Raw genomic sequence first — 57,671 nt, forward strand, 5'->3', positions numbered from 1 at the left:
GTTTGGGATCGACGTAGACACTTCTGTCCTTGGCGAGTGCCGCGAGCACCTCGAGGGACCGGACCCCGGGTTCGCCCGCGAACCCGATCTCCCGCTTGCCCTCGGCGATGACCTCGCCGCCCAGATCCCAGATCATGGGCCACATCCGCCACACCGTGTCCTCGTCGCCCGCGGCGGGCCAGCCGGTGCCGAACGTGCCCCTGCCGCGGTCGGTCAGCTTCCTGGCCGTCTCGATGAAGTCCTGCCAGGTCCAGCCGGGGCCGGGCAGCTCAAGACCCGCCCGGCGGAAGAGGGCCTTGTTGCACACCACGGCGAGCGAGTCCAGCACCGCGGGCACCGCGCGGACCACACCGTCGACCGTGACGCCCTCCCGGGCGGCGGGCCAGTACTGCTTCCACGGCACCTGCCCGGATTCCACGACCGACGTCAGATCCGCCAGTTGGGGGCTTCTGGCGACGCTGGCCAGGTCGGAGCCGAAGATGTAGGCGACATCGGGCGGCGATCCGGCGACGAGACCGGCCATCACCTTCTGCAGCATGTCGTCCGCCAGCACGCCGCCGCTCAGGTCGATCCGTATCTTCGGGTGGCTGCGGTGGAAGTCGGCCACGAGCCGCTTGACCGCCCGCAGGGCGGTGCTGGTCTGCCCGTGCCACACCTCGATGTGCACGGTTCCGTGGGAATCCACCCCGAGGCCCGTCCCGCATCCCGCCACGGCGGTGCCCATGGCGCCGGTGAGCGCCATCGCCCCGCCGCCGCGCAGCACCCCACGCCGGGACGGACCGCCGCGCACAGGGGGAGGGATACGCGAACGGTTCAGGCTCATCGCTGAGAGCTCCATGATCCGAGGGCACGGCCCCGCCTCGGCCACGGACAGCGACCTGGCGACTCGGGCCGGACTCACGGCGGGGCCGCATACCGGCTGGGCGTACCTCTGCCGCCGAGGATTGGACATCGGCGTGCCAGGGAGTAAACCGATCAGATCGAGTCACGTCAAGAGCGTGAAACTGCTCAGTGTTGGCTTTGAACGCGCACAAGCAATCAGAGAGTGGACACTTCTCGATGGGCATTGCGCACAGAAATGGACATACCGCCGCGCGGGGACCTGTCGGTTCCCGCGCGGCGAAGGTGCTAGATCCGCCGAAGCCCCACCAGCACGCGCTCCATCAGGGCGACATCCGGTACGTCGCCCTCCGCGGAAGCCGTCCGGTGGACGGTGATCAGGCCGTGCTCGGCCATGTCGCCGAGCAGCACCTTGGCCACCCCCAGCGGCACCGAGAGCATGGCCGCCACCTCGGCCACCGACCTCGGTTCCTGGCACAGCATGATCACCGGGCGGTGGTCCGCCTGCAGGGTGTCCATCGAACGGTGGCCCAGCTCGGTGGTGGTCACCAGGGTCTCGACCTCGAAGTGATGGTCGGACCTGGTCCGGCCGCCCGTCCACGAGTAGGCGCGCACCAGCGAGGCCGGGCCCTGGCTCCCGTCGTGCTCCGCGTCCCAGACGCCCGACCGGTCCGGTTCCGACGACCCCCGTGGGGAGGATCCCCCGGGCTCATCGGGTTGGGCGTCCCCGCCCCGGCGGCGGGACCTGGCGCCCTCCGACGCCCCGTCGGACCGGGATGGCTTCCGCCCGCGTCGCCCTTTGCCGAAGCTGAAGGCGTTGAGCACATCGGCGAAGGTCTGTTCGTCCTCCGCCCCCTGTTCTCTCCCAGGTCCCTGCCCGGAAGGGCCTTCACCGGTGCTCATCATCTCCCCGTCCGGCCTATTGGGCTGCTGTCCGCTTGACGCCCCGCAGGTTCAGTTCCTGCAGCTCGGCGCGGAGTTCCGGGGTCAGCATCTCGCCGACCTGATCGACCAGTACCGTCATCTCGTAAGCCACCTGACCGATCTCGCAGTCCGGCGCCGCCAGCACCACGAGGCACGAGCCGTCCTTGATCGACATCAGGAGCATGTTCCCGAGTTCCATCTGGATCACGGACGACCGCACATCACCGGTGTCCATGCACTGGGCGGCGCCCTGGATCAGGCTGATGGCCCCGGCGGCAATGGTGGCGACCTGCTCGGCCCGATCGGCCGCCAGCCCGTCCGACGCGGTGAGCAACAGCCCGTCGGCCGAGACCACCACGGCGTGCGCCACATTGGGCACACGCTCGGTGAAGTTGGTGACCAGCCATCCGAACTGGCTCACCTCCCGCAGCTGGGGTGAGGTCATTGGTTCTTCCTGTCCATCTTCGCTGAGACCTTATGTCTCGTCGCGTCCGTCGGGCTGAGCCCGCCGGATGCCCGACTGGTAATTGCTGAGGAACGAATGGGTACGGCCGGCGTTCCGCCGCGCGGTGGCCTCGTCGGCGGCGGCGCGCGGCGCGGGCCGCTCCCCGGTGTCGCGCGGCTTGTCCCGGTCCGCCGCCTGGCCCTGGCGCGGCACCCGCCGGGGCAGCCCGGCCTGGGTGACACCGCCCGCCTCCGCGGCACCGGACCGCTCGTGGACGATCCGGCCGGGCTCGCCCGCGGGGTCCGGCCGGCTCTCGTCGGGAGGTCCGGGCGGAGCGGGGTCGGGCCGCCTGGAGGCGGCGGACGCCGAGAGGTCCGCCGGCTTCCGGCCGTCGGGCGGCCCCTCGCCACGGGAGCCCGCCGGTGCCGTCTCGGACGTCGCGAACCAGGGCGAGGGGGCGTCATCCGGGGCGGTCGGGCGCGAACGCTGTGGTGGCACCGCGGGCTGCCCCGGCGGCCGTGCGGTACGGCGGTCCGCGGGCGGTCCGCCGTCGCCGGGCATGGCGCCGTTCTTCCCCGGTGCGCCGTCGCCGGCCGGTGGACCCTCGCCGACCGGCGTGGGACGGCCCGGCTTGGCGGGGTGATCGGGGCCGGCCGGGTGGCCGGGCTTGGCGGGGCCCCGGCGCGGCAGTCCGCCGGTCTGCTGGGGGTCCGTGAACGCCCGTGAGGAGCCGGGGCGGGTCGGCAGGGAGCGGCCCGTGTGCTCGGACCCGGCCGGGGCATCACCGGCGTGCAGCGAGCGGGGGGCGTCGGGCACGCGGCGCGGCAGCGGCGCCGCCGGGGCGGCACCGAGCTCACGGTGCGGCCGCGCCGGCTCGGCGGAGGTCCTGGCGGAGGCGGCGGAGGTCTTACGGACGGGCAGCGAGCTCTCCCGGCCCGCGATGGCGGGCCTGTCACCGAGCATCAGCCTGGCCGGTATCAGCACACCCGCGCGCAGTCCGCCACCGGTGTCCCGCTCCGAGATCAGCTCCACGGTGACGCCGTGGCGACGGGCCAGCCGACCGACGACGGTCAGACCCATCTGCCGGGACGTAGGTACCTCCACGGATGCGTCCCCCGCTACGCGCCGATGAGCCTTGGCCAATTCGGCACCGCTCATCCCAAATCCCTCGTCGCGGACCTCGATCAGTGCGGAACCGTCCAGCCGTAGTGTATTGCTGACGGTCACCCGGGTCTCCGGCGGGGAGAACGCGGTGGCGTTGTCCAGCAGCTCAGCGATCATTCGCGCCAGGTCACCGGCAGCGTACCCGATCACCTCGGCGGTGGGAACGGGCTCGACCACCACCCGCCGGTAGTGCTCGATCTCGGAGACCGCGGCACGCAGCACACTGTCCAGCCGCACCCGTTGCTCGGAGGGGCGGACCGGGGTGCTGCCGCACAGGACCATCAGGTTCTCGTTGTTGCGGCGCATCCGGGTCGCCAGGTGGTCCAGCTTGAAGAGGCTGGCCAGCTGGTCCGGGTCCTCTTCGTGCGACTCGAGCTGCTCCATCAGGCGCAGCAGCCGGTCCACCAGGGTCTGGCTGCGCCGGGAGAGGTTGACCAGGGTGTCGCGCAGATCGCCGCGGAGCGCGGCCTGTTCGGCGGCCAGCCGCACGGCCTGACCGTGCACCGCGTCGAACGCCCTCGCCAGCTGTCCGAACTCCTCGGTGGTGTGGACCGGCACGGCGCTGATCGAGGTGCTGGACGCCTCGCCCTCACGGATGCTGGACACCGCCTCCGGGAGCCGGCGCTCGGCCACGTCGAGCGCGGTGGAGCGGAGCACGGTCAGCGACCGCAGCAGATGCCGGGCGATGGCGATGCCGATGGCGATGGCGAGCAGGAGCACGGCGAAGAGCAGCACGGACTCCGCACCGGCCCGGTCGCTGGTCTCGTCCTGGAGCTTGGCGGAGGTCGCGCGGAGCCGCTCGGCAAACCGCTTCTCCACCGTGTTGATGAGGCTTCCGTGCGCCTCCGAACTGCGGTTCCAGTCGCGGTCGGAGAACGGCGGGGCGTCGGCGGCGTTCTGCCCGGCGTTCAGCGAGCCCGCCTGGGACAGCACGGCGTCCAGCAGCTTGGTGCGCCGTTCGACCTCCGGGCCGGTGACCGTGCGGTCGTAGGCGCGCTGGTCCTTCGCGGTGGCCACGGCGCGGAAGTCGCTCAGCTTGTCCCGCATGCGGATGTCGGACTCCTGGAGCGCCCTGATGAGCTTGGGGTCCTCCAGCGTGCCGGGCTCGGGCGCCACCATGACGATCACATGCTGCAGGTGGACCTGCTCCTGGGCCATCTCCAGGGCGTACAGCGCGCCGGCCGGTCCGGACAGCTGAGCGTCACCGAATCCGCTGCCCAGCGCCTGGTCCAGGTCGAGCAGACTGTTGATGATCTTGCTGTACTCGGTCACCGCGGTCCATGAGCCCAGGTCCTTGGAGGTCACCCTCTCGCGCAGATCGGGCAGCCCGTCCAGGAGCTTGGACGCGTCCCGGTAGCGGCTGGCCGAAACGCCGTTCAGACCGTGGGTCCGCTTCGTGGTGCGGGCGACGGCGGCCTGAGCCCGGTCCACGCGCTGGGCCTGCCGCCGGAGCATGGCCGGATCGGCGGACCCACCGCCGCCCAGCCGCTCGGCCGAGAGGGTGCGCTCCATCTGCAGATCGCCGATCAACGGCCGCAGACCACCGCGCAGCTTGACCAGCCGCTGGACGTCCGCGTACGTGTTGGCGCGCTCGACGTCACGCTGGATCTGCACGACGCCCAAGGCCACGGCGAGCAGAGCGGGCACCACCAGAACGGCACCCAGCTTCACCGGCAGCCGCCAGTTCCGCCACTCCACGACGCCGGCCCACCAGGACGGCGAGCGGTCACGCGCGGCCGCATGCCTGCCCGGGGTCATGAGGCGCGCTCCGCGCTCGGACCGGCTTGCCCACAGGGATGTATCACGATGCCGTTTCTCCTGGGATTTCCCCGGATGGGGAAAGTCGAACGCCCGGCAGCGCGCCGGCCCATCGCTTCGGTCGATGCGCCGGCGCGCCTGCCGCTACTCGAACAACTTGCTGCTTTTCTCCGCCAGTTGATACAGGCCGTACAGAAACGGCACCGTCACCCACAGCCATGCCACGACCATCACCACGGGGGAGCCCGTCTTGGCCGCGTTCGGCGAAGGGCCGTCTGCGTCAGTCACCGGTTTACCGCCTCTCTGCCGGAATGGGATCGGGGGTTTCCTCCGGAGGTGCCGACTCCTCCCGGGCCGCCGGCTCCGGCTCATGGAACTTCGGATTCACCGGACGTACCAGCTCGTTCGCGATGAAGCCGATGACGAGCAATCCCATCATGAGCGAGAACGAGAAGGTGTAGAGGGCCGGGCCGGAGCGCCCGTCCTCATGTGCGGAATCCGCGATGGAATCCACGATGAGCGGTCCGGCGACTCCGGCGACCGACCACGCGGTCAGCAGCCGGCCGTGGATGGCGCCGACCTGGTAGGTGCCGAACAGGTCCTTGAGGTAGGCCGGAACGGTGGCGAATCCACCGCCGTAGAACGACAGGATCACCATCGTGGAGGCGACGAACAGCGCGGTGCTGCTGTCCTTCTCGAGCATGATGGTGAGGTAGAGCAGGGCTCCGGCGCCCAGGTACAGCCGGTAGATGTTCTTCCGGCCGACCACGTCGGAGACCGAGGACCACACGAAGCGACCGGCCATGTTGGCCAGGGACAGCAGCGCGACGAACCCGGTGGCGGCGCTCGCGCTCACCGGACTCGCCGTGTCGTGGAAGAAGTCCTGGATCATCGGGGCGGCCTTCTCCAGGATCCCGATACCAGCAGTAACGTTCATGCACAGCACGATCCAGAGCAGCCAGAACTGCGGCGTCCGCACCGCGTTCCTGGCCGATACGTTCGCGGTGGTGACGAGCCGCTTGCCCGCGTCGACGCTGGGTGTCCAGCCGGCCGGCCGCCAGCCCTCGGGCGGCACTCGTACGAGCACCACGCCCAGCGACATGAACACGGCGTAGGCCAAGCCGTGCACCAGGAATGTCTTGGCGATGCCACTGGTGTCACCGCCGAACGCCTTGAGCATCTCCGTCGACCAGGGAGAGGCGATCAGCGCGCCACCGCCGAAACCCATGATCGCCGTACCGGTGGCCATGCCCGGCCGGTCCGGGAACCACTTCATCAGGGTGGACACCGGCGCGATGTATCCGATGCCGAGGCCGACTCCGCCGATGCCGCCGTAGCCGAGAACGACCAGCCAATAATTTCGCGTGGCGACGCCGAGCGCGGCGACCAGGAAGCCGGTCGAGAAGGCCACGAGCGACACGAACATGGCCCAGCGCGGGCCTTTTCGCTCCACCAGCGTTCCCCCGAACGCGGCAGACAGCCCGAGCACCAGAATGCCGATCTGGAACGGGAGGGCACTAGCCGTCCCCGAGATGTCTAGGGAATCTTCCAGGGGTATCTTAAAGACACTCCAGGCGTACGCCTGGCCGATGGCGAAGTGGATCGCGAGCGCCGCCGGAGGAATCAGCCAACGATTCCAGCCCGCGCCTGCGACGATGCGAGAGCGGTCGAGGAAACCCACAGATCAACCTACCTCCGGCTTCTTGGGAACACCCCCGCAGACTGCATTCCTTGGCCTATCCAAACACCTCGGGGGAGGGAGTGGCGAGCCGGGAGCTGCCGTCATATGCCAACGGCAGACGCGCTGCCCAGGCGGCATACTCACCGCACCCATGCTCGCGCACGATGGGACGTTCTACCCGAGGTGAGGTTCTACCAGTGGCGACACTTGGGACACAACGCCGGGCCCCGAAATGTCCCCAAGGCGCAACCCTGAGCACCCACCGGCAACCTGACACCAAGTCAAAATGGACAACCCGGGAAGGTGAGACAAAGTACTGGTTCAGCGACCTCTCCCGCCATATTCGGGATGGCGCCGAACCCGGCCGCACGCCCTGACATGTGTCCACCTGCGCCGGTGCGGAGCAGGGCGCCACGTTGACTGCGTACGGCGCCTTACTACACTTGCCGCGTCAAGGGCCCGCCGGTTGCCCTCCCCTGACGCCCGAGCGCGGGCGCCCCCGAACCGACGTTTTCGTCAGAAAAACCCCGGAGAAAACCATGAATAAATCGGTGCGACCGCCCGCTTCGCTGCCATCCGAGCGGGCCACCGGAACGGGGTTCGCCGATCGCGGTGACGATATCGGGGAGCCCGACTTCGAGGCGATCCAGCAGAGCCCGGAGTTCAAACTTCTGCGCAAGCGACTGCTCTGGTTCATCTTCCCGATGAGCGCGTTCTTCTTGTGCTGGTACATGACCTTCGTTCTCTTCTCGGCCTACGACCACGACTTCATGAGCCGCAAGCTGTTCGGCGCGGTCAACACCGGCACCGTTTTCGGTCTGCTGCAGTTCGTGACGACCATGGCGATCGTCCTGATATACCGGCGCTTCGCGCATAAGAAACTTGATCCCCAGGTGGACACGATCCACGAGCTGGCGGGAGTCGGCAAGGAATGACAGTGCAGATCGCAGCCCGCACGACCGGCAGCCCGATAATCAACCTGAGCGTCTTCTTCGCTTTCGTCGTCATCACGCTGTTCGTCGTCTACAAGGCCACCAACAGAAACTCCACCACCTCCGACTACTACGCCGCGGGCAGCGCCTTCAGCGGCGTCCAGAACGGCATCGCCCTCTCCGGCGACTTCCTCTCCGCGGCCTCCTTCCTCGGCATCTCGGGGGCGATCGCCGTCCACGGCTACGACGGCTTCCTCTACTCCGTGGGATGGCTGGTGGCCTGGCTGGTCGCCCTGCTGCTGGTCGGTGAACGGCTGCGCAACACCGGGCGGTTCACGGTCGGCGATGTGATGGCCTTCCGCATGAAGCAGCGCCCGGTGCGCGCGGCGGCGGCCAACGCCACTCTGGTGATCACCTTCTTCTACATGCTCGCCCAGATGGCCGGCGCGGGTGGCCTGATCGCCCTGCTGCTCAATGTGCACAGCAAGGGCGGGCAGGCCCTCATCATCACCGGCGTCGGCCTCGTGATGGTCTTCTACGTCCTGGTGGGCGGCATGAAGGGCACCACCTGGGTGCAGATCATCAAGGCGGGGCTGCTGCTGATCTGCGTGACCTTCATGAGCGTGTTCCTGCTCGGCAAGTTCGGGTTCAGCTTCTCGGCCATCCTCGACCAGGCGTCGCAGAACAGCCCGCTGGGCGGCGAACTGCTCAACCCGGGCGGCTGGTACGGCAACAACGCGATGGACCAGCTCGACTTCGTCTCACTCTCGCTGTCACTGGTCCTCGGCATCTCCAGCCTGCCGCACGTGCTGATGCGCTTCTACACCGTGCCGGACGCCAAGGAGGCCCGGCGCTCGGTGGTGTGGTGCTCCTGGTCGATGTTCATCTTCTATCTGTCGATCCTGCTCGTCGGGTACGGCGCCACCGCGCTGGTCGGTTCGGACAAGATCGTGAACGCGCCCGGCGGCGAGAACTCCGCGGCTCCCCTGCTCGCCTTCGAGATCGGCGGTGCGATGCTCCTGGGCATCGTGGCCGCGGTGGCCTTCGCGACGATCCTGGCGGTGGTGGCCGGACTGACCCTGGCCGCCTCGGCCTCGTTCGCCCATGACGTGTACGCCAATGTCATCCGGCGCGGAAAGGCCGATCCGCGGTCCGAGATCCGGGTCGCCCGTCTGACCGCGCTCGTGATCGGCTTCCTGGCCATCCTCGGCGGCATCGTGACCAACGGCCAGAACGTCGCGTTCCTGGTGTCGCTGGCCCTGGCGCTCGCCGCGTCCGCCAATCTGCCGACGATCCTCTACACACTGTTCTGGAAGCGTTTCAACACGACCGGGACGCTGTGGAGCATCTACGGCGGGCTGGGGTCCGGCCTGGTGCTCATCATCTTCTCCCCCGCCATCTCGGGCAGTTCCACGTCGATCATCAAGGGCGTGGACTTCCACTGGTTCCCGCTCACCAACCCCGGCCTGGTCTCCATTCCGCTCTCCTTCCTCTGCGGCTTCCTCGGCACGGTCCTCAGCAAGGAGCCCGCCGACCCCAAGAAGCAGGCGGAGATGGAGGTGCGGTCGCTGACCGGCATCGGTTCGAAGGCGTAGTACGACAGGACCGCAGGCGGCCGGGGCCGCCTACGGTCGTCGCGTGGTTCCGGGGGTGATTCCGGTGTCCCTCCGGACCTCCGACGGAACGATCCGCTCCGGGGAGCTCGGCGCCGCCGACCGTCCGCGAGTGGGCACCTTCGCGCCGTCCCGGGGGCCGGACGTCTCGCTCCCGGGCCCGCGGCTGGAGCGCTGACCGGCGGACTCGGACGGCCCCGAGGGGCGGGGCGACACCGAGGGGCCGCCGGAAGCCGACGGCAGCGGGGGCGTCGTACGGCCGGGCGCGGGCGGCGGGGCGAGCGGGACCGTCGGGCGCGCGGGTGGCTCGGGCGCCGTCGCGCGGAGCGGCAGCGCGATGAGGGCGGCCACGGCGCAGGACACACCGACCCCGGCCGCGGCGCGGAGCAGCCTGCGGCGGGCCGCGGCGCGGCGGATCGCCTCGTACCGGCCGGGGGGCGGGCCGAGGTGGTCGGAGGGGGGCCGCAGGATCACCGCGAGGGGGTCGTCGGGCTCCCGCTCGGGGCCGAAGTACTCCGGGCCGATGTGCTCGGGGCCGAAGTACTCCGGGCCGTCGTACTCCGGGCCGTCCTCAAAGCGTGGGGTCAAGGCTTCTCCTCAGATGGACGCGGAGCAGTTCCCGGGCCGCGTGGAGGTCGGCCTTGACGGTTCCTTCCTTGCGCCCGGTCAGTACGGACACCTCCCGGATCGGCATGTCAGCGTAGTAGTGCAGCAGGATCGGGACGCGCAGCCGTTCCGGCAGCGACTGCACGAGCAGGCGCACCGACGGGTCGGACTCTTCGGTGTGGGGGCGGACGGCGGCTTCCGTGGTGGCACGGCGCATGGCCCTGCGCTCGCGCTCCACCTTGCGCCAGTGGTCCCGGACGAGATTGGCCGCGGTGACGTAGAGGAAGCCGCGGGGCTCCTCCACGGACGTCCAGCGGGCCCAGAGCCGGGTGAACGCCTCGGAGGCGATCTCATGGGCCGTCTCGTCGTCGTCGACGAGACGGCGGCACCAGCCGGCCAGGCGCGGGTAGAGGGCGGCGAACAGCTCGGACGCCGCCCTGTCACGGGACCGTTTCAACGCACTCCATGGTCGTGACGGCACTCGGCCGTGAGGGCACTTCAGCGAGGAGGAGCCCGAGCCGCCGGTGTGGGTTCCACCGGCGGCCCGGGATCCGGGGGTGGATCAGGGGCCCGCGGACGTCAGCGTGGCGAAGACGATCACGTTGTCGAGGTAGCCGTCGCCGGAGCGGGGGCCGCCACAGGTGATCAGCCGCAGCTCCGGGCGGTCCACGTTCCCGTAGACCTCGTCCGCCGGGAAGTCCGCCTTGGCGACGGTCCGTACGGCGCTGACGGCGAACCGGGCCGCCGTGCCGTTCTCCAGGCGCGCCTCGACCCGGTCGCCCCGGCGCAGCCGCGCCAGGTGACGGAAGACCCCGTCGCCGTGGGCGCCGACCGTGACATGGCCGAGGATGACGGACGGGCCGAGCTGCCCCGGGGTCGGCGAGTGCCGGTACCAGCCCGCGCGGTCGTGGGCCGTGACCGGCGGGACCGCCACGCTCCCGTCCGGCGCCAGCCCCAGCCGGATGACCGGGGTGTCGACGCCGATGGCCGGGATCCGCAGCCCGACCGGGACCGAACGTCCGAGGGGACGCGCCGCCTTCACGGGGGTCGGCGGTGGCCTCCTCCCGGAGTGCGGTGCGGCCGTGGTCTGCCGGGCCGGGTGGCCGCCGCAGCCCGCGAGCAGCGAGGCCATCGCCGCGGTGGCGAAGGCGCGCCTGGAGAACGACGTCATGCCCCGGTCGCCCGCCGGCGGCGGACGACGAGGACCGTCGCGCCGCCCGCGGCGAGCACCGCGGCGGCGCCCCCGCCGATCAGCGCGCCCTCGTTCCCGGACGACCCGGCGGACTCGGCCGTCACTCCGGTGTTCGGCGCGCCCTTCGGCACGACGGCGACCTGGCCGCGGTCCCGCTTCTGGGCCGGCTCATCCCTCGGGGCCGGGGCGGCGGAGCTGGGCGTGCGGGTCGGCGCCTCGCTCGGGGCCGGGCTGGCGGAGGCCGCGGGGGTGCGGCGGGGGGCGGGGGTCGCGTCGTCGGCGAACGCGGGCACGGTGGTCGCCAGTACGGCGGTGCACGCGAGTGTCATCGCGCTGAGGACAGTGCGGCGCATGGAGTCGCTCTCTTTCGTCGGTCCGCCCGGCAGTTCGGCGGGCTGGATTACGGATCGAGCGGAGAGACGAGGCAGCGGCGCGGCGCGTTGTAAAGAGATGGCAAAGCGTGTCCGCCGGCCCTGCCGGGACCGGCGGTGGGGCCGAAAAGCGTCCAGGCCGGTCCGTGCGGACCGGCCTGGACGTGGTGCTCGGAGCGGATCAGACGAGGTCGAACCGGTCCAGGTTCATGACCTTGACCCACGCCGCGACGAAGTCGTGCACGAACTTCTCCTTGGCGTCGTCGCTCGCGTAGACCTCCGCGAGGGCGCGCAGCTCGGAGTTGGAGCCGAAGACGAGGTCGGCACGGGTGCCGGTCCACTTGACCGCGCCCGAGGCGTCACGGCCCTCGAACGTGGTCTGGTCCTCGGACGTGGACTTCCAGGTCGTGCCCAGGTCGAGCAGGTTGACGAAGAAGTCGTTGGTCAGCTTGCCCGGGGTCTCGGTGAGGACGCCGTGCTTGGACCCGTTGTGGTTCGCGCCCAGTACGCGCAGACCGCCGACCAGGACGGTCGTCTCGGGGGCGCTCAGGGTGAGCAGGTTCGCCCGGTCCAGCAGCAGGTACTCGGCCGGGAGGCGGTTGCCCTTGCCGACGTAGTTGCGGAACCCGTCGTGCGTCGGCTCCAGCGCGGCGAACGACTCGGCGTCGGTGTGCTCGTCGCCCGCGTCGACACGGCCCGGGGCGAAGGCCACCTCGACCTCGACACCGGCGTCCTTGGCGGCCTTCTCGACGGCGGCGGAGCCACCGAGGACGATCAGGTCGGCCAGGGAGACCTTCTTGGCGCCGGAGTTGAACTCGCCCTGGATGGTCTCCAGGGTGCGCAGGACCTGCGCGAGCTCGTCCGGGTTGTTGACCTCCCAGCCGCGCTGCGGCTCCAGGCGGATCCGGGCGCCGTTGGCGCCACCGCGCTTGTCGCTGCCGCGGAAGGAGGCGGCGGACGCCCACGCGGCGCCGACCAGCTGCGAGACGGTCAGACCGGAGTCGAGGATCTTGGCCTTGAGCGCCGTGACGTCGGCGGCGTCGATGGCCTCACCCTCGGCCTCGGGCAGCGGGTCCTGCCACACCAGGGTCTCCGCCGGGACCTCCGGGCCGAGGTACAGCGACTTCGGGCCCATGTCGCGGTGGGTCAGCTTGTACCAGGCGCGGGCGAAGGCGTCCGCGAACTCCTGCGGGTTCTCGTAGAACCGGCGGGAGATCGGCCCGTAGATCGGGTCCAGCTTCAGCGAGAGGTCCGTGGTGAGCATCGTCGGGCGCTGCTTCTTGTTCGGGTCGAAGGCGTCCGGAACGATCTCCGGGGCGTCCTTGGCCACCCACTGGTTGGCGCCGGCCGGGCTCTTGGTGAGCTCGTACTCGTACTCGAAGAGGTTCTTGAAGAACCCGTTGCTCCACTGGGTGGGGGTGGTGGTCCAGGTGACCTCGAGGCCGCTGGTGATGGCGTCCTTGCCCGCGCCCGTGCCGTGGGTGCTCTTCCAGCCGAGGCCCAGTTGCTCCATCGGGGCGGCCTCCGGGTCCGGGCCGACGGCGTCCGCGGGGCCCGCGCCGTGGGTCTTGCCGAAGGTGTGGCCACCGGCGATGAGGGCGACGGTCTCCTCGTCGTTCATCGCCATCCGGCGGAAGGTCTCCCGGATGTCGCGGGCCGCGGCGATCGGGTCCGGGTTGCCGTTGGGGCCCTCCGGGTTGACGTAGATCAGGCCCATCTGGACCGCGCCGAGCGGGTTCTCCAGCTCGCGGTCGCCGGTGTAGCGCTCGTCGCCGAGCCAAGTGGTCTCCGGGCCCCAGTAGACGTCCTCCTCGGCCTCCCAGACGTCCGCACGGCCACCGCCGAAGCCGAAGGTCGTAAAGCCCATCGTCTCCAGCGCGACGTTGCCGGTGAGGACCATGAGGTCGGCCCAGGAGATGCTCTGGCCGTACTTCTTCTTCACCGGCCACAGCAGGCGGCGGGCCTTGTCGAGGCTCGCGTTGTCCGGCCAGCTGTTGAGCGGGGCGAAGCGCTGCTGACCGGCACCGGCGCCGCCACGGCCGTCGCTGATGCGGTAGGTGCCGGCGCTGTGCCAGGCCATACGGATCATCAGCGGGCCGTAGTTGCCGAAGTCCGCCGGCCACCAGTCCTGCGAGGTGGTCAGCACCTCGGCGATGTCCTGCTTCACCGCCGCGAGGTCGAGGGCCTGGAACGCCTCGGCGTAGTCGAACTCCTCACCCAGCGGGTTCGCCGCCGGGGGGTTCTTGGCGAGGATCTTCAGATTGAGCCGGTCCGGCCACCACTGACGGTTTCCGCCGCCCTGCGTGGGGTGGGGAGCACGCCCGTGCGCGACCGGGCAGCCCCCCGCTTCCTCTGTCTTCGGGTCTACGACGATTGCCTCATGGTTCTCGGACATGGAAATCCTTCCACGCTAGGGCGGATCATGGTGCTCAGGAACTGGTGGCGGTGGAACAGGCGGGGCACTGGCCCCAGTAGATGACCTCGGCCTCGTCGATCGAGAAGCCGTGGTCATCGGACGCGGTCAGGCAGGGTGCCTCACCGGCGGCGCAGTCGACATCGGCGACGGCACCACACGACCGGCATACGACGTGGTGGTGGTTGTCCCCGACGCGTCCTTCGAACCGGACGGGGTTGCCGGCCGGTTCGATACGGCGTACGAGGCCCGCCGCGGTCATCGCGTGCAGGGCCTCGTACACGGCCTGGAGGGAGATGTGGCCGACACGGTCGCGTACCCCGGAGGCGATCGCCTCGACCCCGAGGTGATCACCGTCCCGGACGGTCTCCAGCAGGGCGACCCGAGCCGCCGTCACCCGCAGGCCGGCACCGCGCAGCTCCTCGGCAGTGGTCGGAGTCTGGGATGCGGTCATGGCGCAGAACCTACCCGTATAAACACGAAGGCTACAAGGAAACGAGCCGTTAAGGTCTGACTCCGCCAAAAATTTTGCCCTGATTCAGCCCGATTTTCTCCTCCTGGCGCTCAGAGGCGCTTGGCGCTGCGGAAGAGCCCTGCGTAGAAGCCGTTGCCGTCGATCCGGGAGACACCGCCGTTGTCACCGATGGTGGGGCCGTTCTGCTCCTTGCGGCTGGAGACGAACACGCGGTGGCCGTCGGTGTCCAGCCCCAGGTACAGCGCGACATGGTCCATATGGTCGGCGGTGCGGTGATCCATCTTGAAGAACAGCAGGTCACCGGGTTGGAGAACATCGATGTTGGTGGGCCGGGTGTACCAGGGGCCGGGGCCCTGGATCTTGATGATGTCGACGCCGACCTTGGAGCGGGCCATGCCGTTGGCGGTGCGCGGCAGGCCGTCGCCCACGACGTTGTTCGCCATCAGGGGGTAGCGGGCCCGGTAGCCCATGACCATGCGGATGAAGCCGGAGCAGTCCAGCGCCCGGTAACGCTCCTTGCGCGCGGCCATCGTGGTGCCGTCGCGGAAGGTGTAGGAGATGCCCAGGTAGTCGTAGAAGTCGTTCTGTTCCAGCCGGTCCACGCCGTCCGGTTTGAAGGGCCCGAAGACCGCGTCGCCCGCGTACGGGATGCCCTGGGCGTCCTTCTTGACCGGCGCGCCCGTCACGTACTGGAAGGCGATCGCGAAGAGGTCCTCCTTCTTGCTGCCGTAGTTCTCCTTGAACCAGTCCTTGAACCACTGCTCCTTCTCGGCGCCCTCGGCCCACGGCTCGGGCATCAGCCGCACCCAGTCCTCGCTGATCACCTTGGACTTGGTGTTGGTGGGCTCGCTGAAGGTGCGGGAGGGGCCGCGCAGGGTGGCGGTGCGGGCGCGGTCGGTGAAGGTGGCGAGGATCTGGCCGTTGTCGCCGCGCAGGATGGTGCGGGCGGGGTTCTTCAGCCGCTCCCAGGTCTGCTTGCCCCGCTGCTGGCCGGTGCCGTTCTCCAGGTTCGGCTCGTCGATGACGGCCTGGGTGCCGGGCGTCTTGTCCTGCTCGTCCTTCCTCAGCTCCACGGTCAGATAGCCGCTGGCGCCGAGCAGCGCGAGCACGGTGACGGCGTGCAGTACGGGGCGTTTCTTCTTCAGTGGCATGGGATCGGCTCCGGTGGTGGGTCAGGCGGACGGCATGACGCCGAGGAGGATTCCGGCGGTGAGGACGACATAGGCCATCAGCGTCACCGACCCGGTGGACAGCAGGGTGGCCCCCCGGGGCTGGCGGACCAGCTGGTAGGCGATCAGGCCGGGGACGATGAAGCCGAGGGTCTGGTTCGCGTACATCAGCGGGAACTCGAGCGACAGGATGATCATCACGGTCGCCTGGAGGGTCACGCCGAGCAGGACGACCGCCGCGAAGAGCCGCTTGCCGTAGAGGATCACGTACTTCTGCATCAGCAGCGTGCCCACGTAGGTCAGCACGGTGACACCGACGACCATCGCGGCCCGCTGGAGATCCTCGACGAGGGTCAGCGCCAGCCAGCCCGGGGTGATCATGCCGCCGGGCGAGAGGTTGGTGGTCAGGTAGCAGACCAGCGAGAAGAGCAGCCCGATCGCGATGCCGATGGCGGCGATCTCAGGGGTGAGGACGGAGGGGATCAACGGTGCTGCTCTCCTGGGTTCTGCCACTGCTGGGAGTCGTCGGCGGGCGGGGCGGGCGGGACGCGCGGCTCGAACAGGCCGCGGGACTGCGGGGCGTCGGAGGCCGGTACGACGGCGGGCCACGGATCCCGGGAGCCCTGGTCGGGTCCCGGCTGCGGGTACGGCCGCTCGGGGGTGCGCTGAGCGGGTACGCGCGCCTGGGCCGCCGCGTACCGGGTCTCGTACGCCTCCGGGTAGCCCTGGTAGGGGTCGAGGCGGGGCGCGTACAGCTGGACCGTGTCCACGTGCTCGACATGGCGCTCGCCGCCCGCCGGTGCGGCCGGTGCCGCCGGTGCCGCCGGGGTGTCATCGGCGCTCTCGTCGGGCGGCAGCTCGGCGAGGTGCTCCAGGAGGATCTCGCCCTGGCCGTGGATGTTGCCGATGGCGACCAGGGAGGAGTCGGGGCCGAGGCGGCCGAGCAGCTCGGCCATGAACTCCTCGGGATCCCGGCGGTCGCCGCCGAGGTCGACCGCGCGGTCCCGGTACTGGGCCGGGATGGCGTCGATGGCGGACTTGGCCGGGTGGCCGATGACGAAGACCTGCTCGGGGTCGAGATCGGGGATGATCTCGCCCATCTGGCCATTGCGCTCGACCCGGTCGGGGCGGCAGTTGATGACCACGTTGAGCGGGCGGTGGATGGCGCCGAGGTCGAGTAGCTGGTTGATGTTCATCAGCGTCGACTCGGGGTCGTTGGCCGCGAAGACGTTGGCGAAGCGCAGCTTCTTGCCGTCGTCGGTGGCGTACCGCTCGACGGAGAGGACGCCGGGGTCCGGCGGAGCGTCGTACATGCCCTGGAGGGCGGTCGCGCGGTCCACGCCCACCAGCTCGGCGACGGTGAGCGCGATGGCCACGTTCTCCTTGAAGGTGAACCAGCTGAAGCCGCGCAGCTCCTCGTCGCTGACCGTCGTGGGGTCGGCGTAGATCAACTGGCAGTTCCGGGCGTCCGCCTCCTCCTGGAGGATGTGGAAGCGGTCCTGCTCGGCGGTGACGCAGATGCCGTTCTCCGGCATGGACCGGCACAGCGAGCGCGCCACGTCGTCCAGCGTGGGGCCCATCTCGGCGAGGTGGTCCTCGCGGACGTTGCACAGCACGCCGATGGTGGAGCGGATCAGCTTGGACTGGTTGATCTCCTGGAGCGCCGGCATGACCGCCATGCACTCGATGACGAGCGCGTCCGGGTTGTAGGCGGCGGCGCGGCGCACGATGCCGATCTGCTCCACCACGTTGGCGATGCCGAACTTGCGGTAGACGGGCTCCTCGGTGGCGTCCGGGTGGATGAAGCGGGCCGCCGTACCGGTGGTCTTGGCCACGGTGGTCAGCCCGCCGCCGCGCAGGGCGCCCGCGCACAGCCGGGTGATGGAGGACTTGCCGCGGATGCCGTTGACCAGGACCCGGGTGGGGATCACGTCGAGGTTGGTCTGGTGCCGCCGCTGTTCGACGATGCCGGCGATCAGCAGGACGGCCTCGCACACCACGAGAACGGTGTAGAGGAAGAGCACGGTGGGTCCTCAGTTCCTTCCGACGCCGGCGGGGGTCCGGCTGCCGCCGTCCCGTTTGCGGGGCTGTCCCTGGAGCTGCTGCCGGATCAGCTCCAGGCTGCGGACCACGGCGCCGACCTCGTCGTGGTGGCGTGGGAACAGCACGGTCTTGCGGTCGCCCGCGGCGAGCGCCTCGGCCTGTCCGGCCAGGGCGCGCAGGGGCCGTACGACGACGATGTGCAGCCAGCCCAGACAGGCGGCCGCGGCGGTCAGCCCCAGCAGTCCGGCCAGCACGGTCCGGTTCTGCAGGCTGTACTCGGGGATCGCCAGGCCCGAGGCGGGCTGCCAGCTGGCCAGGCTCCACTGGAGCGACTTGGCCGCGCCGCCGCCGCTGAACGGCGCGGCGGCCGCGACCCGTACCGTGCCGCCGCGCTGGACGGTGGCGCCTGCCTGCTTGGTGGCGAGCAGCGAGTTCATGTACGACGGCGCCTTCTCGAAGGCGATGTAGCCGGAGTCGCCGCCGATGACCCGGCCCTTGGCGTCCACGACGCGGACCTCGCCCATGCCCTGGCGGCCCAGCAGCGCGTTGACGAACTCGATGCGGAACTCGCCGACGACGGCGGCGCCGTCCCGGCCGGGTGCCTGGGCGGTGGCGGTGACCACGGGCTTCTTGCCGCCCTCGCCGGTCACCTCGATGGCCTGCTTCGAGGGGCCCTTCCCGTCCTCGTGGTGGGGGCCGTCACCGGCCCGCGCCAGGATCTCGCCGTCGGCGCCGAGGACGTACATCGACTGGTAGCGGTCGTGGTCCTGCATGGTGCGCTCCAGGACCTTCTTCATGTCCTCGGGCGTGGTGCGGTCCCCGATCAGGGCGGCGACCGCGGACAGGTCCGCGTGGCCCTCGTTGAGCGCGCGGCGGACCCGGTCGCTGAGGGTCACGGTGCGGGACTTCTGGTCGTGGACGATCTGGGCCGGGACCTTGACGGAGGAGTCGGCGCGGTTGAGCACCAGCATCAGCGGGACCGACCAGACGAGCAGCAGGACGGCGCAGACGGCGAGCAGGGCGCGGGCGCCCAGGCCCTTGCGCACGGCCGGGCGCTCGACATCGGCGGGTTCGCCCTGGAGCTGCCGGCGCAGCCGCTCGAGTGCGGCGCCCACCCGGGCGGCCTCGCCGGCCCTGGGCACGCTCACCGGGCGGGCGAGGTCGCCGCGGGTGAGGCGGCGGCTCTCCAGGAACAGCCGGATCAGCGGGCGCTGCACGGTGCCCAGCAGCACCATCACCGCGAGCCCGCCGATGAGCAGCAGGGCACCGGCGGCGGCCACGCCGAAGGCGGGGCGGGTGATCTGGGAGACCTTCGCGGCGACGTCGACCTCGGTGACGACGGTGAGGCCGAGGCTGCTGGCGGTGGTGGGCTCACCGGGCTGGGGCGGGGTGAGCGTGGCGTAGCCGCCGATGGTGCGGACGTCTTCGGCGGCGCCCCCGGTGAGGTGGCCGCTGACGCCGGTGTAGCCGCCCGCGCCGGGCTCCTTGGCCTTGATGGGGTGCTGCCGGCCCTTGCGCGCGGCGGTCTTGGCGAAGGAGGCGAGCTGCTTCTTGGCCCGCTCGCCGTCCAGGGCACCGTGGCTGGTGAGCAGCCGGCCCGTGGAGTCGACGACGCCGATGGCGCGGCCCGGCCCCAGGTCGACGCCGGGGAAGCTGAGGGTGCTGGAGGCGACGAGCAGTTGCTGCGGCTGCCCCTTCCAGGACAGCAGGGCGGGGATGATCAGCCGGGTCTGGCCGTTCTCCAGGCGCACCATGCGCGGGGCCAGCCCGTCATCGCGGGAGAGCTTGCTGAGATCGATCGCGGTGAGCGGGACGTTCTCGCCGCGGGCGGCGAGCATCTTGCCCGACTTGATCTCGATGACGGCGGTGCCACGCCACTTCTGGTAGACCTCACCGACCTTGTCCAGGACGGTGTCGGCGGAGACCGGCTTGCCCTCGTTGAAGAGGGTCGCGGTGCCGGTGAGGTCGGTGACCGACTCGTCGAGCGACGCCCGCAGCGCGATGGCGCCGTCCTCGGCGACGTACTGCTGCGAGGTCAGGACCGCCTTGGGAACCAGGGCGTTGTCCGGTTTGCCCAGGGTGAGGGCGGTGATCCCCGCGAGGGAGAGAAGCAGGACCGACAGCACCGCTATGGGCGGACGAATACCACCAATAAGCGACATGTCGGCCCTTCGGCGGACCTTGTGCCGCCGCTTCGAACGCGAAGCGGCCACGGATGGGCTCCTCTCATGCAACTCACACCACACAGAGCGCACTCGAGTGCGATCCGGACCGTCAGACAGCCAGACGGATCAAAGGGTTGCACATCTTAAAGAAAAAACGAGAAAATCTGTTTGCTCATCATCAAGGCTGGGCAAACGACGGTCTTGCATTCTTTGCCAGTAGTTCACCTGGAGGTCATTCTTCGCCCGTCTCGTCCCGATATGCCCTTGTAAAGCGGGTGGTTACGATGAGGCGGTCATGGCGGAGATACGAGCGAGGGCGATCATCGTGGCAACCGTCACGGTCGCATTCGGCCTGCTTGTGGCCGCATTGAGCGCATATACGGTCGCCCGGTCGTCCGGAGACGACAACGGCCGCGCATCGGACGGTATCCGGGCCTCCCAGGTCCCGCTGGAGCGCAGGATCACCGATTTCACGGCCGGGCTCGACCCCGACGGCGGCTACCTGGAGCCGCGCCGCGCCGAACGCCGGGACGTCGCCGACGCGGTGGGCCTGATCCTCGACGGACACCCGGACCGCGCCCATCCGCTCCTCGCCGACGTCGGCTTCCGGCTCCGTACCCTCACCGACACCGGCACCGGCCGCCGCTACGCCGAGCTGTCCGACCGCACCCAGGACGGGCCCGACCCGCGCGGCTGGGCCCGGGTCTATGTGGACCTCTCCGCGCCCGTCCGCTGGTCGGTCCAGGTACCGCATCCGGTCTCCGACGCGGACACCGAACGGCTGGGCGCCCGCGTGCTCCTGGACTCCCCCGGCGGCGTCCTGGTGCTCGCGGGCGCCCACCGCAGGGCCGGGGACGGCGATGCCGCCGACGCCGCCCACCGCACGGACTCGGTCTTCGACGCGGTCTGCGACGAGCTCGCCCGGCGCGGGCTGCCCGGCGTCCAGCTTCACGGCTTCGCGGATGACTCCGCGCCGGGCCGGGACGTCGTCGCCTCCACCGGCAGCGGCCGGGCGGGCCGCCCGGACGCCCGCCGCCTCGCGTCCGCCCTGACCGCGAGGCACTTCTCCGTCTGCCGCGCCTGGGTCCGCAGTTGCCCCCTGGAGGGGCGCGACAACGTCCAGGGCCGCAGGGCCGCCACCGAACATGTGCCGTTCCTGCACATAGAGTTCGCTCGGTCGGTGCGCGAGAGCGACGCACGGATCGGGCGCGCGGTGGCGGCCATCGGCACGGTGACCGGGCGGTGGGCGAGGGACGACGCGGGCTAGGGCCGCCCGGTGGGGCTTTCCCCTCCCCGCCCCTTCCCACTACCAGGGGCTCCGCCCCCGGCCCCCGGGACTCGCCACGGAACCCACCACGCGGCGGAGCCGCATATCGCTGCTGCGGGGAGGGGGCGGATCCCCGGGCCGGGGCAGCGAATCCCCGACCCGGGGGCTGGGGCGGAGGCCCAGTTTCGGGAAGGGGCGGGGTGGGGAACGGCCCGCCGCAGGCGTCCTAGCCCCGGGCCGGCGCCACCGTGAACGCGCTCTCCACCGTCTGCGTCACGCTGTTGCCGCCCGCGTCGGTCCCGGTGACGCGCAGCCAGGCGTCCCGCCCCGCCGCCGCGTCCGGAGTGGTCCAGTCCGCGCGGAACCGCCCCTTGCCAACCGCCGTGACGGCCGCCGCCGTCCACCGCTCGCCGCCGTCGAAGGACACCTCGACCCTCGCCCTGGTGACCGCGGGCGCGGGCGCGGCCGCCGCACCCGGTACGTGCCCGAAGCCGACGACGAGATGGTCGTCACCGACCGGGCTGGTGCCGTCCAGCGCGGCGTCGAGCCGGTAGTGCGGCACGACGACCGGCAGCGCCGAACACTCGGCCGGCCCGTCGTACTCGCCCGCCTCGGACACACAGGTCCAGTTGTCCGGCACGGTCTGGGCACCCGAGTGCCCCGAGGCGAAGGTCCACTCGGTGTGCGTGGTCAGCGACTGGTGGAACTCGCCGTTCGTCCTGGTCTGGTCGTACACCGCCCTGTACGGGGCCGTCCGCGGCGGCACGGTCAGGACGCCGCCGGAGACGCCGTCGCCCTCGTACAGGGTCGTGTCGCCGGAGACCACCGCGAAGTGCGAGGAGGTGATGTCGGACGGGAACGCGAGCGCGTGGTGGCCGCCGGAGTCCATGACCGTGGCCGGGGAGAAGGTGAGGGCGTCGCCCTTGCGGCACGCCGCGCAGTACCACGTCTCGTCCGCGCCGGCGCCCCGCGCGGGCCCGGTGAAGCCCGGGGCCAGCGGGCCGCGCAGCCAGTCGACCGTGGTGGTCCGGCCGGGCCGGAGGGTCTGCTTCTCGGACACGAAGCGCCGCTCCCCGGCCTTGAGCCAGTCGTTGTAGGTGGCGCCGGCCGAGCCGCCCACGTACTCGATCCGCTGCGCCGGCGTCTTGAACGGCTCGGACAGCGCCTCACCGCTCGATTCGTACGGCAGATACATCAGGCGGGCGACCTCTTGGGCACGGCCCGGCGTATCGCTGTGGTAGTTGGTCCGCACGGTGGCCAGTTGGCGTCCGGTGACCCGGTAGTGCTGGTTCTTCGCGATCACACCGGCGGGGTTGGCCAGCTTGAGGTCGTAGGAGTAGGGCGTGGCCGCCTCCGCGGGCGCCTTCCGATGGGTGTAGACGTTGAAGCGCAAGTCACCGGTGGCGACCGGGCGGTTGGAGGGCTGTACGTAGACGGGCGCGCCGCTGGAGACGCCGACGCCGCCGTTGACCGCCACCTCACCCTTGGTGTCGGCGCGCAGGTAGTGGAGGATCAGCTGGTGCTCCTCGGCCGGTCGCGGCGTCGAGAAGGTGACCCGCTCGGTGGCCTTGCGCAGGTCGAGCACGACATCGGTCCCGGTGGCGCCGTCGGGGACGGTGAACTCGGCGGTGGCCAAGCGGACGCCGGTCGACTCGCCCGCGCCGTCGAAGGTCGGGGCGTAGACCATGGCGCTGTAGCGGCCCGCGGGCACCTCGGCCTTCGCCTCGCCGTCGACGGCCTGGAGGGACGGCTCCCGGTAGCGCGTGGCGTCGTCCACGTTGGCCAGCGCGAACGGCGTGGTGCCCGGGAGGGGCTTACCGTCCGTACCGAGCACGGTGACCTTGACCGGGTGGTCCGCCACCGAGTGGCCCCGCCGCGCGTGGTCCGCTCGCGCGTGGTCCGCCACCGAGTGGCCCCGCCGCGTGTCGTCCGCTCGCGTGTGCTCCCCTCGCGCGTGGTCCGCCACCACGCGGTCCCGCCGCGTGTCGTCCGCTCGCGCCGACGGGCGCGGGGCGTCCCGTCCACCCGCCGCGGCGACCGCCGGTACGACGGAGGTGACGCCGCCGAACAGCGGGCCGTCGCCGACGGAGCCCTTCGCCGCCTCGGCGCCGACCTGCTTCGCCAGCGCCGCGCCGAAGGCCGGGCCCGAACGCGGCGCCGTGGCGCCTCCGGTGGCCTCGATCCGTACCGGAGTGGTGGTCACCCCGGCCTCGGCGAGGGCGGAGACGTTGAACAGCGCGGGGTCCAGGGAGCGGCCCAGATACGGCAGCGCGGTCAGCGGAATGACGAAGACATCGTTGTCCAAGCGGCGGGTGACATAGTCCGCCTCCGCTCCCGGCCGCGGCGCCACGACGACGCTCCCGTCCGCGCCGAGCGTGACGCGCTCGCCGGTGACCAGCATGACGGTGTGCGAAGTGGCGTCAGGAACCGGGGAGAACGCGGCAGTTGGGGTGCGTTCCGAGGGCGGCGCGGCCAGGGCGCCGGGAGCCGGGCCCGCCGCCAGCCCGAGGGCGGCGAGGACGCATCCGGTCGCGAGGGCGCGGGCGCCGCGCGCTCCGGCTCCGCGCGCCGCGGTCCGTCTGATCCGTCGGTACCTCATGTGGCAGATCCTTCCGTGACGGGGGATCAAGGACGCTGACGTCCCACAGGTTCGTCCCCGGAGGAGATCACTTACAGGTACGGACCAAAGCTGGCCGAGAAGTGCCGCTCCGAGGCGTTAACCGAGCGTCCGTCACCGCCCGGCCTCTCCGGCCATCTCCCGCCATCTCCCGCCGTCTCCGCCCGCCTCCCCCGTCTCCCCCACTTCCCGCCACCTCCTGCCGCCTCCGCCCACCTCCGCCCGCCTCCCCCACCTCCCTGGAGCGGCCACGGTGAATTAGGCCCTCATCCCTATGGAATTCACGCATCCGCCAAGGCCAACAGAAAGGATCTGTCCCCTTTCCCAGGCAGGAGGAGCCGGTGACCGCCGAAAGATCCAACGCGGAGGAGCCACGCTTAAGCATCCGTGGCCCCTCGCGACGCCTCCCCCTGCGGGGCCGTACCCTTCGTTCGCTGGTGACCGCGCTCACCTTTCCCGTGGCCGGGCTGCTGGCGCTCACCGCGGGAGGGCATCTGCTGCTCCCCTTCGACGGGGTCACCACCCTCGAGGGCAAGATCGCCTCCAAATCGGAGTTCTTCGAGGACGAGAAGGTCCAGCGCATCCTGATGAAGCACGGCATCAGGGTGCACATCACCCGTATGGGATCCCGGGACATCGCCACCACCGGCTTCGACGGCTACGACTTCGCCTTTCCGTCCGGCCAGCCCGCGGCGGACATGATCAAGAATGACCGCAAGAGCAAGAACGCGTACGCCAAGGGGCACTCGGCCTTCGTCAGCCCCATCGTCCTCGCCACCTACCGCGAATACGCCGAAACGCTGCGGGACAACGGCCTCGCCAGGCCACGGCAGGGCATCGGCGCGAACGAGAACAGCCCGCTCTACTACACCCTCAATATGAAGAGGTTCATCGAACTGAGCGCGGGCGGGAAGAAGTGGAGCGATATCGGCATCGAGAAGCACCGGACCACGAACGGCAACCGGATCCTGGCCCAGACCTCGAACATCTGCGAGGCGAACCACGCCGGGACGTATCTGGGGCTGGTCGCCTTCGTCGAGAACGGAAACTCCGTCCCGACGGACAACGCGGCGGCGGACCGTGTGGCCCGGATGATCAAGCCGACCCTGGTGTCCCAGGGGCTCCCCTCGGAGCAGATGTTCAAGACGTACGAGGTGCCCGAGGGAAAGGGGCTCGCCCCGATCGTGGTGGTGTACGAGCACCAGTACTTCGCCTATCAGATACGGCAGCGGCAGCAGACCGGAAGGCCCGACTCGCAGCGGGTGCTGCTCTATCCCTCGACCCAGTTCCTGACCGAGCCCGAGTACATCGCGCTCACTCCCAAGGGCGACCGGCTCGGGGAACTGCTCGCCAGTGATGAGCAACTCCAGCGCCGGGCGATGGAGTTGGGCTTCCGCGTCCTGGACTCCAGCGGCAAGGCGACCAGCACCGAGCTGTACCGCTTCCTGGAGGACCAGGGCATTCCGGCGCCCGCCTCGGCGGCCGACGACACCAAGGCCACGCTGCCGAGCCTGTCGCTGCTGGAACGGATGATCACGTCCGTCGGCGACTGCCCGCCACCGAACCAGACCCCGGAGAACTCCTCATGAGGCGGCGTCCGCACCCCCGGGCTCCTCACCCCCGGCCTCCGCACCCCCGGCCTCCTCGCCGCCGGGTGGTCCTCGCGCTCTGCCTGGCCCTGCTCGGCACGACCGCCACCGCCTGTGGCTCCGGTGACGAGGAATCCACCACCCTGCATGTGCTGGCGAGTTCGGAGCTGCGGGACATGGAGCCGCTGCTGGACGACCTCCGCCGGGACACGGGCGTGAACCTCGACATGGAGTACAAGGCCACCGTGGACGCCGGGGACGGGCTGACGCCGGGCGCGTACCACCACGACCTGGCCTGGCTCTCCTCCGACCGGTACTTCCAGCTCAGGCTCAAGGAGTCCAGGAGCACCGCGAAACCGCTGTCCACCACGACCATGCTCTCCCCCGTGGTCGTCGGCGTGAAGCCGGAGACGGCGCGGGCCCTGCGGGCGAGAGCCAAGGGCGGGCAGGTGTCCTGGGCGGACATCGCCGACGCCGCCGCCGCGGGCTCGGTGCGCTTCGGCATGGCCGACCCCAAACGCACCAACAGCGGCCTCTCCGCACTCGTCGGCGTCGCCACCGCCGCGGCCGGGACCGGCAGCGCGCTGCGCGCCGAGGACATCTCCTGCGACCGGCTGCGCGGGTTCCGCACCGGCCAGAAGCTCACCGCGGACAGCAGCGCCGATCTGCGTGAGCAGTACGTCGCCCACCAGGACCGGCTGGACGCCCTGATCACCTACGAGTCGGAGCTGCTCTCGCTCAACGCCAGCGGCAAGCTCCACGAGAAGCTGGAGATCGTCTATCCGAAGGACGGCATGGTGCTGTCCGACTACCCGCTGCTCCTCCTCGACCCGGCCAAGCGCAAGGCGTACGACAAGGTGGTGAACTGGCTCAAGAGCGCCTCGACGCAGAAGAAGATCATGGAGCGCACACTGCGCCGGCCGCTCGGCGCGGATGTGCGCAGGGACCCGAGGCTGCGGGCGGACATCGGCAACGCGCTGTACTTCCCGGACCAGCGGGCGATCGTGGACCAACTGGTCGAGGACTACGGCGATCCCCGGCTGCCCACCGCCCATCACGTGATCTTCCTCCTCGACTTCTCGACCTCGATGCGGGGTTCGCGGGTGGCCTCGCTGCGCGCGGCCTTCGCCGGACTCAGCGGTGCCGACACCTCCGCCACGGGCAAGTTCGTGCGGTTCTACCAGGGCGAGCGGGTCACCGTGATGCGCTTCGGGGGCCGTGTGCTCGCCGAGCGCGATGTCACCGTCGGCGGGCGGCGGGACCTGGACTCCGTGAAGTCCTTCGTCGCGGCGGACGACTTCGACAACTCCACCGCCATCTGGTCCGCGCTCGACCACGCCTACGGAAAGGCGTCCGGCATCGCCCGCGACCACCCCGGACAGCCCATCTCCATCGTCCTCATGACGGACGGGGAGAACACCTCCGGCATCACCCGCCAGGAGTTCGAGCGCCGGTACGCGGCACGGACGGACACGGTCCGCGGCGTCCCCACCTTCCCGCTGCGGTTCGGCGAGGCGGACACCGCGGAGCTGACCCGGGCGGCGCGTACGACCGGCGGGCGCATGGTGGACGCGGGTGCCCGCTCCCTTCCCGACGCCTTCAAGGAGATCCGTGGCTGTTGACAGCGGAATGTGGTGGAGCGTCTGGTGGCCCTGGATGCTCGTGTGGCTGGTGACCGCGGTGAGCCTGATCGTCGCCGTGGCCTGGCTGGCGGTCCGGGTGCACCGGTACCGCAAACGGCTCAGATCGAGCCCGGAGAAGCCCACCGAGGGCATCTGCCTCTACCTCCACGACCGGGCCATCATGAACCTGTACGAGATGGGCCGTTACGAGAAGGCGCTGGAGCGGGAGGTCCAGCACCGGATCACCCGCACCGCGGACGGCTCGCTGCGGGCCCGGCTCTTCGGCGTGGGCGTCAGCGGCGGCCGGAACGTCAGCCGCGAGGAAATCAGCATGTACATCGAGAGCGCCAAGCCCATCACGGCGATCGGCCTCATCGTGGACACCCTCGAACGGACCGACGCCATCGTCCACGGCGATCTCAGGACCGGCACCATCACCCGGAACCACGCCCTGGAACGGGCCCTGGACACGATCGACCGCCCGGGCCCTGGGGCCGCGGAGAGCGTCCGGCTGCGCGACATCGAGGACTTCGTCTCCATCAGGGGCCGGTTCCGGAAGGCCGGCCAGACCCCCGAGCGCACCGTCTTCCTCGCCCCGTACGGCGACCCGGAGGACCCCGCCGAAGGGCCCCAGGTGCGCGTTCTGTGCGCCACGGACGGGCTGCGCAACGACGACAGCCATGAGGGCACGTTCCCGGCGCGCTGCCTGGGCAAGGTGCGGGACTGGAACCCGGGGAAAGGCGAGCTGACCATCGAGGCCATCGCGATCTTCAGCTAGCCCCAGGGCATCGGGCCGATGTCCGGGAGAAGCCCCGCAATGACCCGCTATCAGGGGGAGCGGCCGGATTTTCCAACGTACTGTACACATCGGAAACTGCCGTTAACCGGACGGTATTCACAAAGGGCTTTTCCCAGGGCTTCTCAGCACAATGGGCGGTGACTTCTCAAAACACCAAAGTTTTTGGCGACATTTGGCGTCCCGGCGCTGTCCTCTGACGACACGGCTGTTTTACGTTTCTCTTTTCTCGCACCACCACGCACAGCACCACCAGGCACACTTACAGGGGAACCGTGCTCACTCAGGACTCGACCACACAAGGCGCCTCGAGCGCATCGGATACGGAAGCGCCACGGACCGGTGAGCGGCCCAAAGCGCCCGCCCGGTCCAAGAAGGCCGCCATTCTCGGCTGGGTCGTCACGCTCAGCCTCAATGTCGTCGCACCGATCGTCACGTACCACGCACTGCGCGACCACGGCTTCAGCGAATTCGCCGCGCTGCTCATCAGCAGCGCCTGGCCGGTGGTGGACGGGGCCGTCCACCTCGCCTGGCGCCGCCGTCTCGATGAACTCGCCATCGTCACCTTGGTGTTCATCGTCATCACGGCCGTGGTGTCGACCGTCGGCGCGCACTCGGCCCGCGCGCTGCTGATCAAGGACTCGTGCGTCACCGGGCTGTTCGGGGTGCTCTGTCTGGCGACGCTGCTGGCGCCGCGCCCCCTGATGTTCTACCTGGGGCGCAAATTCGCCACCGACGGCACCGAGGCGAGCACCGCCTGGTGGAACGGCCTGTGGCACGTCGATGGCTTCCGCAAGGCCATGATGACGATGACGACCGTCTGGGGCGTGGCCTACTGCCTCGAGTCCGCGGTCCGGGTCGTGCTGTCGTACACCCTCAGAACCGACACCATGGTGATCCTGAGCCCGGTCCTGATCTACGCCGTGCTGGCCTCCCTCGGCACCTGGACGGCCCTGTACGGCAAGCGGTCACGCCGCAAGGGCCAGGCCCGCGCCGCCGCGGCGGCAGCGGCGGCGGCGGAAGCCGAGGCGAAGGCGGAGCCGGCGGCGGCCGAGAGCTGACCGCGCGTCTGATGCCGATCAGCCGGGCGCGGCGAAACTCCGGCGTCCGGCACCGGGTCGGTGTGGGAAGCTGTTCGCCAGTCGAACGCGGGCGGGGGCCGTGGCGGTCGTCGAGAGGAGCACTGCGTTGACGGAGAACGGCTTCCGCGCCGAGGAGATCGATACCAGCAGGCCGCACCCCGCGCGGATCTACGACTACCTGCTGGGTGGCAAGAACAACTACGAGGTGGACCGCGAGACCGGTGACCGGCTCGCGGCCACGGCGCCCGAGGTGTGGAGCGGCGTACGGGCCAACCGCGACTTCCTGCGGCGCGCCGTGCGGTATGTGGTCGGCGACGGCATCCGGCAGATCCTCGACATCGGCACCGGGCTGCCCAGCTCCCCCAATGTGCACGAGATCGCCCGCGCGTCGGCGCCGGACGTGCGCGTCGCGTACGTGGACAACGACCCGATCGTCAACACGTACGCCAATGTACTGCTGCGCGGCTCGGCCGCGACCAGCATCGCGCTCGCCGATCTGCGCGATCCGCGGGCCATCCTGGACCACCCCGAGGTCCGCCGAGTCATCGACTTCGACCAGCCGGTCGCGGTCCTCCTCGTCGCCGTCGTCCACTTCCTCACCGAGGCGGACGAGCCCGGACGGGTCGTCGCCACCCTGCGCGACGCGCTGCCGGCCGGGAGCTTCCTGGTGCTCTCCCACGTCACGGGCGACTTCGCCGACCGCAGCGCGGCCTCGGCCGTCTACGACAATGCCACCGCCACCTTGAACCTGCGGTCCCGCGAGCGGATCGAGCGGTTCTTCGACGGTTTCACCCTGGTCGAGCCCGGTCTGGCCGAGGTCCCGTTCTGGCGCCCGGACGCCCCGCCGCGGACCGGGCCCGGTGAGATCGGCTTCTACGGCGGCGTGGCGCGCAAGACCGGCTGAACCGCCACGCGCGGGTTCGCGGCCGGCGTCAGGAGGGGCAAGGGGCAGGAGGGGCAGGCGTCAGGAGGGGCAGGCGTTCCTGGCGCCGTTCCGGTAGGTGCGGTAGAGGCCGGGCGCGCCCGGATCGCCGGAGCGGGCGCTCGGCGGGAACTCGACCACGGGCACGGGTTTGCACACGGCCCACTGGTCGTTCTTGCGCGGGCCCTCGAACCCGTACGTCCCCCCGGCGCCGACCAGGCAGGAGCTGCACCCGTCGCCGGCGATGCTCGGAATGATGAGGGTGTTGTACACATCGTCCTTCGTCGGGATGCTCAGCGCCTCCGGCGCCTTCTTGCCGCCCTCGTTGATCTCGGCGAAGGTGCGGTCCACGGCGCCCGCGAGCAGGGTGAAGGCGTCGTGGTACATCACGGCGTAGCCGTCGTCGAGCGGCTTTTCCCCCAGCTTGTGGTGGCTCTGGATCTCCTCGAAGCGGTCCAGGAAGCGGCCGAGCGCCTTCTTGGCCTTGCCCTTCCCCGCCCACCAGGCGGGATCGACGGCCGAGGCGTCGACGATCGTGGCGCGTGCCTCGTCCAGCCATCGGCGGGGCGCGTCCCCGGTGAGCGTGGGCTCCAGGCCAATGCCGACCTTCAGGATGCGCAGCGTCGTGGTGCGCCCGCAGCTGCCCTCCTGCGCCATGCGCTCCATGAAGGCGGGCAGGTCCTGGTCGCGGCCCGCGAAGAAGACGGTGTCGGACTTCTCGTTGCAGATCTTCTGGACGGCGTCGGTGAACCGCTGGGGGATGCCCTTGTCGGTTCCGGAGGTGCCGGTGAAGTTCGAGTTGTGGTTGGTCAGGTCGTACGCGGTGCCGAAGTGCCGTTCGAAGACGCTGCGCAGGTTCTGGGAGTAGACGTCCTCGCCGCGGTTGTCCCAGACCAGGAAGCCTCTGTGCCGGGCCGGCTTCCGGTCCAGGTAGAGCTTGAGGGCGCGGGCGAACTGGTCGTTGTTGGGCGAGGTCTTGAAGAAGTACGGGGAGTTCATGTTGGCCGCGGTGATGACCGGGCCGACGGTGGGGATGCTGTGCTTGCTGAGCGCGGCTATCGCCCTGCGGGTCTCCGGTGTGCTGCTGGGGATGCCGGTCACACCGACCAGCGGCGCCCGGGTGTCCTTGGTCAGCGCGGCCAGACGGTCGACCACGGGCTCCCATTGGTCGAGGTTGCGGCCGTCGGGGGCGAGCAGCAGCTGGTAGTGCGGTCCGCCGAAGCGGTTGGCCTGCCGCTGGGCGGCCAGGGCGCCCGCGATGCCGCGGCGGATCATGTCCGCCGTCATGGCGCTGTGGTCGTCCGCGGTGAAGGGCATCATCAGCGCGATCCGTACGTACGGGATCCTGGGCCCGCTCGGCGGGTCCTCCCAGCCCCGCCTCACCCGGGCGTTCTCGTCCGCCACCGCCCCGATGAGGCTTTCGACGCCCGGGTCCGCCTCGAAGGCTTCCTCGGTGACGCCCACGCAGTCCCCGTCGATGTCCCGCAGGTCGTCACCGCACCTGCCGGGCCCCTGGGCCACGTTGACGGCGATGGAGATCGCGGTGGCGACCAGGGCGCCGATTCCGACGACGGCCAGCCATTCGAGCGGCCCCCACTCGCGAGGATGACGGCGGAACAGACGGAGCAGCATGCTTCCTCACTGACCGGAGATAGGGAAGGGACGCTTCTTCCGTGCCGCCGCCGGCCAGTTGCGGGCCGCCTGGCCCAGTACGGCGTGCCAGGACGGATGGCGCGGTGAGAGATAGGCCAGCTCCTCGCCGACCGCCTTGCACATATCCGGATCCGGCTCGGCGTGCGGCTCGGAGACATGCCACAGGGCGTGCAGCAGCCGGTTGACGCAGCGCTCGATCTCGTGCAGTTCGGCGTACCGGCCGTCGTGCGCGCCGAGGGCGATCTGCATCCGTTCGTCGGTCCACTCCCCGGCCGGTGGGGTGGGCGCGGTGGCGGCGTACTGGAGGCACAGCAGCCAGTGGGCGGCGGCGTGGGCGTCCTTCTCCGACTGGAACTCCTCCGTCAGCATGGCCACCACCGTCTCGGCGTTTCCGGCCGCGAGCGTGTGCCGCAGGGCGTCGGCCTCACCGCTCTCACCGCGCTGGGCGTGGTGCATCCGCAGGAAGCGGTGGATGTCCTGCCAGCTACGGCCGTCCTCGGCCCGCGAGGAGGTGCGGCGCGCCTCGTGCACCAGCAGGGTGCGCAGCAGCGCGTCGGTGACCAACGGCTGGTCGGGCGGGGTCAGTTGCTGCCACTGCTGCTCTTCGAGGTAGTCGGTGGCGGAGTTGGCGGGCAGCTGGTCCGGGCCCTGGAGCCGCAGATGCTCGGCCAGCGCCTCGGCCGCGGTGCTGTCGCGGGCGAGCGAGAGCAGGGTCAGCCGGTCGCGCTGGCGCCGGTCCGGGAGCAGCCGCTCCAGGAGCGCCTCGGTGACCGGGCGGCCGTCCTTCGCGTTCAGCTCGAGGAGGTCCCGCGGGCCCACGCCGCGGCCCCGCTTGGTGGCGTCCAGGACCGCCGCGCACAGCACGGTGGTCACCGCGGGGTGCCCGCCGGTCAGCGAGTGCACGGCGGAGGCCAGATAGGGGTGGAGCGGCCGGGCGGGCCGGGCGGGCACCAGGAGGGGCAGGATGTCGTCCCGGCTCAGCGGGGTGAGCGGGACGGCGAGCAGCCCGGCGGACGGGGCCAGGCCCCTGCGCTGCCAGCCCGAGGACTTCACCAGGTCGGGCAGGTCGCGGCGGACGGCGTCGGACGCGTCCTCCGGTAAGCCGCCGAGGCGGGTGGCCACGACGACGAGCTGCTCGTGGTCGGGGCGTTCGGGCAGCGCGCGGTGTTCGAGGAGGAGGTCGAGGAAGTCCTGTCCGGGCGGGCAGTGGGCGTCGTCGAGCAGGATGAGCGGCCACGGTTCGCGGTTCCACCGCTGGAGCCTGCCGTAGGAGGAGGCCACATCGTGGAGGAAGGCGGCCATCAGGCTCTGCTCGGCCGCGTGCCGGTAGTCGCCGCCGCGCTGGAACCACTCCCCCAGCAGCACCAGCGGATCCTGGCCGTCGGCGCCCCGCGGGAAGCGGCGGCGGTACCACTCCTGGGCCGCGGCCGGCTGGTGCCGGTCGGTGTACTCGGCCACCACGGCGGCGGTGACCGCGTCCCGCCCCCACTCCGCGTCGGCCTCCGCCTCGATGGTCTCCAGACGGCCTTCGACTGCGGTGGCCCAGGCGTGTCTCAGCGCGTTCTCGTCCCCGCCGGCGAGGCGGCAGGCGAGCAGCAGCCGGGCGAACCTCAGACACGCGGCATCGCGCTGCTCTCCGTTGCCGCGGTACCAGCCGGAGACGGCGAACAGGCCGGGCGCCAGAACGGGGAAGCGGCGGCGCAGCGCCGGGGCGAGCCCGCACACCAGCTCCGCGAGGATCTCCACCAGGGTGGCGGCGGTGGGCGCGCCGCCGTCGGCCGGGGCGGGCGGGAAGGCGGCGGATTCGGTGGCCACGGCCCGTACGTGGGCCAGCGGCAGCCGGTCCCGATAGCGCGCCGCCAGCTCCTCGAGGACGGCGCTGCGCCCCATGCCGTGGTACCCCGTCAGCAGCACCACGGGCAGATCGCCCTGGTGCTCCCGGCCGGTCCGGGACCGCTCGTCGTAGGCCAGGCCGGTCAGCCGGGGAACGAGCGAGCGCAGCACCGGGTCCCGGCCATAGAGCGGTGACCCTTCCGATACGCGCATCCCGTTGCGACCCGCCTCAGTCGTCCTCTGCTGCCCGGCAGCCGTGACCTCGGAGACGGGCGGCACCGCTCCCCCGAGACATCAGCCGCTGACATCCGTACCAACTACGCCTACAATCCTGAATTTACCCCTTGGGTAAACATCCCACCAGGTGAACGCCGCACCGTCGGAGACAGTGCCGGTCAGGGGTGCGGATAGATGTCGAGGTCGACGCTCTCGGGGAGCGAGTCCGTGCCGCGGATCTCGCCCGGGTAGACCAGCCGCACCCGGCGCAGCCGCCGCAGTCCGGCGAGGGAGGCCAGATCCAGCTCCGCCACCTGCGACAGATGGATCTCCTCAAGTCCCGGGAGCCGCCGGGCGATGCGCCGCAGCGGAACCGCGACACCGGCCCTGGCCCACACATCCAGGTGGGTGACCTGGGGTATCTCGGTACGGGGCGCGAACAGCAGCATGCTCAGCTGCTGCGGGGAGAGCGTCAGCTTGCGCAGCTGGGGCAACTCGGCGATGAGGGAGCCCCATTCGTCCGGTGTCAGCCGCTCGCTGGCGTCCTGGAGCCGCAGCTCCTCCAGCTCCCGGCACTCCACGATCCCCGCGAGCTGCGCCGCCGACGACGGCAGTGAGAGCAGCCGCAGCTCGGCGGGGCGCGGCAGGTCGGACAGGCCGCGCCAGGGCACCTCGGGCCCGACGAGGAGCCCTTCGAGACGGGGGCAGTCGGCCAGCTTCAGCAGCGGTTCGAACTGCGGCAGGTCCCGCAGCTCCAGCCGCCGCAGCCGGGGCAGCCGGGCCAGCGGCCCGGGGTCCTTCACGTTCCGGCAGCCCTGGAGGGCGAGGGTCTCGAGACCGGGGTAGGCGGAGAGCAGATCGAGGTCCTCCAGTTGGAGGGTGTTGCGCAGGCGCAGCTCGCGCAGATGGCGCGGGTCGAGCGCGGCGCGGATCGCCTCGGGGGCGAAGTCGCCGTGCAGGCCGACGCGTTGATAGCCGGACATGGTGCGCAGGGCCTCAAGCTCGGCGTGGGAGCGCACCGTGACGAGCTCCTCGGGTGCGGTGTCGAGGAGCGGCCGTACGATCTCCTCGGCGTACACCTTGGTGTCGAACCGGTCCCAGTGGGCGAGGAGTTGAGCGCGCACCGCGGGCTGGCCGGTGCCCAGGAACTCCCGGAGCCTGGGGATGGCGGCGTCCCCGCCGATCTGGCAGATCGCGTGGACGGTGGCCAGTTCCTCGTCGCCCTCCAGGTCCTTGGCGTCGGGCAGCAGGCCCAGCAGCAGCGGGCCGGTCTGCGCCAGGGACCTGGCCTCCCGCAGACTGCGCGGCGGAAGCAGCCGCGCGGCCCGGTCCTCGATGGCCTCGCGGACCGTGGGCTCCAGGCGGGTGGCCTGTTCGAGGGAGGCGAGCGCGAGGAGCCGTAACCGCGCCTGGACCGTGGCGTCCTGCTCCCGGTCGCCCCGCTCGCGCAACCGGGTCAGCAGGTCGGCACGCTCTTGGTGTCGAGCCTGTGCGACGGCCATCTGCACCACGTCCTCCCACTGGTCCAGGTGTGCGTTGTTCACCAGCATGCCCATATCGCGCTCTTCCAGCACGGCCCTGGCGCCCAGGAAGTCCTGGAAGGTGCGGTGGATGAAGTTGACCGCGCCCGGGGCGGGTTCGCGCAGCAGTCCGGAGCGCTCCAGCAGATGCTGCAGGGTCTCCTCCGCCGTGCCGACTTCCGCGAGGCGGGGCACGGACGGCTGCAGCCGCCGCACCACGTTCACCGCGTCCGGGCGGTCCAGCTGGGTCCGCTCGTTGCGGATCAGCCAGTACGCGAGCCTCTGGAGCGGCTCGGTGGCCGACTTCTGGTCCAGGACGGGCTTACGGCTGCGCCCGTAGACCTCGCGCTCCAGGTCGCGCCGCTCCAGGAGCATGGACAGGGCCGCCTCGTACAGGGAGGCGCGGCCCTGGGGCAGGAAGCCGCGCCGCTCCCGGTGCAGGGCGCAGATCAGGCCGCACATCAGCGGATTGGTCGCCAGGCGGCTCAGCTCGGGGCTGCCGCGCAGCGACTGGGTGAGCGAGTCGCCGAGCTCCTGCGAGGCCCCGGCGGCCGTGTGCCAGCGCCGGATGAACTGCTTCATGTCGGCGGGCCGCATCGCGGCGAGCGCGAACTCCTGGAAGCCCTCGCGGGCCAGCCAGCCGCGTTCGAGGGCGGCGGGGCGGGAGGTGAGCAGCCACAGATTGCCGGGGAAGACGGCGAGCAGCTTCTTCAGCCAGGCCCGCACCCGGGCCCGGTCGTCCTTCGGGATCTCGTCGGCCCCGTCGATCAGGAGCACTCCGCGCCCATGCCGCAGCACCCGCGCGGCCCAGCCGTCGGGCTCGGTGCCCACCAGCGGGCAGCCGATCCAGCGCAGGAAGTCGTCGGGCATCGGCAGCTCGGAGTCCTTGCGCGCCAGGGTGCGCAGCGGCAGCACGAAGGGCACCCGCCCGAACAGCTGGGACAGCCCGCCCGGCACCCGCTCCTGCTGTGCCGTGGAGAGGGCCAGCCACTGGACGAGGGTGGTCTTGCCGGTGCCGGCGACCCCGCGCAGCAGGACCCGCTCATGGGTGGCGAAGACCGCCTCGGCCGGGCCCGGGGCCCGCTCGGTCTCGGTGTCCCGGTCGGCGCCCGGCTCGCCGTTCACCACCGGCACCCGGTCGGTGCCATCGCGGTACGGCCTGGCCTGGAGGCTCAGATACGCGGTCTCCAGCGGCCAGTCCTGACCGTCCGGTTCGCGCAGGTCCACGCCGTAGATGGTGAGCCTGCCGTGACACTCGACGACGTAGCGCGCGTACTCCTCCTCGAACTGTTCGTCCTGGCGGCTGATGTCGGGCAGCCGCCGCAGGATGGCGTCCAATTTCTCGCTCTGCTCCCGGATCTCGCGGCTCTGCTCGATCTGGGCTCGGGCCGCGAATCCGGGCCGCTGGCTGAAGAAGCGCATGAGGTGGACGCAGGCCGTCTCCAGGAGGCGGTCGTGGAAGCGGGCGGCGTCGTCGCCGAGGAGCCTGCGGGTGTCGGGGCCCGCGCGCCGGGACAGCTCGGCGGCCAGCCGCTCCGGGCCGAGCGCGAAGGCGTGCATGTCGTCCATGTCGAGATCGCCGAGCGCGTGCAGGGTGCGGGTCAGCGCCTGCCCCACGGAGTCGTGCTCATCGGCGCCGATCGGCGGGTCGTGCGGCCCGGCTGCCCGCACGGCGCGGCGGACCAGCTCACGGGCGAGCTTGTGCAGATCGTCCTCGGTGAGGGTGCGGTGCTCCTTGGCGAAGGAGACCAGCCGGCGGATCGGTACGGGCCGTTCGCCGTACTCCGCGGCGGGCGCGCTCGCGGGCGGCAGCAGCAGCCGTTTGATCACCGGCACGACCACTGCCGAAGCGATCCGCAGACCCACCGTGCCGCCGTCCACAGCAGCCCCTCCCTCGCGGCGTCGGCGCGCGTCCCCCGCCGACCCCCGTGCAACCGCTCACATCCCGCTCACCATAGCCGCGGAGCCCCCTCCGGGGTCAGGGTTCAGGTCAGGGTCCGCGGGGCGCGAAGTGCCATGGCACCGGTACGGTTTGGCCCATGGATGTTTCCGGAACACGTTCCGCCGATGCCAACTCCGGGGCGCGGGCGGCCATCACGACCACCGCGCGCCAACTGCTGGTGAAACTGGGCGCCGGAGGGCTGTCCCCGGCCGCCGTCGCCCATGAGAGCGGCCTTTCCGTCAGCGAGGTGGAGGCCGTCTTCCCGCACCGGGACGATCTGCTGACCGCGCTGCTCATCGACGCCTACAACGACTCCGGCGCCGCGATGGAGGAGGCCGACCTGGCCGCCCGGGACGCGGGCGCGTCGGCGGGCGCCCGGCTGCTCGCGGTCACGCGGGCGCTGCGCCGGTGGTCCTTCGCCAACCCCGGTGAGTTCACGCTGGTCTACGGCTCGCCGGTGCCGGGCTACCACGCCCCGCAGGAGACCGTCCCGCCCGCCTCGCGCACCCCCGCGGTGCTGGCCGGCATCGTACGGTCGGCGCTGGAGGCCGGTGAACTCACCGCGCCCCGGCGGGCGGTGCCGGGGCCGCCGCTGCTGCTGCCGGAGGCGGTGCAGCTGTTCGGCGGGGTGCCCGAGGCCCCGTTCTCGGACGTCATCGAGCGCGGCATCGTGCTGTGGAGCGGTCTGATCGGCCTCCTGGTGTTCCAGGTCTTCAGCCGCACCCATGACAGCGTCCGGGACGAGGCCGCGTTCTTCGACTACGCCGTCGCCGTCGCGGCCGAAGGGATCGGACTCGTGGTTCCCTTGGGCCAGAAGAACACCGACTGAATCGTTCGCCGCGTGCGCGGCGCCTGTGGGGGAAAGGGCCGTGAACACCATCAAGACTCTCTGCTTCGTCATCGCGGCGCTGTCGTCGTACGCCGCCCTCGTCTACCGGCTGTTCCAGGTCAGACGCGGCTGGCGGGACAGCGCCTACCGCACGCTGTTGATCACCCTGCTGCTGCAGTGCCTCACCTTCACGATGGGTGCCGTCGCCATGGGGAGCGAGCGCTTCCTGGGCGTCGGCAACCTCGCGATCCTGGTGATGCACCTGTCGGCGGTCGCCTTCTGCGTCAGCGCGCAGATCATCCTGCTGCGCTGGGCGGCCGAGACCGAGGAGTCGGGGCGCAAGGCCCGCTACTGGCTGATCACCGGCATCGCCCTCAACGCGCTCCTTACGGCGCTCTTCTTCATCGCCGACGGCCCCGGCCGGCCGGCCGAGGACTTCAACACCGGCAGCGGGCAGCCGCTGGTCCTCACCTACCTCCTGGTCTTCATGGTCTCCCAGGCGGTTCCGTGCGTCACCATCCTGCGCCAGTGCGGGCCCTACGCCCGTATGGCGAGCAAGACCTCGCTGCGGCAGGCCCTGCGGCTGCTGTCCGTCGCCGCGGTGATCCTCTTCCTGTACTGCCTGGCCCGGGTGGTCAACGTCGTCACGGCCGCGTTCGGGTTCGACATCGGCGGCTGGACCCTGGCCGCCTCCGTCTTCAGCGCGCTGGGCATCGTCACCCTCTCGCTCGCCCTGACGATCTCCTCCTGGGGGTCGTCGGCCACCAAGCTGCTGGAGTGGGCGCGCGGCTACCGGTCCTACCGGGCGCTGTATCCGCTGTGGCGGGATCTGTACGAGTCCTCGCCGGACATCGTCCTGGAGCCGCCCGGGGCCGCGGTCTCCGACCTCAACTACCGGCTGCACCGGCGGGTCATCGAAATTCGGGACGGCTGGCGGGAGTTGCGGCCGTACATCGACCGCACCACGAACGGCCACGGCGGGGCGGGCCCCAAGGGGAGCGAGGAGTCCCGGCAGGCGTTCGCCGAGGCGGCGCAGATCAGGCGGGCCCTGCACGCCAAGCGCACCGGCACGATTCCCGACGACAACGCGGACACCGGTGACTTCGAGGACCGCGACACGGACAACTTCACCGCCGAGGTCGTCTGGCTCACCAAGGTGGCCGCCGCCTACCGGCGGCTCGACAAGGTGCGCTGAGGGGCCGTAAGCACCCACTCACACCGAGGGAGGATTCCCGCCCGGTCTGCCCCCGTCAGGCCGAGCGGGACTTCCCCCGTGATTCCCCCGTGCCCCCGTTTCCTTCTTCCGAGCCGAGTGGGTGACCCCACTCGATCCGGTCCGGCCCGGCCCCGGAAGGCCGGGCCGGACCAGGCCGACAGCCGGCAACCAACTCGGCCACCCCCGTGAGCGGAGTTAGCTGGCAGCTATCGGCAAGGTCCACGGTGGCGGAGTTGCGCCCGATTGTCAACTGACCGCTAATCTGCGAAACTGACGATTAGCCGGGGGCAAAGCCGAGGAGGTGAGGGAGGGAGATTCGCATGTCCGAGACTGACGACCGGCCCATGCTGGCAGTGCGTCTGGACAACCTCTTCAAGACGGTTCGTCCCAAGGGCAAGCACTGGACCAACGCCGAGGTGGCGGAGGAGCTCAAGCGGGCCAACCCCGAATTGAAAGTCGGGGGCGTGTATCTGTCGCAGTTGCGGACGGGCAAGCGTTCCAATCCCTCACCGGACCTGCTGGCCGCCCTGGCGCGCTTCTTCGGCGTGTCGGTGGCCTACTTCTTCGACGACCAGGTCGCCGAGTCGGTGCTCAGTGAGATCGCCGCCATCGAGGCGCTGCGCCAGGCCGGGGTCCGTGCCGTGGCGATGCGCGCGGCGGGGATGAAGAAGGAGAACCTCGAGGCCATCACGACCATCATGGACCAGTACCGGCAGCTCCAGGGCCTGCCGCCGGTCACCGACACCTCGGATTCGGGATGAGGGGTGCGGCTGGGTGAGGGGCACGGGCAAGGGACGGTCGGCCGATCACGACCGCCGCAGTCAGCTGAAGAAGCTCCGGAAGGCCGGTGCGCGGCGGATCGCCGACCTCGGGCTGCCGGAGATGGCCGATGTGGCCGAGCTCTGCCGCCACCTCGGCGAGGTCCGCGGCCGCCCGATCACGCTGGTCCCGATGCCGATGCCGGCGACGCACCCCTGTGGCATGTGGGTCGCCGCCCGCGACGAGGACCTCATCTTCTATGACGCCAACACGACCAGCGCGCATCAGGAGCACATCATCTTGCACGAGCTGGGCCACATCATCTGCTGCCATCGCGGGGCGGGTTGGCTGGACGAGGCGAGCGCCCGCCTCCTCTTCCCCAACCTCGACCCCGACCTCGTGCGTGACATGCTCCTGCGCGCGACCTACGACGACGTCCAGGAGCAGGAAGCGGAGATCATCGCCTATCTGCTCTCCCAACGGGTGGGCGGCACCGAGGAGCGGCATGGCGCGCCCACGGCCGGAGACGCCGGGGCATCCGGGAAGGACGCCATGCTCAGCCGGATCGAACGCACCCTGATCTGAGGTCGATCCGACGATGCCTCACTCATCCCCCGGTGGCCGCCACCTCCTCGGCCAGGATCGCCACGGTGCGCCGGATGTCGTCCTCGTGGTGCTCGCTGGTGATGAAGAACCGCAGCCTGGCGAGCCCCTCCTCCACGGCGGGGTGGAAGATCGGATCGGCGATCACACCGCGGTCGAACAGCCGGTCCGCGATGTGCAGGGTTCTCGCCGAGTCGCCGAGGAGACACGGCACGATCGGGGTGTGGGCGCTGGTGCCCGTCGCCAGACCGGCCGAGGCGGCCAGGCCGAGGAAGAGCTCCGCGTTGCGCCGCAGGGCGCGCACCCGGTGGGGTTCGGCGACGATCAGCTCGGTGGCGGCCAGCGCCGCGGCCGCGTTGGCGGGGGTCAGGCCGACGCTGTAGACGAAGCCCGGCAGCGTATGCCGCAGCCACCGCACCATCCGGGCCGAGCCGCCGAGATAGCCGCCGCAGCTGGCGAACGTCTTGGACAGGGTGCCCATCCACAGGTCCACATCGGTCCGGTCGACGCCGAAGAACTCGCCGACACCACGCCCGCGTTCGCCCACGGTACCGATGCTGTGCGCCTCGTCGACCATCAGCAGGGCCCCGTAGCGCCGCTTCAGCTCGATCACGGCGGGCAGGTCCACCAGATCGCCGTCCATGCTGTAGGCGCCCTCGACGACGATCAGCACCCGTCGGAACCGGGACCGGTTGCGCCGCAGCGTGTCCTCCAGCGCGCCGATGTCGTTGTGGGCGAACGGGCGCCGCGCCGCCCCGGACAGGGCGCAGCCCTGGAGGATGCTGTCGTGGGCGAGCGCGTCGTGCACCACCAGGTCCCGCGCCCCGACGAGATGCCCGATCGCGGTGACGTTGGTGGCGTGGCCGCTCACCAGCGCCAGGCAGTCCACGGTGCCGAGGAAGTCGGCGAGCGCCCGCTCCAGCCGTACGGTCAGGTCCCGTTCGCCGGAGAGCACCCGGCTCGCCGAGACCGAGGTCCCGTACCGGTCCACCGCCTGGTGCACGGCCTCGTTGACCGCGGGATGGCCGGAGAGCCCCAGGTAGTTGTAGCTGCCGAAGGACAGATACGGCCTGTCGTCGATCATGGTCGTATCGCGGATGGTGCCCTGGTGGACGCGGAAGTACGGGAAGTCCGCGCCACTGCCCGTGATCGTGCTCAGGCGCTCCTCGAACTGCCGCACCTCGGGGAAGTCATCGGCGCACGCGGTCGCCGCGTCCCAGTCCGCCCGGGTCTCCCGGGGCGGTGGCTCGCCGAGGGCGGGCTCCCCGGTGAGATGCGGATCGACAAGCCCGACCAGCCGTGCCACGGTGAGATCGGGCGAGAAGATCTCCTCGGTACGGAATCCCGGTATCCGCTTGCCGATGTTGACCTCCAGCTCCTGGAGCATCAGGGAGTCGAAGCCGAGGTCGGTCACCAGCTCCATCCGCTCGGTCAGATCGGCGAGCGGGAAGACGCCGGTCCGCGAGAGCTCTTCGAGCACGATGGACGCCGCGGCTCCTCCCCCGCCCCGCGCGCCCACCGGCCCGGCCCGGCCCTCCTCCACCGCCGCGAGGGCGGGCGGGGCCTCCTCGGGGGCGCGCCCCGACTCGTCCACCGCCCAGTGGTGGCGCGGGGCGAGCGGGCTCGGTGGCAGGGTGCGAGGGGGTACGCGCTCCATGACCGGGCGGAGCCCCGCGCCGGTGACCGCCCGCTCGGCGAGCCGGGCCAGCGCGGCCGAGCGCTCCCCGGCGGACAGCGAGCCGGGCGCGGGCACGGCGGCCTCCGGCTGCTCACCGGGTGGCACCGTGCCGGTCAGCTGCCCCGGCCCGAGCTGTCCGGTGCGCCCGGCCGCCACGGCGTCGGCGGCGGCGGTCAGCTTGGTGACGGCGTCGGCGGTGTCCTCGGCCACCAGGGCGAGGCGTTCGGCGAGCGGAGCCCGGCGGGCCAGGGTGTCCGCCACCCCGGCCAGCGGCGGCCGGTCCTCGGCGAGGGTGCCGGCCAGCTCCCGGGCGTAACGGACCAGCCCGGCCCGGTCGCGGGCGCTGAGCACCAGCAGCTCCGGCTCCTCGTCCGGTGCGGGGCGGGCCGGTGCGGTGGCGCACTCCTCGACCACCAGATGGACACCGGTGCCGCCGAAGCCGAAGGCGCTCACCCCGGCCCGGCGCGGCTGCCCGGACTCCGGCCATACGGTGGGCTTCGTCGGGACGATCAGCCGCGCCGCGTCGAGTCCGGAGCGGTCGGCGAGGTCGAACTCAGGCTGTGGCGGTATCACTCCCCGGTGCACGGCCAGCACGGTCTTGACCAGCCCGGCCATCCCCGCGGCGTTGAGCGCGTGTCCGACCACCGCCTTCACCGCGCCGAGGAAGGCGGGCGCGCCCCGCTCGCCCCGCAGTTGGCCCAGGACGCCGACCTCGACCGGATCGCCGACGGTGGTCCCGGTGCCGTGCGCCTCGAGGTAGCCCACCGCGTCCGGGGTCAGATCGGCGTCGCGGTAGGCCCGGCGCAGGGCTCTGAGCTGACCGGCCGCCTGCGGGTGCATTCCGCCCTGTACGGTCCCGTCGTTGGCCGTGCCCACGCCCCGTATCACCGCGTAGACCCGGTCGCCCGCGGCCAGCGCGTCGGCCAGGGGGCGCAGCGCCAGGACCCCGGCGCCCTCCCCGAGGACGAAGCCATCGGCCTCGGCGCCGAACGGCAGGCATCTGCCGGTGCGCGAGATGGCGCCGATCCGGCACAGCCCCACCAGCAGGTCGGGGGTGAGGATGAGCTGGGCGCCGCCCGCGAGGGCGATCCGGCAGCGGCCGGCGCGCAGTGCGAACACCGCGTTGGCCACGGCCATGAGGCCACCGGAGCACGCCGAGTCCAGCGCATAGCTCTCGCCGTGCAGGTCGAAGACCGAACTGACGGTGTTCGGGCCCATGTTGAGCAGCAGACCGGCCACGGAGGAGCCGTGCAGCCCGTCCACCGCGCGGACGGTCTCCGGCCACTGGGGATCGGTGGCCCGCGCCCCGAACTCGCCGCCGGTCAGCTGGCGCATCCGGATGCGCATGGTGGTGATCTCGCGATAGCCGCTCTCGGTGAGCGCCGTGATCACCGAGGTCTCCTCGCGGTCGAAGCCCTCGGCCTCCCATCCGGCGTCCTGGATGGCCTCCCGGGCCAGGTCGATCAGCAGCCGCCCTTGCGGATCCATCGATTTGGCCCGGCGGGGCGGGATGCCGTAGTGCGCCGCGTCGAAGTGGCCCACGTCCGGCAGCAGCGCCATGGTGTCCGTGTAGGTCGAGGACGGGTCGCGTAAGTTGTCGCTGAGGAAGGTGGCGGTGCGCCATCTCGAGTCCGGGACGGTGGCGAACTGCGCCCGCGGTTCGTTGAGGAGCCGCCAGTACTGATTGACGTTCCGCGCCCCCGGGAACCGGCAGGCCATTCCCACGATCGCGACGTCATCGCGCCGCGTTCCGCTTACGCCCACTGTGGATTCCTTCGCTGTCACGGCCGTCACCCGGCGGTGGCCAGTCGCTCGCGCCACCACTCCACCGTCGCCTTGACCTGCTCCTCGACGGGGGTGGCGCGCACCGCGAACTCGGTTTCGTAGGCGCTCGCGTCCATGACGAAGGGCCGGTCGAACTGGTAGCGGACCTCCTTCAGTTCGCGGAGCAGCGGGGAGACCAGCGACGCGAGTCCCAGCACGGCCGACGGCAGCCTGCGCACCGCGACGGGCCCGGTCTCCGCCTGGGTGGCGAGGCGGTCGACCATCTCCCGGGTGGACAGCGCGGGCGCCGTCGGCACGTGCCAGGCCCGGCCCCAGGCCCGCTCCTCGCCCGCCACCTCGGCCAGGGCCGCGGCCACGTCGGGGATATAGCTCCAGCTGTGCGGGGTGTCCGGGTCTCCGAGCGAGGAGACCGGCTTGCCGCGCAGCACACGTGGCATGACCCGAGCGGCCAGGTGCCCGCCGTCGGTCACCCCGGGCCCGAAGAAGTCCGACGCCCGCACCTCGACCGCCTTGATACGGCCCTGCTCATGGAGGTCGCGCGCCTGCTCCCACACGGCGGCGCGCACCCGCCCCTTGGTGCCGGTGGCGGCGGGCGGCAGCTCCTCGGTCATGGGGCCGTCCACCGGGCCGTACCCGTAGAGGTTGCCCAGCATGACCAGGACCGCCCCGGTGGCCTCGGCCGTCGCGCGGAGCGACGAGGCCAGGGGCGGCCATTCACTCGCCCAGCGGTGGTAGGGCGGTGCGCCACAGCTGTAGAGGGCCGCCGCGCCCCGCACGGCCTCGGTCAGCCGCTCACTGTCCGTCGCGTCCAGCGCGACGTGCTCGATACCCGGTTCCGGGGAGCGGCCCGACCGGGTGATGACACGTACCGTATGGCCCTTTTCGGCGAGCAGCCGAGCAGTGGCCGCCCCCGCGGGCCCGAATCCTATGACGACATGAAAGTTCACGCGCGAACATTAGCGCGAGCATCTGTGGCTTTTGGGGGAGACGTTCCGATGGGCCGTTCACCGGGAGGCGCCGGTTCCCGCTGACGGCAGGTAGCGCGGCGCTCGCCAGGCGTGAAGTCGGTGCTCCACCGCGGCGCCCAGCGACAGCAGCTCGGCGTCCTCGTGGTCACCGGCCATCAGGAGCACGCCCACGGGCAGCTCGTCCACGAACCCGGCGGGGACCGACAGGGACGGGTATCCGGCCACGGCCGCGGGGGTCGAGGACGGGATCACATCGTTGTCGCCGCGTGCGCAGTCGGTGGTCCAGGCGGGCGGGTTCGTCGGCGAGGCGATGGCGTCCAGGTGATGGGTGGCCATGGTCTCGTCGAGGGAACGCCGCGAGAGATCCTTCAACTCGGCGCGCATGGCCCGGTATTCGGGGTCGGTGGTGGGAGGCGCGGCCAGCGCCCGCTCGAACAGCTCCTGCCCTTCGAAGCAGGTCCGCTCCGCCGGGTGGGCACGGTTGAACTCGATCAGCCCGGCGAGGTCACGCGGCCCCTTGCGGGTGGCGAGGTAGGCGTCGATGTCCCGGTGGAACTCGCTCAGCAGCGCGGGGAATTCCAGCTCCGCCAGCCGGTCCTGGTACGGCGGTGTCACCTCGACGACCTCGGCCCCCGCCGTGCGCAGTCGCTTCGCGGTACGGGTCATCACGGCGTCCGCCTCGGGCCCGAGCGAGGGCAGCCGCCACAGGCCGATGCGCTTGCCGCGCAGACTGGACGCCTTCGGGAGGGCGGCGGGATCGCCGGGGAGCGCGGTGTCGCTGAGCACCGAGAAGGTGAGCGCGGTGTCGGTCACATTGCGCGCCATCGGGCCCGCGGTGTCCTGCTCGGCGGAGATCGGGACCACTCCGGACTGGCTGACGAGGCCGAGGCTGGGCTTGTGGCCGACCACCCCGTTCATCCCGGCCGGGCACACGATGGAGCCGTCGGTCTCGGTGCCGATCGCCACCTGCGCCAGCGACGCGGCGAGCGCGGCGCCCGAACCTGCGGATGACCCGCAGGGATTGCGGTCCAGTACGTAGGGGTTGCTGGTCTGCCCGCCGACCGCCGACCACCCCGAAGTCGGCTTGGCCGCACGGAAGTTGGCCCACTCGGACAGGTTGGTCTTGCCGAGGATCACCGCCCCCGCGTGGCGCAGCCGGGTCACCAGGGCGGCGTCCGTGTCCGGCGGGCTTCCGGCCAGCGCCAGCGAACCGGCGGTCGTGGGCAGGTCCCGGGTGTTCACATTGTCCTTGAGGAGGACGGGGATGCCGTCGAGCGGGCCACGGGTGCGGCCGTGGCGGTGCCTGGCGTCGCTGGCGGCCGCCTGCCGCAGGGCGGTGGGGTCGGTGCGCAGCACCGCGTGGATCGTGGGGTCGATGGCCTTGATCCGGCGCAGATAGGCGGTGGTCAGGGCCGACGAGGTCAGCGAACGGTCGGCCATCCGCGCCTGGAGTTCCGGGATCGTCACCGTGTCGAGATCGAGGCCGAGTTCGGCGGGGGAAGCGGTCGGCGGCGACGATGTGCCGCCGCCGGCCTCGGCGGCCGCGGCCCGCGGTCGCGGTGCGCCCGCGCAGAGGGAGCCCGCCACCAGGGCGGCGACCAGTGTGGCAAGGCTCGGCTTCCTCATGGCGCTCATGACCCTCGTGCTCCTCATGCTCCTCATGCTCCTCATGGGGGTCAGCGCACTACAGGCCGACGGCCCGGCGCAAGGGGCTTACGCGCCGAGCTTGGGCGTGGACGCCTACGGGGCGTCCGGCGGATCTGTCCCCTCCCCGCCCCTTCCCGCCCCTTCCCGCAGAACCGATGTGCGGCTCCGCCGCGTGGCAGGGGCGGAGCCCCGGCCCGGGGGCTGGGGCGGAGTTCCACCACTCGGTGGGAGCCGCATACGGATGCTTTCCCCTCCCCGCCCCTTCCCGATACCAGGGGCTCCGCCCCTGGACCCCGGGGCCTGGGGGCGAACCCCCACCACGCGGCGAAGCCGCATGTCGATGCCGGCGAGAAGGGGCGGAGTCCCGGTTCGGGAGCTGGGGACGAAGCCCCAGTTCCGGAGTCTCGGGACGAAGCCCCGGCCCGGAGCGTCGGCGCGAAGCCCCACTTCCGGAACCTTCACACGAAGCCCCACTTCCGGAACTCGGCGCGAAGCCCCAGTTTCGGGGGCTCGGCGCGAAGCCCCGACCCGGGGGCTGGGGATGAAGCCCCGACCCGGGGGCTGGGGACGAAGCCCCAGTTTCGGGGCCCCAGCGCGAAGCCCCAGCGCGAAGCCCCAGCCCGAAGTCTCGGGGCGAAGCCTCAGCCCGAAGTCTCGGGGCGAAGCCTCAGCCCGAAGCCTCAACACGAAGCACCAGTTCCGGGCTCGGGGCGGAGCCCCGGTCCGGGGGCTCGCCGCGAAGCACCAGTTCCGGGCTCGGGGCGGAGTCCCGGTCCGGGGGCTGGGGACGAAGCCCCAGTTTCGGGGCCCCAGCGCGAAGCCCCAGCCCGAAGCCTCGGGGCGAAGCCCCAGCCCGAAGCCTCGACACGAAGCCCCAGATCCGGGCTCGGGGCGGAGCCCCGGTCCGGGGGCTCGCCGCGAAGCACCAGTTCCGGGGGCTCGGGGCGGAGCCCCGGTTCGGGGGCTGGGGACGAAGCCCCAGTTTCGGGAAGGGGCGGGGAGGGGAACAGCTCGCCGCAAGGCGGCATGATCCGCCGGACATCCCTAGCCGCGGCGCAGGCTCGCCAGGAAGCGCCAGAGCGCGGAGCGGGGCCGTTCCGGCTGGGCGGGGGCGGGTGTCGCGGGAGCGGAGGGCGCGGGCTCCGGCAGCGAGGCGGGCGCCGCGCCTCCCGCGGCCGGGGCCGGGGCCATCGGAGCCTGCCGCGTCCGCATCCGGTACCGGACCGGGAAGGACTTCAGGCCGCGTACATGCGTGGACGAGCGCCAGGGCAACTGGTCGACGGGCAGCCCCAGTTCGAAGTCACACCGTTCGAACAGCTTGCCCACCGCCGTGGTGACGATCATGTCGGCGATCCCCCGCCCCGGGCACTGGTGAGTTCCCGCGCCCCAGGCCAGATGGGCACGCGAACTCACCGACGCGTCCTGGCTGCCGGGCGTGGCGAACATCGGGTCGCCGTGCGCGGCGGCGATCGAGGGCACCACCACATCGCCCGCGGCGAGCCGGAAGTCCCCCAGGTCGGTGTCGACCGCGGGGAAGCGGAAGGTGAGGTTGACCCACGGCGGCGAGGCGATGTGCACGCGGTTGACCAGCTCCTCGACCGGCCCCGCCATCAGTCCGGCCCGGGTCCCGGCCTCCCCGGCCAGCACCTCCAGCACGCTGTTGGTGATGGCGTGGCTGACCAGCTCGGACATGATGACGATGATCGCGTACAGCTCCAGGCCGATCTGCTCCACCGTCAGCGGGGGCTCGACGGCGAGCAGCCGGGTGGTCAGATCGTCTCCGGGGTGCTGCCTCTTGTACGCCGCGAGTTCGGTCGTCGCGGCCACCAGCCGGCCCACGGCCGCCGCGGCGTCCGGGCCGCCGTCCACCATGCGCCACGAGTCCATGAACACGTCGTCGCCCTGGTCGACCGGGAAGCCGAACAGCCGGTTGACGGCCATCAGCGGCAGCGCCCGAGCGAACTGCGCGCCCAGGTCCACCCATCCGCTGTCGCTGCCGTCCGCGAAGAAGGTGATCAGCTCGTCGGCGTGGCGGGAGACGGCGCTCGCCAGCTCCCAGGACTGGGGCGCGTCGGAGTCCTGGAAGGGCGCGAGCGCCTCCTCCACGGCGACGCGTGTCGCCTTGTGCCGCTGGTCGTCCTGGACCAGCAGATGGCTGACCTGGTAGCCGGGCAGATGCGGCCAGTCGGACGGCACCCGGCCCTCGCGCAGCCACCGCCAGTGCTGGACGTCCTTCTTCCATGTGCTCTCGTCCCGCAGCACCTCCCGCACCTCGCGGTAGCCGAGCACCAGCCAGACCGGGACCCCGTGCAGATCGACGGGTGCCACCGGCCCGTACCGGGCCCGCAGGCGTGCGTAGACCGCGGCGGGCCGGGTCTCGAAGTCCCGTGTCATCAGCGGCTCGGCCGCGAGGGACTCCAGCTCGGACGGCTCGGAAGGGGGGAAGTGCATTTCGATGTCCTTTAGGGCGACAGCTGGACCATTCCCGCCGGGCCGCGGGATCCGTGTGGGGGAAGCCACACGGCATCTGACGCGCGGCACGGAGCGAGAGTCGGCCCGCTACGGCGCAGGCCACATTAGCGGCCGTTCGGCCGGCTGAACAGCGTGGCCGATCTTTATGGTCCGGGGCAGCGAGCGCGCTAGTTGTGGCCGACCGCCTCCGCGTAGAAGGAGCGGTCCACGACCTGGTCCTCGGGCAGGGGGTCGCCCTCGACCACCCCGGCGGCGGCGTACGCCTTCTGCAGACGGTCCACGGTGCCCGCGCGAATCTCCCAGTCCATGCGCAGCGACGGCACGGCGGCCAGCGTGTCCGGCCCGGTCTTGAGCACATCGCCGAGGTCGTCGAGGAATGCCCGGTCCTTCTTGTAGTCCCCGGCGAAGTAGGTGTTGACGGTGCGGATGTAGGCGCGCAGGAACGCCACCCCCGCGTCCGGGTTCCCGGTCAGCAGATCGGGTCCGAACAGGAGCCCGCCGAGCGGTTCGCCCCGCGGCTGCCCGCCGAGGAAGGCATAGCCCGTATCGCCGTCCACCTGTCGCCACACCGGGTCGAGCAGCCAGGCGGCGTCCACTCCGCCGTTCTTCAGCGAGGTGAGGACCTCGGCCGGGCCGAGCTGCTGGAAGCGGACGCTGTCCAGGTCGGCCTTGTGCGCGGAGAGCACCTTCGCCATCGGGTACGTGATGACCGAGCCCTTGCCGATGAGGGTGCCGACCGTACGGTCCTTGAGGCTGACCCCGCCCGCCGTGTCCCCCGGCCGCAGCCTGGCCCAGAACCCGCTCTTGGAGCCGGGCGCGGGCGTGAAGTTGCCGGCGACCCAGCGAATGTCGAACCCCTGCCGGATGCCGTTGAGCACGGCGGCCTCCGGCGCCGCGTACTGGACGTCGATATCGCCCTTGGCGAGCAGCGGAAGCGCGTCCGGGGTGGGCAGCAGCTTCACTTCGACATCGAGCTTCTCCTTGCTGAACTCGCCCTTCGCCACGCCGATCCGCAGGGGTGCCAGATACTCGGCGGTCAGGGTACTGGCGGAGACGATGACCTTCGTCCTCTTCTTCAGCGGCTTCGGCGCGGGCGCGCCGGACGCGCAACGGGCGGGCCGCCGGGCGGCGGACCTGTCGGAGGGGTCGGTCCAGCCCTTGGCGCAGCCCGCGACAGGGGTGATCGGGCGGGGTTTGCCCCGCGTGCCCGAGCGCGCCGAGTCGGAGGTCTGGGCGTCGCAGGCGGCGAGGGAGCCGAGGACGCCCAACAGGGTCACGCCCGTGAGCAGGGCGCGGGCGAGGGAGGGTGTCCGTGCCATGGGTGCCGCCTTCCGGGGGCCGGGGGTCGGAGCCGAGGTGGGTCAGGACTGGGGACGGCCGCGGTCCCGCGGCGCCCAGGGGGTGAGCCGGCGGCCGATGAACCGGACGAGTTCGGAGAAGACCACGCCGAGCACGGCCACGCAGACGATGCCGACGAACATCACGTCGTTCTGGAACAGCGTCCGCGAGTCGAAGATCAGGTGGCCGAGGCCGTCGTTCGCGGCGATCTGCTCGGAGGCCACGATGACCAGGACCGCCACTCCGGCCGCGACCCGCATCCCGACGAGGACCTGCGGCAGCGAGGCGGGCAGCAGGACATGGCGGAACATCTGCCAGGGACCGGCGCCGAATACCTGTCCGGCCTCCCGGTGGCCCTCGGCGACACCCATCACGGCGGCCATCGTGGAGATCCACACGAAGAAGAAGACGGTGGTCGCGACGAGCGCGATCTGGGGTCCCTCGCCGAGGCCGAACATATTGAGGAACACGGGGAGCAGGGCGAGCTTGGGCACGACGTACAGGGCGTCGAGCAACGGTTCCAGCGCCGCGCGGACCATCCGCAGCGCGCCCATCAGCAGCCCGAAGAGATAGCCCGCGGCGGTGCCGAGCGCGTAACCGGCGACCACCCGCTTGAGCGTGGCCCATACGTCCGGCCACAGCTTGCCGTCGGCGGCGCGCTGCCAGCCGTCCGCCGCGATCGTGGACGGCGCGGGGTAGATACGCGAGTCGATCCAGCGCTGATCCGCGGCGAGCTGCCACAGCAGGATCAGCGCGGCGGGCACGGCGAGGGCGAGGGAGAGCTCGATGGCGCGGCGGCGCCGGTGGGCACGGACCGGGTCGCGCTCCCCCGGTCCGGGCCGCCGCACCAGCAGCGTCGTCTCGGCGGACCCGCCGCCGTGTTCACCTTCGCCGGGGTGTTCACCGGGGTGCGCGGTCCGGGCCGAGGCCGCCGTGTTCTCGCTCGTCATGAGGGGTTCCCCACCGGGTCCGCCGAAGCGGTGGCACCCGCACCGGCCCGCTGGACCTCGTCGCGCAGGAGTTCCCACAGCTCGGACCGCAACGCGGCGAACTGCGGAGCGTGGCGCAGCGCCCCGGTGCGCGGGCGTTCGAACGGCGGATGCCGTTCGGCGATCACCCTGCCGGGTCTGGCCGACATCACCACCACCCGGTCCCCGAGCACGATCGCCTCCTCCAGGCTGTGGGTGACGAACAGTGCGGTGGTGCGGGTCGCCTGGCACACCGCGAGCAGCTCGTCCTGGAGGATGGTGCGCAACTGGGCATCGAGCGCGGCGAACGGTTCGTCCAGGAGCAGCACCTCCGGCTCCACCGCGAGTGCGCGGGCGATCGCCACCCGCTGCCGCATCCCGCCCGACAAGGTGGCCGGGTAGGCGTCGGCGAAGTCGGAGAGGCCGAGCCGGGCCAGCCAGTCCCTGGCCCGCGCGTCGGCCGCCTTGCGCGGCACCCGCCGCACGTCGAGGCCGAAGCGGACATTGGCCAGCACGGTCTTCCAGTCGTAGATGCCGTAGTCCTGCGGGATCATCGCGGCCGGGTGCCGGCGACGCGCGCGGATCTCGACCTCCCCACCGCTGGGGCGGACGAGTCCGGCGACGATGCGCAGGAACGTGGACTTGCCGCATCCGGACGGGCCGACGATGCAGCAGAACTCCCCGTGCCGAATGTCCATGTCGAGTGGTCCGAGGGCGTGCACCTGCCGGGTTCCGTGCCCGAAGGTGCGGGTCACCGCGCGGGCACGTACTTTCGGCGCGGCCCCGGGTGTGGTGTGCGGCTCCACCCCGTATCTCCTGATCCGGTCGAGCGGGTGTCGTGCGACAACGGCTGCGCACACCTTTTACGATATGACGGGCCGTCAGATTCGGGCAAGGGTGGCGGAGCGACTGGCGCGGATCAGGTCAGGCGGCGGCACAGCAGCGCGTCCGGGCCGCCGGAGCTGCCCACACGTGTGGTGAAGGCGATCCCTGCGGCGTACTCGCCGTCCGCGCACTGGCCCTTGTAGGCGCCATGGGCGAAGTCGCCACCGGCGGCGTCGGCGGGCCGGTTGTCGGAGCGGTCGAACCAGACCGTACGTCCCGTGGCGCCCAACGGGGCGCGGGCCGGGGCGCACAGCGCGGCGGACACCCGGCTGCCACGGCGGCTGTAGCCGATGAGGAACTGGTCCGAGGGGCACTGGAACTTGGTGTAGCCGGAGGCCCAGTCGCCACCGACGGGTACGTACTTTTCGTCCGTGACGACCGTATGGGCGGTGCCGGGGGCGCGCGGGTCGTCGGCGCCGGTGTCGGTGCACAGTCCGCGCCCCGCGGTGTGGCTGAGGCCGATCAGCCGCAGCCCGTCGGGGCAGGCGGCCTTGTAGGCGCCCGGATCCCAGTCGCCCCGGCCCCGCTCGATCAGCGACTGCACATGGTCGCCGTGGTCGGTGACGAGCATGCGCCAGGTCGGGACGCGGTCGACGGGGCCGGTGTGTTCGGGCGCGGTCATCAGCCGCCGCCACGCCGTGCCGCGCCAGTCGCCCTGGTCCAGGATTCCGGATCTGCGGCCCGTGGAGTCGTAGCGCAGCAGCGACCAGTTGTCGTGGCCTTCCCATCCCACGAGTGGCCAGTAGGCGAAGTCGGCGTCGTGGTCGGCGAAGTAGTCGGTGATATTGGCGAACCATGCGCGCGGCGCGGTGCCCGTCTCGGCCGATCCGATGCCGAACTCGCTGATCCACACGGGCGCGGTGTAATGCTTCCCGCTGTCCTCGGCGACGAAGAACGCCTGGTCGGTGAGGACTCGGTACAGCTCATCCCGGCTGAGGTCCTGGTACCGGGGGTCGTGTGTCTCGCCGACGCCGGTGGCGCCGCTGTGCCGCGGGCCGGTGTATCCGTAGAAGTGGGCCGAGTACACCAGCTTGTGGGCGGCTGCGAGGGTGTGCGAGAGGGTGCGCGCGGGGGCCAGGGTGGGACGTTCGTGGGGCAGCCCGTCCACCGGGATCCCGGTCCAGTTGATGCCCTCGATCACGATGAGGACGTCGGGGCCGCCCTCGGTGAGGATGCGGTCGGCGGCGCGCTGCGCGGCGGTGTACCAGTCGTGCTGGTCGCCGAGGCCCCAGTTGGGGTCGTCCAGGACATCGCGGCGCACCTCGTTGTAGAGGTCGGCGCCCACCACGCGTGGCTCGTCGGCGTAACGGCGGGCCATGAAGACCCAGTCGTCGATCCACCGTTCGGTGGACTGGCCGCTGTTCCACCGCTCATTGCCGTCGATTCCACAGCACCACCGGGTGGTGTTGGTGTGGTTGTTGAGGATGACGGCGAAGCCGTCCCGGCTGAGAGCGGACACCACGGCGTCGAAGATCTGCAGCGGTGTCTTTCCGCGCAGTTGGGTGTTGGCGGCGACGGCGCTGTCCGGGACGGCCGCGGTGGCGTGGATCATCTCGTTGGAGAACGGCAGCCGGATGCTGTTGATGCCGAGCCGATGGAAGTCGGCGAGCAGCGTCGGCAGGGGAACCCGGTCCAGGCCGAGGGGGATGCCGGAGGAGTTCTGCCCGGAGTGGTGGTTGGCGGGGTCGTCGACACTGCCGCTCCCCGTCCACGACCCTTGCGCGCCATCCCAGTTGGCCGACTTGAGCCGGAAGCGGTCGCCCTTGGCGTCCACGATGTACCGGCCGCGGGTCGACAGCGGCGGCTGCCAGGTGTCGGCCGCGGGGGCGGTGACAGGGGCAGTGCCGGTGGCCGCCCGCGCGGCGGGCTGCTGGGCGGTGGCGACCGGTCCCGGAGCCGTGGCCAGCAGGGCGAGGATCGACGCGATTCCCGTCAGGTACCTGAGTGATCTCCTGGTCGGCATGCGGCCTTCCCGTGGGTGAGGGATGGTGCCCGAACGCGGCTCCGCCGGACCCGGCGCGCCCGGGCACCATACTGACGGTCCCTCACATCACCGTCCAGACAGCGTGCGATCAGCTGGGCGGCTCGATCACCAGCCGTACCCCCTGCGTCGCCTCGGCGGAGGGCCCGGTCTCCAGCAGGAGTTCACCGGGTTCGACGGCGAGGCCGAGGTCCCGGGTGACGGAGGCGAGCGTGTCGGCGTCGATCGCGAACACGGCGTCGGACTCCTCCCCCGGTCGCAGATCGAGGCGCGCGAAGCCGCGGAGCTCGCGTACGCGGGGCCACGAGGAGCCTCCCGCCAGCCGGCGCACGTAGAGCTGGACCGTCTCGCGTACCGGCCGCTCGCCCGTGTTGCGCACGGTGACCCGGCAGATGAGCGTCGGGTCGTCCGGGGTCACACGGGCGCGCGAGAGCCGTGGCGGCGCGTAGGCGACCGTGGTGTACGACAGGCCGTGGCCGAAGGCGTAGCGGGCGGTGGCGGGCTGGTCCACATAGCCGCGGTACCGGTGGTCCTTGGCGTTGTAGAACACCGGGAGCTGCGCGGCCGACCTGGGGATGGACACCGGCAGCCGCCCCTCGGGCCCGGCCGCGCCGAACAGTACGTCGGCGACGGCCCGGCCGCCCCACGGGCCCGGGTACCAGGCGCTCAGCACCGCCGCCGCCGTGCCGGAGAGGTCGGGCAGGGCGTGCGGACGGCCCTGGACGAGGACCACGACGACCGGCACACCCGTGGCCGCCACCGCGTCCAGGAGCGCCAACTGTCCGTCCGGCAGGCGCAGTTCGGCCAGGTCGACACCCTCGCCACAGGTCATACCGGCGGGGTTGGCGGAGCTCACGACGGCCGCGCCGTTGGTGTCGAACCTGGTGTCGCCGGACCGGGCGCTGGACCCGCCCAGGACGAGCACCGCGATGTCCGCCGCTGCCGCCAGCGCGACCGCCTCGGGGACACCGGAGAGGTCGCCGCCGGCCAGCTCGCACCCTGGCCCGTAGCTGACCTCGGTGTCCGGCGGGGCGGCCGACCGGATGCCGTCCAGGATCGTGACGTGGTGGGAGCCGGGGCGCTGTGGCGCGGTGTAGTCGCCGATCTGCTGGGCGATGGAGTCGGCGTTCGGGCCGAGGACGGCGATCCGGCGGGTCGAGGGTGGCAGCGGCAGGACTTCCCCGTCGTGGGCGAGCAGGGTGATGGACGCGCGGGCGATGCGTTCGCTCAGCTCACGCGGGTCGGAGGGCCGGTCCACGGCAGGCGCGTAGGGCCGCTCGAAAAGGCCCAGCCGGAACTTCAGCGCCAGCACCCGGGCCACGGCGGTGTCCAGGGTCCGCTCCGCCACGAGCCCCTGGGCCACCGCCTCGGCCAGCCGTGGAAAGCAGGCGTCCCAGAGGCTCAGATCGCATCCGGCGTCGAGGGCCAGGGCGCCCGCGGCCACCGGGTCGCCGGTGAGCCGGACCAGACGGTCGATGGCGCCGCCGTCCGCCATCACGATACCGTCGAACTCCAGCCGCTCCCGGAGGAGTTCGGTCAGCAGCGGTCGGCTGGCCACGCAGGGCAGGCCGTCGAATTCGTTGTAGGCCGCCATCACACCGGCCGCACCGGCGCGTATCCCGGCCAGGGCCGCCGCCAGATGGATCTCGTGCAGCTCGCGGGCGCCCAGTTCGGTGGCCGCGCTGTTGCGCCCGCCGACGGTGGCCCCCTGCCCGGCGAAGTGCTTGAGCACCACGGCCACGTCCGCCGTGCGCATCCCCCGCACCAGCGCCTCGGTGAGCCGGGCCGCCAGATACGGGTCCTCGCCGAAGCACTCCTCCGCGCGGCCCCAGCGCGGGTCGCGCACCAGGTCGAGGGCGGAGACCAGCGCCACGTGGCCGCCGCGTGCCCGCACCTCCGCGCCGACCGCGGCCGCCGCGGCCTCGTAGAGCCCGGGGTCCCAGGTGGCGCCCACGGCGAGGTTGACCGGCAGCACGGTGCCGTCCAGGGCCTGGTGGCCGTGCGGAACCTCCTCCACGAGCAGCACGGGTATGCCAAGACGGCTGTTCGCCACGACATGCCGCTGTACGGCATCGGCGACCCGTGCCCCGTCCGCCGCCGTGATGCCGTCGGCGAAGCCGACACCCGACCAGGGGTCGGCCCGCTGGAGCCCGTACAGGGCACCCATCCCGCCGTACGCGGCGACCTCGGCGCGGAAGGCGTCGGTGAGCCGGTGGCCGCTGTCGGTGCGCTCGTAGGCGTGCCAGCCGTACAGGCGCTGGTTGACCTGGCCGACCTTCTCGGTGAGCGTCATGCGCCCCAGCAGATCGCGGACCCGCTCCGCCACGGGCGCGGTCGGGTCGCGGTAGAGCCGGCCGGTCACGTCAGCTCCAGGACGCGCACACCGTACGGGTCGAGTGTCACATCCGCCGTCGCCGCGCCGGACGCGAGGTCGCGCAGCGTTCCCTCGGCGGCGGGCCGAACGGTGACCTCCTCGGGGCTCTGGCTGACCAGCCAGACGAAGCGGCGCCCGTCGTCGTGGACCAGGAGGTCCGCGCCGACGTGGGGGCTGTCGACCGTCACCGGGCGGTGGACCCCGGCCACGTCGGCGAGCGCCGCGTACAGCCGGTGGGTTTCCTCGGGGTTGGCGCGGGCGGTGCGGGCGGCCATGTGCTCCAGGGGGTAGGTGGCCAGGACGGTGCGGCCGCGCCCGGTGTCGCGCACCAGCAGGGCGGGCCGCCCGTGGGCGTCGACGGCCACCACCCGGGCGTCACGCGGAACGACCGGAAGGTACGCCCGGCTGTCCTCGTTGCCCGCGACCGGGAAGCGCAGCGAGGTCCCGGCCGTCAGCCCGCCGAAGTCCTCGGTGAACGTCATCTCCAGGACGTCGTCCTCGATGGGCTCGGCCACGCCGTAGGAGAGTTGCAGTTCGACGCCGAACAGCCCGTCCAGGTCGTCGAACCACGGGCCGCGGGTCCCCGGGTGCTCTCCGGAGCAGAACGAGAGGTAGACGGTGGCGCCCGCGTGGGCGCGGCGTTCGAGCTCACGCCGGGTGCGCGTGGTGAGCTGGCGGGTGGCCGGGAGCAGGTAGAGGGCCGCGTCGCCGGGCAGGCCGTCGGCCTCGCGGGTGAAGCCCACCGGCAGGTCGGCGGCGCGGGTGGCCACATAGCCCTGATGCAGGGATGTGAAGATCAGCGGCCGGTCGGCGGGCCTGCTGTAGGGGTAGCCGCGCTCCAGGAAGGCGGGCACGACCAGGGCCGCGTCCGCGTCGGCGCGTCGGCAGTGTGCGAAGTCCACGGCCTTCAACACCTCGGCGAACGCGGCGAGTTCGAGCAGCGGGGCCTTGGGGGCGCCGGTGTGGTCGGTGATGCCGAAGTGCATCTCGAAGGGGTGGTGGTCGTACGGCGAGCGGTCCCACAGGTCGTCGTAGTCGGTGTTGTTCCAGGCGATCCAGCCCGTGGCCCCGCCGAGCAGCGAGTTGTGCAGGGTCTGCCGGTAGTAGACCGCCGCGTTCCGATCGGACACGGTGTCCGTGGAGAGCCCGAACTCCTCCAGCACGACGGGCTGTCCGGTGACCGACGCCAGTTCGCACTCGAAGGCGGCGCGCAGATGCTGGCGGGGCCGGTCGGTGTCCGAGCGGTAGACATGCGGGCCCACGAAGTCCACGTACTCGGCGGTCTCACGCAGCGAGAAGCCGTTGTCGCGGCCGGTGA

Annotated in this window: 42 protein-coding genes (2 of these 42 only partly in view); 12 read left to right on the plus strand and 30 right to left on the minus strand. The window is 71.4% G+C overall.

Annotation, left to right across the window (positions count from 1 at the left end; genetic code table 11):
• The 6 genes from NP777_RS19695 to NP777_RS19720 all read right to left on the minus strand — a co-directional run.
• Window positions 1-823: the 5' portion of an ABC transporter substrate-binding protein gene (locus tag NP777_RS19695; RefSeq protein WP_256651480.1), read on the minus strand. It extends 521 nt beyond the left edge of the window; only the first 823 of its 1,344 coding nucleotides appear in the window; the start codon lies at window positions 821-823; its stop codon lies beyond the left edge, outside the window.
• A gap of 305 nt (window positions 824-1,128) precedes the next feature.
• Complete coding sequence (locus NP777_RS19700; protein ID WP_256651481.1) at window positions 1,129-1,743, minus strand: DUF742 domain-containing protein; 615 nt, start codon at window positions 1,741-1,743, stop codon at window positions 1,129-1,131.
• A gap of 16 nt (window positions 1,744-1,759) precedes the next feature.
• On the minus strand, window positions 1,760-2,209 hold the full coding sequence (locus tag NP777_RS19705) for a roadblock/LC7 domain-containing protein (RefSeq protein ID WP_256651482.1): 450 nt from the start codon (window positions 2,207-2,209) through the stop codon (window positions 1,760-1,762).
• Window positions 2,210-2,239: 30 nt separating this feature from the next.
• Entirely contained in the window at window positions 2,240-5,131 is a 2,892-nt protein-coding gene (locus tag NP777_RS19710; RefSeq protein WP_256651483.1) for a sensor histidine kinase, read from the minus strand.
• 144 nt (window positions 5,132-5,275) lie between these two features.
• Window positions 5,276-5,419 (minus strand): MFS transporter small subunit, encoded by a 144-nt coding sequence (locus tag NP777_RS19715; RefSeq protein ID WP_256651525.1) that lies wholly within the window; start codon window positions 5,417-5,419, stop codon window positions 5,276-5,278.
• Between the two features lie 4 nt (window positions 5,420-5,423).
• The gene (locus NP777_RS19720) at window positions 5,424-6,812 is read right to left on the minus strand and encodes an L-lactate MFS transporter (protein ID WP_256651484.1); all 1,389 of its coding nucleotides are present in this window, start codon (window positions 6,810-6,812) and stop codon (window positions 5,424-5,426) included.
• A gap of 539 nt (window positions 6,813-7,351) precedes the next feature.
• On the opposite strand from NP777_RS19720, the gene NP777_RS19725 reads away from it, so the two are divergent.
• The gene (locus tag NP777_RS19725) at window positions 7,352-7,747 is read left to right on the plus strand and encodes a DUF485 domain-containing protein (RefSeq protein ID WP_256651485.1); all 396 of its coding nucleotides are present in this window, start codon (window positions 7,352-7,354) and stop codon (window positions 7,745-7,747) included.
• Entirely contained in the window at window positions 7,744-9,339 is a 1,596-nt protein-coding gene (locus NP777_RS19730; protein ID WP_256651486.1) for a solute symporter family protein, read from the plus strand. Before NP777_RS19725 ends, NP777_RS19730 begins: the two co-directional genes overlap by 4 nt.
• Before the next feature lie 30 nt (window positions 9,340-9,369).
• On the opposite strand, the gene NP777_RS19735 is transcribed toward NP777_RS19730, so the two are convergent.
• From NP777_RS19735 to NP777_RS19780, 10 genes are all read right to left on the minus strand, one after another.
• Window positions 9,370-9,945, minus strand: a complete 576-nt coding sequence (locus NP777_RS19735) for a hypothetical protein (RefSeq protein WP_391858543.1) — start codon at window positions 9,943-9,945, stop codon at window positions 9,370-9,372.
• Window positions 9,929-10,420 (minus strand): RNA polymerase sigma factor, encoded by a 492-nt coding sequence (locus NP777_RS19740; RefSeq protein ID WP_256651487.1) that lies wholly within the window; start codon window positions 10,418-10,420, stop codon window positions 9,929-9,931. Before NP777_RS19740 ends, NP777_RS19735 begins: the two co-directional genes overlap by 17 nt.
• 105 nt (window positions 10,421-10,525) lie before the next feature.
• Entirely contained in the window at window positions 10,526-11,134 is a 609-nt protein-coding gene (locus NP777_RS19745; RefSeq protein ID WP_256651488.1) for a class F sortase, read from the minus strand.
• Window positions 11,131-11,508 carry a Tat pathway signal sequence domain protein gene (locus NP777_RS19750; protein WP_256651489.1) on the minus strand — a complete coding sequence of 126 codons (378 nt, stop codon included), beginning with the start codon at window positions 11,506-11,508 and terminating at the stop codon, window positions 11,131-11,133. The genes NP777_RS19745 and NP777_RS19750 overlap by 4 nt, the downstream gene beginning before the upstream one ends.
• 199 nt (window positions 11,509-11,707) lie before the next feature.
• Complete coding sequence (gene katG / locus NP777_RS19755) at window positions 11,708-13,921, minus strand: catalase/peroxidase HPI (protein ID WP_256651490.1); 2,214 nt, start codon at window positions 13,919-13,921, stop codon at window positions 11,708-11,710.
• A 34-nt stretch (window positions 13,922-13,955) separates the two neighbouring features.
• Window positions 13,956-14,393 carry a Fur family transcriptional regulator gene (locus tag NP777_RS19760; RefSeq protein WP_256651491.1) on the minus strand — a complete coding sequence of 146 codons (438 nt, stop codon included), beginning with the start codon at window positions 14,391-14,393 and terminating at the stop codon, window positions 13,956-13,958.
• 110 nt (window positions 14,394-14,503) lie between these two features.
• Window positions 14,504-15,565: an NlpC/P60 family protein gene (locus tag NP777_RS19765; RefSeq protein WP_256651492.1), complete on the minus strand. Its 1,062-nt coding sequence runs from the start codon at window positions 15,563-15,565 to the stop codon at window positions 14,504-14,506.
• Between the two features lie 21 nt (window positions 15,566-15,586).
• Window positions 15,587-16,069 (minus strand): poly-gamma-glutamate biosynthesis protein PgsC/CapC, encoded by a 483-nt coding sequence (locus tag NP777_RS19770; protein ID WP_044568305.1) that lies wholly within the window; start codon window positions 16,067-16,069, stop codon window positions 15,587-15,589.
• Window positions 16,066-17,607, minus strand: a complete 1,542-nt coding sequence (gene pgsB / locus NP777_RS19775; RefSeq protein ID WP_256651493.1) for a poly-gamma-glutamate synthase PgsB — start codon at window positions 17,605-17,607, stop codon at window positions 16,066-16,068. Before pgsB ends, NP777_RS19770 begins: the two co-directional genes overlap by 4 nt.
• 9 nt (window positions 17,608-17,616) lie before the next feature.
• Window positions 17,617-19,788 carry a HAMP domain-containing protein gene (locus NP777_RS19780; RefSeq protein WP_256651522.1) on the minus strand — a complete coding sequence of 724 codons (2,172 nt, stop codon included), beginning with the start codon at window positions 19,786-19,788 and terminating at the stop codon, window positions 17,617-17,619.
• Between the two features lie 298 nt (window positions 19,789-20,086).
• On the opposite strand from NP777_RS19780, the gene NP777_RS19785 reads away from it, so the two are divergent.
• Window positions 20,087-21,058 carry a hypothetical protein gene (locus tag NP777_RS19785; RefSeq protein ID WP_256651494.1) on the plus strand — a complete coding sequence of 324 codons (972 nt, stop codon included), beginning with the start codon at window positions 20,087-20,089 and terminating at the stop codon, window positions 21,056-21,058.
• A 226-nt stretch (window positions 21,059-21,284) separates the two neighbouring features.
• Here NP777_RS19785 and NP777_RS19790 read toward each other — a convergent pair whose 3' ends face one another.
• Entirely contained in the window at window positions 21,285-23,657 is a 2,373-nt protein-coding gene (locus NP777_RS19790; protein WP_256651495.1) for a hypothetical protein, read from the minus strand.
• Window positions 23,658-24,112: 455 nt separating this feature from the next.
• On the opposite strand from NP777_RS19790, the gene NP777_RS19795 reads away from it, so the two are divergent.
• The 5 genes from NP777_RS19795 (at window position 24,113) to NP777_RS19815 (ending at window position 29,668) form a co-directional block, all read left to right on the plus strand.
• Window positions 24,113-25,264: a hypothetical protein gene (locus NP777_RS19795; RefSeq protein ID WP_256651496.1), complete on the plus strand. Its 1,152-nt coding sequence runs from the start codon at window positions 24,113-24,115 to the stop codon at window positions 25,262-25,264.
• A gap of 65 nt (window positions 25,265-25,329) precedes the next feature.
• On the plus strand, window positions 25,330-26,886 hold the full coding sequence (locus tag NP777_RS19800) for a vWA domain-containing protein (RefSeq protein WP_256651497.1): 1,557 nt from the start codon (window positions 25,330-25,332) through the stop codon (window positions 26,884-26,886).
• A complete protein-coding gene (locus NP777_RS19805) occupies window positions 26,876-27,664 on the plus strand; it encodes a hypothetical protein (RefSeq protein WP_256651498.1) in 789 nt (262 codons plus the stop codon). The genes NP777_RS19800 and NP777_RS19805 overlap by 11 nt, the downstream gene beginning before the upstream one ends.
• A gap of 293 nt (window positions 27,665-27,957) precedes the next feature.
• Window positions 27,958-28,743, plus strand: coding sequence for a VC0807 family protein (locus tag NP777_RS19810; protein WP_308405170.1), 786 nt, complete (start codon window positions 27,958-27,960; stop codon window positions 28,741-28,743).
• Window positions 28,744-28,870: 127 nt separating this feature from the next.
• Window positions 28,871-29,668 (plus strand): SAM-dependent methyltransferase, encoded by a 798-nt coding sequence (locus tag NP777_RS19815; protein WP_256651499.1) that lies wholly within the window; start codon window positions 28,871-28,873, stop codon window positions 29,666-29,668.
• Between the two features lie 60 nt (window positions 29,669-29,728).
• On the opposite strand, the gene NP777_RS19820 is transcribed toward NP777_RS19815, so the two are convergent.
• The 3 genes from NP777_RS19820 to NP777_RS19830 form a co-directional block, all read right to left on the minus strand.
• On the minus strand, window positions 29,729-31,318 hold the full coding sequence (locus tag NP777_RS19820) for an ABC transporter substrate-binding protein (RefSeq protein ID WP_256651500.1): 1,590 nt from the start codon (window positions 31,316-31,318) through the stop codon (window positions 29,729-29,731).
• A 6-nt stretch (window positions 31,319-31,324) separates the two neighbouring features.
• Entirely contained in the window at window positions 31,325-33,385 is a 2,061-nt protein-coding gene (locus NP777_RS19825; protein WP_256651501.1) for an ATP-binding protein, read from the minus strand.
• A gap of 182 nt (window positions 33,386-33,567) precedes the next feature.
• Window positions 33,568-36,789 (minus strand): NACHT domain-containing protein, encoded by a 3,222-nt coding sequence (locus NP777_RS19830; protein WP_256651502.1) that lies wholly within the window; start codon window positions 36,787-36,789, stop codon window positions 33,568-33,570.
• 158 nt (window positions 36,790-36,947) lie between these two features.
• Here NP777_RS19830 and NP777_RS19835 point away from each other — a divergent pair, with 158 nt between their 5' ends.
• The 4 genes from NP777_RS19835 to NP777_RS19850 all read left to right on the plus strand — a co-directional run bounded on the left by NP777_RS19835 (window position 36,948) and on the right by NP777_RS19850 (window position 40,239).
• Window positions 36,948-37,679, plus strand: coding sequence for a TetR-like C-terminal domain-containing protein (locus NP777_RS19835; protein WP_256651503.1), 732 nt, complete (start codon window positions 36,948-36,950; stop codon window positions 37,677-37,679).
• A 40-nt stretch (window positions 37,680-37,719) separates the two neighbouring features.
• Window positions 37,720-38,874 (plus strand): MAB_1171c family putative transporter, encoded by a 1,155-nt coding sequence (locus NP777_RS19840; protein ID WP_256651504.1) that lies wholly within the window; start codon window positions 37,720-37,722, stop codon window positions 38,872-38,874.
• Between the two features lie 341 nt (window positions 38,875-39,215).
• Window positions 39,216-39,656 carry a helix-turn-helix domain-containing protein gene (locus NP777_RS19845; protein ID WP_256651505.1) on the plus strand — a complete coding sequence of 147 codons (441 nt, stop codon included), beginning with the start codon at window positions 39,216-39,218 and terminating at the stop codon, window positions 39,654-39,656.
• Between the two features lie 13 nt (window positions 39,657-39,669).
• Window positions 39,670-40,239 carry a toxin gene (locus NP777_RS19850; protein ID WP_256651506.1) on the plus strand — a complete coding sequence of 190 codons (570 nt, stop codon included), beginning with the start codon at window positions 39,670-39,672 and terminating at the stop codon, window positions 40,237-40,239.
• 22 nt (window positions 40,240-40,261) lie between these two features.
• On the opposite strand, the gene NP777_RS19855 is transcribed toward NP777_RS19850, so the two are convergent.
• The 10 genes from NP777_RS19855 to NP777_RS19900 form a co-directional block, all read right to left on the minus strand.
• Entirely contained in the window at window positions 40,262-43,654 is a 3,393-nt protein-coding gene (locus tag NP777_RS19855) for an aminotransferase class I/II-fold pyridoxal phosphate-dependent enzyme (RefSeq protein WP_391858544.1), read from the minus strand.
• A 71-nt stretch (window positions 43,655-43,725) separates the two neighbouring features.
• Complete coding sequence (locus NP777_RS19860; protein ID WP_256651508.1) at window positions 43,726-44,667, minus strand: NAD-dependent epimerase/dehydratase family protein; 942 nt, start codon at window positions 44,665-44,667, stop codon at window positions 43,726-43,728.
• Between the two features lie 57 nt (window positions 44,668-44,724).
• Window positions 44,725-46,314: an amidase family protein gene (locus tag NP777_RS19865; protein ID WP_256651524.1), complete on the minus strand. Its 1,590-nt coding sequence runs from the start codon at window positions 46,312-46,314 to the stop codon at window positions 44,725-44,727.
• Window positions 46,315-47,379: 1,065 nt separating this feature from the next.
• A complete protein-coding gene (locus NP777_RS19870) occupies window positions 47,380-48,786 on the minus strand; it encodes a cytochrome P450 (protein ID WP_256651509.1) in 1,407 nt (468 codons plus the stop codon).
• A 188-nt stretch (window positions 48,787-48,974) separates the two neighbouring features.
• Entirely contained in the window at window positions 48,975-50,126 is a 1,152-nt protein-coding gene (locus tag NP777_RS19875; protein ID WP_256651510.1) for an ABC transporter substrate-binding protein, read from the minus strand.
• Between the two features lie 42 nt (window positions 50,127-50,168).
• Window positions 50,169-51,095 carry an ABC transporter permease gene (locus tag NP777_RS19880; RefSeq protein ID WP_256651511.1) on the minus strand — a complete coding sequence of 309 codons (927 nt, stop codon included), beginning with the start codon at window positions 51,093-51,095 and terminating at the stop codon, window positions 50,169-50,171.
• The gene (locus NP777_RS19885) at window positions 51,092-51,919 is read right to left on the minus strand and encodes an ABC transporter ATP-binding protein (protein ID WP_256651512.1); all 828 of its coding nucleotides are present in this window, start codon (window positions 51,917-51,919) and stop codon (window positions 51,092-51,094) included. Before NP777_RS19885 ends, NP777_RS19880 begins: the two co-directional genes overlap by 4 nt.
• A 113-nt stretch (window positions 51,920-52,032) precedes the next feature.
• Window positions 52,033-53,961 (minus strand): glycoside hydrolase family 5 protein, encoded by a 1,929-nt coding sequence (locus tag NP777_RS19890; protein ID WP_256651513.1) that lies wholly within the window; start codon window positions 53,959-53,961, stop codon window positions 52,033-52,035.
• 109 nt (window positions 53,962-54,070) lie between these two features.
• Window positions 54,071-56,341 (minus strand): glycoside hydrolase family 3 N-terminal domain-containing protein, encoded by a 2,271-nt coding sequence (locus NP777_RS19895; RefSeq protein WP_256651514.1) that lies wholly within the window; start codon window positions 56,339-56,341, stop codon window positions 54,071-54,073.
• On the minus strand, window positions 56,338-57,671 hold the 3' portion of the coding sequence (locus NP777_RS19900; RefSeq protein WP_256651515.1) for a cellulase family glycosylhydrolase. The gene runs 601 nt beyond the window's last position; only the last 1,334 of its 1,935 coding nucleotides appear in the window; its start codon lies beyond the right edge, outside the window; its stop codon occupies window positions 56,338-56,340. The genes NP777_RS19895 and NP777_RS19900 overlap by 4 nt, the downstream gene beginning before the upstream one ends.

It is taken from the genome of Streptomyces rugosispiralis (assembly GCF_024505145.1).
Lineage (GTDB): Bacteria > Actinomycetota > Actinomycetes > Streptomycetales > Streptomycetaceae > Streptomyces > Streptomyces rugosispiralis.

Coding starts and splice junctions, on each gene's coding strand:
- NP777_RS19700 (WP_256651481.1), bottom strand. CDS start 1,743: ATGAGCACCGGTGAAGGCCCTTCCGGGCAGGGACCTGGGAGAGAACAG.
- NP777_RS19705 (WP_256651482.1), bottom strand. CDS start 2,209: ATGACCTCACCCCAGCTGCGGGAGGTGAGCCAGTTCGGATGGCTGGTC.
- NP777_RS19710 (WP_256651483.1), bottom strand. CDS start 5,131: ATGACCCCGGGCAGGCATGCGGCCGCGCGTGACCGCTCGCCGTCCTGG.
- NP777_RS19725 (WP_256651485.1), top strand. CDS start 7,352: ATGAATAAATCGGTGCGACCGCCCGCTTCGCTGCCATCCGAGCGGGCC.
- NP777_RS19730 (WP_256651486.1), top strand. CDS start 7,744: ATGACAGTGCAGATCGCAGCCCGCACGACCGGCAGCCCGATAATCAAC.
- NP777_RS19745 (WP_256651488.1), bottom strand. CDS start 11,134: ATGACGTCGTTCTCCAGGCGCGCCTTCGCCACCGCGGCGATGGCCTCG.
- NP777_RS19750 (WP_256651489.1), bottom strand. CDS start 11,508: ATGCGCCGCACTGTCCTCAGCGCGATGACACTCGCGTGCACCGCCGTA.
- katG (WP_256651490.1), bottom strand. CDS start 13,921: ATGTCCGAGAACCATGAGGCAATCGTCGTAGACCCGAAGACAGAGGAA.
- NP777_RS19760 (WP_256651491.1), bottom strand. CDS start 14,393: ATGACCGCATCCCAGACTCCGACCACTGCCGAGGAGCTGCGCGGTGCC.
- NP777_RS19765 (WP_256651492.1), bottom strand. CDS start 15,565: ATGCCACTGAAGAAGAAACGCCCCGTACTGCACGCCGTCACCGTGCTC.
- NP777_RS19780 (WP_256651522.1), bottom strand. CDS start 19,788: ATGTCGCTTATTGGTGGTATTCGTCCGCCCATAGCGGTGCTGTCGGTC.
- NP777_RS19785 (WP_256651494.1), top strand. CDS start 20,087: ATGGCGGAGATACGAGCGAGGGCGATCATCGTGGCAACCGTCACGGTC.
- NP777_RS19790 (WP_256651495.1), bottom strand. CDS start 23,657: ATGAGGTACCGACGGATCAGACGGACCGCGGCGCGCGGAGCCGGAGCG.
- NP777_RS19820 (WP_256651500.1), bottom strand. CDS start 31,318: ATGCTGCTCCGTCTGTTCCGCCGTCATCCTCGCGAGTGGGGGCCGCTC.
- NP777_RS19825 (WP_256651501.1), bottom strand. CDS start 33,385: ATGCGCGTATCGGAAGGGTCACCGCTCTATGGCCGGGACCCGGTGCTG.
- NP777_RS19835 (WP_256651503.1), top strand. CDS start 36,948: ATGGATGTTTCCGGAACACGTTCCGCCGATGCCAACTCCGGGGCGCGG.
- NP777_RS19845 (WP_256651505.1), top strand. CDS start 39,216: ATGTCCGAGACTGACGACCGGCCCATGCTGGCAGTGCGTCTGGACAAC.
- NP777_RS19855 (WP_391858544.1), bottom strand. CDS start 43,654: ATGGCCTGCCGGTTCCCGGGGGCGCGGAACGTCAATCAGTACTGGCGG.
- NP777_RS19865 (WP_256651524.1), bottom strand. CDS start 46,314: ATGAGGAAGCCGAGCCTTGCCACACTGGTCGCCGCCCTGGTGGCGGGC.
- NP777_RS19870 (WP_256651509.1), bottom strand. CDS start 48,786: ATGCACTTCCCCCCTTCCGAGCCGTCCGAGCTGGAGTCCCTCGCGGCC.
- NP777_RS19875 (WP_256651510.1), bottom strand. CDS start 50,126: ATGGCACGGACACCCTCCCTCGCCCGCGCCCTGCTCACGGGCGTGACC.
- NP777_RS19880 (WP_256651511.1), bottom strand. CDS start 51,095: ATGACGAGCGAGAACACGGCGGCCTCGGCCCGGACCGCGCACCCCGGT.
- NP777_RS19890 (WP_256651513.1), bottom strand. CDS start 53,961: ATGCCGACCAGGAGATCACTCAGGTACCTGACGGGAATCGCGTCGATC.